The 42158-nt window shown below is 44.0% G+C and carries 34 protein-coding genes; 20 read left to right on the top strand and 14 right to left on the bottom strand.

All coding sequences use genetic code 11. The annotated features are described in order from the left end of the window. Nucleotides 1-912 precede the first annotated feature (912 nt). A complete protein-coding gene (locus tag AM228_RS18850; RefSeq protein WP_054468078.1) occupies nt 913-3063 on the top strand; it encodes a WD40 repeat domain-containing protein in 2151 nt (716 codons plus the stop codon). Between the two features lie 73 nt (nt 3064-3136). On the opposite strand, the gene ndhD1 is transcribed toward AM228_RS18850, so the two are convergent. From ndhD1 to AM228_RS18830, 4 genes are all read right to left on the bottom strand, one after another. Beyond that, nucleotides 3137-4714, bottom strand: coding sequence for a photosynthetic/respiratory NAD(P)H-quinone oxidoreductase subunit D1 (ndhD1, locus tag AM228_RS18845; RefSeq protein WP_190879565.1), 1578 nt, complete (start codon nt 4712-4714; stop codon nt 3137-3139). A 244-nt stretch (nt 4715-4958) separates the two neighbouring features. Then, nucleotides 4959-7037, bottom strand: coding sequence for an NAD(P)H-quinone oxidoreductase subunit 5 (locus AM228_RS18840; protein WP_054468077.1), 2079 nt, complete (start codon nt 7035-7037; stop codon nt 4959-4961). A gap of 208 nt (nt 7038-7245) precedes the next feature. Continuing rightward, nucleotides 7246-7635: a co-chaperone YbbN gene (locus AM228_RS18835; RefSeq protein ID WP_072160844.1), complete on the bottom strand. Its 390-nt coding sequence runs from the start codon at nt 7633-7635 to the stop codon at nt 7246-7248. Between the two features lie 510 nt (nt 7636-8145). Then, complete coding sequence (locus AM228_RS18830) at nt 8146-8859, bottom strand: NnrU family protein (RefSeq protein WP_054468075.1); 714 nt, start codon at nt 8857-8859, stop codon at nt 8146-8148. 732 nt (nt 8860-9591) lie between these two features. Between AM228_RS18830 and AM228_RS18820 the strand changes: the two genes are divergently transcribed. Both AM228_RS18820 and AM228_RS18815 read left to right on the top strand, forming a co-directional pair. Then, nucleotides 9592-10623, top strand: a complete 1032-nt coding sequence (locus tag AM228_RS18820; protein ID WP_054468072.1) for a LysR family transcriptional regulator — start codon at nt 9592-9594, stop codon at nt 10621-10623. Nucleotides 10624-10721: 98 nt separating this feature from the next. Next, on the top strand, nt 10722-12179 hold the full coding sequence (locus tag AM228_RS18815) for a serine/threonine-protein kinase (protein WP_054468070.1): 1458 nt from the start codon (nt 10722-10724) through the stop codon (nt 12177-12179). An 86-nt stretch (nt 12180-12265) separates the two neighbouring features. Here the strand turns inward: AM228_RS18815 and AM228_RS18810 are convergent, their stop codons facing one another. Next, the gene (locus tag AM228_RS18810; protein ID WP_156331894.1) at nt 12266-13483 is read right to left on the bottom strand and encodes a WD40 repeat domain-containing protein; all 1218 of its coding nucleotides are present in this window, start codon (nt 13481-13483) and stop codon (nt 12266-12268) included. Continuing rightward, a complete protein-coding gene (locus tag AM228_RS18805; RefSeq protein WP_054468066.1) occupies nt 13419-13616 on the bottom strand; it encodes a hypothetical protein in 198 nt (65 codons plus the stop codon). Before AM228_RS18805 ends, AM228_RS18810 begins: the two co-directional genes overlap by 65 nt. Nucleotides 13617-13794: 178 nt before the next feature. Between AM228_RS18805 and AM228_RS18800 the strand changes: the two genes are divergently transcribed. The 10 genes from AM228_RS18800 (at nt 13795) to AM228_RS18755 (ending at nt 24284) form a co-directional block, all read left to right on the top strand. Continuing rightward, nucleotides 13795-13989 carry a heavy-metal-associated domain-containing protein gene (locus AM228_RS18800; RefSeq protein ID WP_054468064.1) on the top strand — a complete coding sequence of 65 codons (195 nt, stop codon included), beginning with the start codon at nt 13795-13797 and terminating at the stop codon, nt 13987-13989. Between the two features lie 172 nt (nt 13990-14161). Continuing rightward, nucleotides 14162-14710, top strand: a complete 549-nt coding sequence (locus tag AM228_RS18795; protein ID WP_054468062.1) for an NUDIX hydrolase — start codon at nt 14162-14164, stop codon at nt 14708-14710. A gap of 293 nt (nt 14711-15003) precedes the next feature. Continuing rightward, on the top strand, nt 15004-16464 hold the full coding sequence (locus tag AM228_RS18790) for an FAD-binding domain-containing protein (protein WP_054468060.1): 1461 nt from the start codon (nt 15004-15006) through the stop codon (nt 16462-16464). A 53-nt stretch (nt 16465-16517) separates the two neighbouring features. After that, nucleotides 16518-17804 carry a phosphoribosylamine--glycine ligase gene (gene purD / locus AM228_RS18785; protein WP_054468098.1) on the top strand — a complete coding sequence of 429 codons (1287 nt, stop codon included), beginning with the start codon at nt 16518-16520 and terminating at the stop codon, nt 17802-17804. A gap of 251 nt (nt 17805-18055) precedes the next feature. Beyond that, nucleotides 18056-20149: an ATP-binding protein gene (locus tag AM228_RS18780; RefSeq protein WP_369817774.1), complete on the top strand. Its 2094-nt coding sequence runs from the start codon at nt 18056-18058 to the stop codon at nt 20147-20149. A gap of 254 nt (nt 20150-20403) precedes the next feature. Next, nucleotides 20404-20727, top strand: a complete 324-nt coding sequence (locus tag AM228_RS18775) for a phasin family protein (RefSeq protein WP_054468055.1) — start codon at nt 20404-20406, stop codon at nt 20725-20727. Between the two features lie 277 nt (nt 20728-21004). Beyond that, nucleotides 21005-21616, top strand: coding sequence for an FKBP-type peptidyl-prolyl cis-trans isomerase (locus AM228_RS18770; protein WP_054468052.1), 612 nt, complete (start codon nt 21005-21007; stop codon nt 21614-21616). A gap of 149 nt (nt 21617-21765) precedes the next feature. Continuing rightward, the gene (locus AM228_RS18765) at nt 21766-22020 is read left to right on the top strand and encodes a hypothetical protein (protein WP_054468050.1); all 255 of its coding nucleotides are present in this window, start codon (nt 21766-21768) and stop codon (nt 22018-22020) included. A 177-nt stretch (nt 22021-22197) separates the two neighbouring features. Continuing rightward, nucleotides 22198-23031 (top strand): leucine-rich repeat domain-containing protein, encoded by an 834-nt coding sequence (locus tag AM228_RS18760; RefSeq protein WP_054468046.1) that lies wholly within the window; start codon nt 22198-22200, stop codon nt 23029-23031. An 83-nt stretch (nt 23032-23114) separates the two neighbouring features. Beyond that, entirely contained in the window at nt 23115-24284 is a 1170-nt protein-coding gene (locus AM228_RS18755; RefSeq protein ID WP_054468044.1) for an IscS subfamily cysteine desulfurase, read from the top strand. Here AM228_RS18755 and AM228_RS18750 read toward each other — a convergent pair. From AM228_RS18750 to AM228_RS18740, 3 genes are all read right to left on the bottom strand, one after another. Further along, the gene (locus AM228_RS18750; protein ID WP_054468042.1) at nt 24267-25262 is read right to left on the bottom strand and encodes a glycosyltransferase family 2 protein; all 996 of its coding nucleotides are present in this window, start codon (nt 25260-25262) and stop codon (nt 24267-24269) included. The two genes, AM228_RS18755 and AM228_RS18750, sit on opposite strands and share 18 nt — an antisense overlap. Nucleotides 25263-25471: 209 nt before the next feature. Continuing rightward, nucleotides 25472-26569, bottom strand: coding sequence for a phospho-N-acetylmuramoyl-pentapeptide-transferase (gene mraY / locus AM228_RS18745; RefSeq protein WP_054468096.1), 1098 nt, complete (start codon nt 26567-26569; stop codon nt 25472-25474). A 198-nt stretch (nt 26570-26767) separates the two neighbouring features. Next, complete coding sequence (locus tag AM228_RS18740; RefSeq protein WP_072160842.1) at nt 26768-27019, bottom strand: DUF3134 domain-containing protein; 252 nt, start codon at nt 27017-27019, stop codon at nt 26768-26770. Between the two features lie 205 nt (nt 27020-27224). On the opposite strand from AM228_RS18740, the gene AM228_RS18735 reads away from it, so the two are divergent. Next, a complete protein-coding gene (locus AM228_RS18735; RefSeq protein WP_054468091.1) occupies nt 27225-27812 on the top strand; it encodes a PAP/fibrillin family protein in 588 nt (195 codons plus the stop codon). Here AM228_RS18735 and AM228_RS33020 read toward each other — a convergent pair. Further along, nucleotides 27809-27976 (bottom strand): hypothetical protein, encoded by a 168-nt coding sequence (locus AM228_RS33020; RefSeq protein WP_156331892.1) that lies wholly within the window; start codon nt 27974-27976, stop codon nt 27809-27811. The genes AM228_RS18735 and AM228_RS33020 overlap by 4 nt on opposite strands. Before the next feature lie 595 nt (nt 27977-28571). Between AM228_RS33020 and AM228_RS18730 the strand changes: the two genes are divergently transcribed. Then, nucleotides 28572-28799, top strand: coding sequence for a DUF2811 domain-containing protein (locus AM228_RS18730; RefSeq protein WP_054468040.1), 228 nt, complete (start codon nt 28572-28574; stop codon nt 28797-28799). 136 nt (nt 28800-28935) lie between these two features. Further along, nucleotides 28936-30408, top strand: a complete 1473-nt coding sequence (gene hemG, locus AM228_RS18725) for a protoporphyrinogen oxidase (protein WP_054468037.1) — start codon at nt 28936-28938, stop codon at nt 30406-30408. 532 nt (nt 30409-30940) lie between these two features. Here the strand turns inward: hemG and AM228_RS18720 are convergent. After that, entirely contained in the window at nt 30941-31654 is a 714-nt protein-coding gene (locus AM228_RS18720) for a response regulator transcription factor (protein ID WP_054468035.1), read from the bottom strand. 966 nt (nt 31655-32620) lie between these two features. Here AM228_RS18720 and AM228_RS18715 point away from each other — a divergent pair. Beyond that, complete coding sequence (locus tag AM228_RS18715; RefSeq protein WP_054468033.1) at nt 32621-33616, top strand: tetratricopeptide repeat protein; 996 nt, start codon at nt 32621-32623, stop codon at nt 33614-33616. 189 nt (nt 33617-33805) lie between these two features. On the opposite strand, the gene AM228_RS18710 is transcribed toward AM228_RS18715, so the two are convergent. Continuing rightward, entirely contained in the window at nt 33806-35326 is a 1521-nt protein-coding gene (locus AM228_RS18710; protein ID WP_054468031.1) for a hypothetical protein, read from the bottom strand. 223 nt (nt 35327-35549) lie between these two features. Here AM228_RS18710 and AM228_RS34365 point away from each other — a divergent pair, with 223 nt between their 5' ends. Both AM228_RS34365 and AM228_RS34360 read left to right on the top strand, forming a co-directional pair. Continuing rightward, nucleotides 35550-36776 carry an MASE3 domain-containing protein gene (locus tag AM228_RS34365; RefSeq protein ID WP_197285343.1) on the top strand — a complete coding sequence of 409 codons (1227 nt, stop codon included), beginning with the start codon at nt 35550-35552 and terminating at the stop codon, nt 36774-36776. Between the two features lie 114 nt (nt 36777-36890). Beyond that, on the top strand, nt 36891-37454 hold the full coding sequence (locus AM228_RS34360) for a sensor histidine kinase (protein WP_197285342.1): 564 nt from the start codon (nt 36891-36893) through the stop codon (nt 37452-37454). A gap of 14 nt (nt 37455-37468) precedes the next feature. Here the strand turns inward: AM228_RS34360 and AM228_RS18700 are convergent, their stop codons facing one another. Together AM228_RS18700 and AM228_RS18695 are read right to left on the bottom strand one after the other, a co-directional pair. Next, the gene (locus tag AM228_RS18700; protein ID WP_082348945.1) at nt 37469-39829 is read right to left on the bottom strand and encodes an NACHT domain-containing NTPase; all 2361 of its coding nucleotides are present in this window, start codon (nt 39827-39829) and stop codon (nt 37469-37471) included. 492 nt (nt 39830-40321) lie between these two features. Beyond that, nucleotides 40322-41014, bottom strand: a complete 693-nt coding sequence (locus AM228_RS18695; RefSeq protein ID WP_054468028.1) for a hypothetical protein — start codon at nt 41012-41014, stop codon at nt 40322-40324. Between the two features lie 337 nt (nt 41015-41351). On the opposite strand from AM228_RS18695, the gene AM228_RS18690 reads away from it, so the two are divergent. Next, the gene (locus AM228_RS18690; protein WP_054468026.1) at nt 41352-42116 is read left to right on the top strand and encodes a class II aldolase/adducin family protein; all 765 of its coding nucleotides are present in this window, start codon (nt 41352-41354) and stop codon (nt 42114-42116) included. Nucleotides 42117-42158: the final 42 nt, after the last annotated feature.

The following is a 42158-nucleotide window of genomic DNA, read 5'->3' as shown; positions in this document are numbered from 1 at the left end:
AATTGATGACACGCCCTAGGTTAAATAAGTTAAATAAATATACAGAGAGTTGCTGATGTCACCCATGAATCTGCGCCGGGACCGGGATTGACCCATCGGGTACAAACCGAATCTGAGAATATTTCTGAACAGAAACAGATCCAGAAACAGAGTCAATCGGCTGGGCGGAATCGAAGAATCCCCTAAGCCGGGAGACTTTTGAGCGGATTTAGCCAGCGATCGCCCCACTCTCCGTGAAATCAATGTCCACCGTCCGCGCTTTGTAGATTTTTGTAGATTTATGTAGATTTATGTTAAGTTATTGTAGCAAAAATTTTCGACCAAAAAATCAAAAATTTTAAGAAAATATTATTAGAAAAATATTAGGAAAATCTTTCAAATAACCCTTTGATGGCTTTTTCAACTATTTTCGGTTTAATTATAATAAAAAATGACGATTAATTTTGTAGTCAGGCTTAATTGATTAAAACCTAGCCAAAAACAAAAAAACATTAAAAAAATTACATCAATATATATAAAAATATCTTTTTTGGCTTTAATTTTTTTAAAAAAAATTTATTTTATAAGTTTAAGTTTGAAAATACAGAAAAATATCCTGATACACTGAACTTTATCTAGGAAAAATATCGGTATTTTTATCGGTAGATGAATCGGTTAAAAAGCCGGTTGAGTTAGCAAAAAAACAACAAAGCCAAGGAGGTAATCAACTGAGAAGCCTAAAGTTTATCGGGGGAATTAAACCACCCAAGTAATGTCCAGCTAACCGCTTTTTTCTCTTTGTGAAACAGCCTCTTGTGAAACTTCCTCTGTGGTTGCCAAGATGGATAGAGGCAGTTCTGAAGCAGATCGAAGCGATCTCTCCGAGCCAAAAATAAGTCAAACTGATAATAAGCATATATCAAAAATAAAACTATGACAAAAACATCAAATCATCCTAGCGAGCGCGATCAGGTTTTAACCCATCTCAAGTTAAGAATCACTCGGTTAAAACAAGCTTTGAATCAAGGAGAAAAAGGATTAGACTTAGTAATTGCGGCGTTGCAAGATGACTCAGAACCGATCACCAGAGCCGCCTATATGTTGCTCAAGCAAAATCCACACCCCAAGGTCAGAGAAGCGCTCAAGCAATATAACCCTTATCGGTTTTTCAAATGTATCCGTACTCTCGGTGGACATTCCAGCCGAGTATATACCATTGCCATTAGTCCCGATGGCCAAATGTTAGCCAGTGGCACGAATGACAATATCATCAAACTTTGGCATATTCAAAGAGGTCTGGAAGAGCGAATATTCACGGGACATATTGATTGGGTGGATTCCGTAGCCTTTAGTCCCGATGGGCATATGCTGGCTAGTGGCAGTGGTGACAGTAGCATTAAGTTGTGGAATGTCTCGACCGGGGAATTGATTCAAACCCTGAAAGATCATAGCCGCTGGGTTACTTCCGTGGCTTTTAGTCCCGATGGGAAGATGCTGGCTAGTGGCAGTAAAGATAACACGATTAAGCTCTGGAATTTGGTGCCGGATGCCAATGGCCAAATTTCGTCCCAGCCGCTGTACACAATGGAGGATCACTACGACTGGGTATATGCTGTGGTGTTCAGTCCCAATGGGGAGATGTTAGCCAGCAGTGGGGACAGTACCATTAAAGTCTGGGACTTACGCACTAGGATCTGTAAACTCACTTTGACTGGCCATTATGATTGGGTTTACACTGTGGCGTTTAGTCCCGATGGCCATATGTTAGCCAGTGGATCGGAAGATGCCACGATTAAACTCTGGCAGGCGAACACCGGCAAAGCGATCGCGACTTTAAAAGGACATTCTTTAGGGGTGAATTCTCTGGCATTTAGTCCCGATGGTCAGACTTTGGCCAGTGGTAGTGCGGATCAAAGTGTCAAACTGTGGGATATGAGGAGTTACAAGCATATTACTCTGCGAGGTCATTCTGATTGGGTCAGTTCCGTGGCGTTCAGTGCCAATGGCAAGATTTTAGCCACGGGGAGTGGCGATCGCACCATCAAAATCTGGGATCCGGTGACAACTGAAGAAAAAAATACCCTCGGTGGAGATGTGGAATTTGCCGAGTCAGTGATTTTTACTCCCGATGGGCAAATTTTAGGCAGCAATCAACCCCAAGAACCGCCGAAACTCTATAATCTCCATGCGGGGGAAGAATTTCTCAGCATCACTGGTCACTCCAGTTGGGTGGAAGTGGTCAGCGTCAGTCCCACGGGGCCAATTTTAGCCAGTGGCAGTGAAGACGGCATTATTAAATTGTGGAATTTGCGGACAGGTTACATAATTCAAACCCTGCGAGGGCACAAAGGAGGAGTTTGGGCGATCTCCTTCACTCCCGACGGTCAGACCTTAGTCAGTGGTGGTAACGATACCACGATTAAACTATGGAATCTAGAAAACCATCAAGAGATGCTTTCTCTGAATGGGCATTCTGAAAGAATTGATGCGATCTCCATCAGCCCGAATGGGGAAATTCTGGCCACGGGGAGTGCCGATGAAACCATCAAACTTTGGCACCTACCAACTCGCCAACAAGTATTAACTTTAACCGGACATACTGACCGGGTAAGTTCTCTATCTTTTAATCGAGATGGAGATATTTTAGCCAGTGGCAGTAGCGATGGCACGGTCAAATTTTGGCATCCAGTCACCGGCGAAATCTTACACAATTTTAAAACCCAAACAGATGGCGTTAATCACGTTGCTTTTAGTGGCCGGTCTGGACTCCTAGCCGCCGCAGGAGACAACGGCACCGTCAAACTTTGGAACCTGAAAAATAACGAGGCTTATGCCACCTTTGATGGCCATAAAGATGCGGTAATGACTGTGGCATTTAGTCCCTATGGGCATCAACTTGCCAGTGGCAGTGCCGATACCAGTATTAAAGTTTGGAATCTTTATAACGGTCAACAACTAAGAACTTTGAATGGACATTCTGAGTCCGTGAATTCTCTATGTTTCAGCTTAAGCGGATTCGGCAAATCCTATATTTTAGCCAGTGGCAGTGCTGATGGTACGGTTAAAGTTTGGGGGGTTTTATGAGCGGAAACCGGGTTTTTTCCCTCTGCCAAAAGCATCTCAGTGGCTCACAGCAAAAAACCCGGTTTCTTGAATTTTACCAAGCGTCGCCAATGGTGGGGGCTTGCATTGGCTCGGATAAAGCAACGGAAGGCTGTTTCACCAAGCTGGGCACCACTTCTCTGAGTTTGGCATTCAACTGTTGAGTGGTGGCATCATAGATTTGCGTGGTTAATTTGGGATAGACTCCAATGCCAATAATCGGCACTAACAAAGAAGCAATAATAAAGACTTCTCTAGGTTCGGCGTCCACCAAAATTTGACTTTCTACTAAGTTTTTATTTTCCGGTCCGTAGAGGATTTCTCGTAACATGGACAGCAAATAAATTGGCGTCAAAATCACTCCAACAGCGGCCAAAATTACCACCACTAATTTAAATGTGGGGTTGTAAGCATCACTGGTGGCAAAGCCAACAAAGACCATTAACTCCGCCACAAATCCACTCATTCCGGGCAAGGCTAAAGAAGCCAAAGAACAGGTCGTCCACATGGCAAAAATTTTCTTCATTTTTTGCCCAACGCCACCCATTTCATCCAACATCAACGTATGAGTGCGATCGTAGGTGGCTCCCACCATAAAGAAGAGACTGGCACCAATTAAACCGTGGGAAATCATTTGCAGCATGGCCCCACTCATGCCCAAATCGTTAAATGAAGCAATGCCAATTAGGACAAAGCCCATGTGAGAAATGGAAGAGTAAGCAATTTTCCGCTTGAGATTTCTTTGGGCAAAAGAAGTTAACGCCGCATAGACAATATTCACCACCCCCAAAATTACCAATACCGGGGCAAATTGGGCATGGGCTTCTGGGAGCATTCCCACGTTCATTCTAATTAGGGCATATCCACCCATTTTCAGCAGAATGCCAGCCAGTAACATATGTGCGGGTGCGGTGGCTTCCCCGTGAGCATCCGGCAGCCAGGTATGCAGGGGGAAAATGGGCAATTTCACGCCGTAAGCAATTAAAAAGCCACCGTAGAGGAGCAGTTGGAAGTTCATGGCATAGTCTTTGGCGGCGATCGCTCTCATATCAAACGTCACCGTATCACCATAAAATGCCATTGCCAGGGCTGCTACCAAAATAAACAGAGAACCACCGGCAGTGTAGAGAATAAACTTAGTGGCGGCATAGAGGCGTTTTTTGCCCCCCCAAATGGACAAAATCAGATAAACCGGCACCAGTTCTAGTTCCCAGACCAGGAAAAACAGCAGCATATCCTGGACGGCAAACACGGCAATTTGACCACCGTACATGGCCAACATTAAGAAATAGAACAGCTTGGGCTTAAAGGTGACTGGCCAAGCGGCCAAAATTGCCAAGGTGGTAATAAAACCAGTCAGTAGAATTAAGGGCATGGACAAGCCATCGGCACCCACAGACCAGTTTAAATCCAGATTGGGAACCCAACCATAGCTTTCCACCAGTTGTAGGTCGGGATTGCTCAGATCGTAGTGATTGCAGAAAACGTAAGCGATCGCAGCAAAGTCAATTAACGCCACAATCAAGGAATACCACTTTACGGTCTGACCATCTTTATCGGGCAACAATGGAATTGCCAGGGCTGCCACAATGGGAAATAAAATTATGAAAGTCAGCCAGGGAAAATCAGTCATATTAATCAATCATTGTTTGTTGTTCATTATTGGTTCACCGTTGACCGTGATTGGTTATTGGTTATTTGTGGTTTGAGGCAAATACCAAATAACCAATAACCGTTCATCGGAAAGAGGAAAGAGGAAAGATGAAAGAGGAAAGAGGAAAGATGAAAGATGAAAGAGGAAAATTTTCTCTTCTCTCTTCTGTGTTCTCTATTCTGTGTTCTCTATTCTCTTTTCTCTCTTCTCTCTTCTCTCTTTATTAGGTGACACCAGAAATAATCACTAAACCCAAAACGGCCACAAATACGATTAAGGCGTAGAATTGGGCGCGACCATTCTCGAAGTATTTCAATCCTTCTCCGGTAATCACCGTCACCAAACCCGTCAGGTTGACGGCCCCATCGACGACGCGGGAATCCACTTCTAGGACTTGTCGGGCTAACCGGCGAGAACCTTTGACAAAGAGGAAGTCATTGATATCATCGAAGTACCACTTATTCAGGGATAACTGATACAAGGGTTGGATTTTTTGGGCGATCGCTGCGGGGTCAATTTTACGACTCATATACATCAGCGAAGCGATGGTAATCCCAATCAGGGCAATGCCCACGGAAGAACCCCCCATCACCAGAAATTCAGTCAAATCAAATTCCTCAGCGTGTTCGAGCACTTCCGCCACCGTTTCACTGGGTGGATGAATGAACTCTTCAAAGTAGTTGGCAAACGGGGTGCCGACTAATCCAATCAGCACTGAAGGTACTGCCAGAGCCATCAAGGGGAAAGTCATGGTCAAAGGCGACTCATGGGGATATTCACTATGACCGTGAGAGTGGTCGCAGTTGTCACCATCATGGCCGTGAGCCAATTCTTTGGGATCCATTGCTCCCGGCCCAAAAGCGTTAGCCGGTTTACCACCATTAGCGGTGGCTAAAAGTTGATTGCGGATATCGATTTCATTGCCTCGAAACTTGCCTTCAAAGGTGTTGAAGTACATCCGAAACATATAGAAAGCGGTTACACCAGCGGTCAGCCAACCAACCACCCACATCGCGGGATTGGCGGCAAAGGTACTGCCGAGGATTTCATCTTTTGACCAGAACCCGGCAAAGGGGGGAATCCCACAAATGGCCAAAGTACCAATCAAAAAGGTGGTGGCGGTAATCGGCATATATTTACGCAGACCCCCCATCAAACGCATATCCTGAGCCAGTACGGGGTCATGGCCGACCACCCCTTCCATACCATGAATCACTGAGCCAGAACAGAGGAATAGCATGGCTTTGAAATAAGCGTGGGTCATTAAGTGGAATAACCCGGCGCCGTAAGCCCCGACGCCCATTGCCATGACCATATAGCCAAGTTGGGAAATCGTGGAATAAGCTAATCCTTTTTTAATGTCGTTCTGAGTAATCGCGATCGTGGCGCCCAAGAAAGCCGTAAAGCATCCAGTCCAAGCAATGACATCCATTGCCAGGGGAATTTCTTCAAAAACTGGGTACATCCGGGCAATCAAGAAGACTCCAGCGGCCACCATTGTGGCGGCGTGGATTAACGCGGAAATCGGGGTCGGGCCTTCCATCGCGTCGGGAAGCCAGACATGGAGCGGGAATTGGGCAGATTTCGCTACTGGGCCGAGAAAGACCAACACGGCAAATAAGGCCGCTAGACCAGAGGCGATCGCCCCTGACTCCACCAGTTCCGTTAGGCGATCGCCCATGACGATAAAGTCAAAACTATCGGTAGCCCAGTAGATGCCTAAAATACCGAGCAGCAAACCAAAGTCCCCGACTCGGTTGGTGACAAATGCTTTTTGGCAAGCATCAGCCGCAGCGGTGCGATCGTACCAAAAGCCAATCAGCAAGTAGGAAGCCATCCCTACCAGTTCCCAGAATATATAGATCTGTACCAGATTGGGAGAGATCACCAACCCCAACATGGAGGAGCTAAATATGCTCAAGTAAGCGTAAAAGCGTACATATCCTGGATCGTGAGCCATGTACCCATCGGTGTAAATCATCACCAAAAAGGTTATGGTCGTAACGATCGCCAGCATCAGAGAGGAAAGATGGTCTATCGTATAACCCATCGATAGATGAAAATTCCCTGCTGCTGCCCATTCAAACATTTGCGTATAGGGTTCATGTCCTTGCAGTTGACTCCACAACAGCAGAAAGGACAAGACCATTGAAGCGCCCACCAAAGAGACGACAAAGACTGCATTAGCTTGCCGCAGAGCATTCGTCGCCTTGTTGTATGAAATCAGGCCAAGGCCAACAATCATTGCTCCTGCCAAGGGCAAGACCGGGATCAGCCATGCATACTGATATATCGGTTCCATCTCTAACTTCTATTTAAGAATTTGTACTTAAGAAACACTCTGGATCACATTTTGACACAATTGCAGTCTCTTAACCTTATGCGCCACTCAATACCATAGTCTATTCGCAGAATTTATTGACTGCTACTGTGTTAATTGTTCATTACATGAATTTTTGCTGGTACTGACCGTCAGGGGTTAGCATCAAGCAACGGATACCCAGGCTAAGTCATGTTTTTTTCGCAAAACTGACATCATACTCTGGTTCAGGCAACAGGGGTTGACCCTGGTTGACTAATTTGAAAATCAGACATTGTAGCGTTCTGTATAGTTCATCGCGATGATGACACCCTTCTGCCCGATATCGCACTTCGCCCCCTTCAAACAGGATAATGGTGGGGAGGGTGGTGAGACGATAAGCGCTGGCTAGGGGTAAACTTTGATCCGCGTTGATCCCCACCAGCTTAATTTGTTCTCCCCACCTGGCTTTACAGGAAGTTAACACCGGCTCCATCATGCCACACAAGCTACACCAAGGAGCCCAAAAGTGAACAATGACTGGGGTGGATGCTTCTAAAACTTCTTGTTTAAAAGTGTACTGATTAACTAGCAACAGCATTCTCCTCTCAGATCAAATAGGTTTTCTAAACAATCCTGGAATTATGCTACATCCATTTGCGATCTTTGGGGGAATAAATCCATCGCTATCTGGATTGTTATTGAGCCACCTATGGATGTTATTTATATAAATAATTAATCTAAATAATCACTTCGATATTTTTGACATTAATCGGCTCCAATTAAAGCATAGACTGTTGCCATATATTCTATAAATTTTAGATACCATCTATCTATGTGTTATGCCGATAAATTAACTATCTATATAATTTGACAAGTATTTTACTTATAAAACGACTATTGTTTTATAAGTAAAATCATAAATTTAAATTTTCAATGCTATTAGCAGATAAAATAATTAGTATTTTTATCGTTATTAACCGGATATTTTCATGTCAGGGAATTAGATTAACTAGGGGCAATTGATTAATTGCCCCTAGTTAATCTATATCTAACCACTCAGTGATAATGTGGGGCGGAAGGGGGGAGCGAAATTTAAAATTTTTATCCCTTACCAAGCAACGGTGGCAGTTGCTCGCATGAGTAAGGGGTGAGCCCACCATAAACCAAAGATAAAAATGGTAACTCCCAAATAGGCTGGGCGGATAAACTCGGCAAAATTTATGGTTTGTCGGCCTTGCAAAATCGCTAAAAAAGGTATGATTGATGTCCGATCTTTGACTTGAGCAAATGCTTCGCCATAACGAGCCATTAAGCGGCGATCGCCATGCCAAACCGCAAATAAATGATGCAGGATTAATCCCAGGGAAGTGACTAAAGTAAAGCTGGTGCCAATCCAGAGGGTATGAGCAATACACCAAATCACTTGACCTACCATTTGCGGATGACGGCAAATGCGAATAATCCCAGTTTCATACAGGTGAACTTCCGGTTTTTTGATGGCGGCAATTTCTATTAGATTAAATGTGGCTGGATAAAGAAAGAAAAAGGAAATGGCTGAAAGTACCCAAACAATCGGTTTGACGACGGGAACTCCCTGGAGTTGCCAAAGTTGTAAGCCATCATAGCGATGGTTGAAAAAATAGATAATTAACACCACAGCCAAAGGCAAACTTACTAAGGCAAAGAGGACTCGATACAACCGGGCGCCGATCCACATTTCGCCCTTCGGTCGCAAGGCGGCTAAACCACTGTGGGCGATCGCAAACCCCAACAACAGCCCCATCATCTGAAAATGGCTCAGAGTCAACCAATCAAGATTCATTTCTGATTTTTAATCCCCATTGAGAACAATTAATCATCAACAACCATCGTGACATAATTCGGGCTCAGGCCACGAACTTTCGTCTGTTTTGAATATTCATATAGGGGCGTAATGCTTAGGCCAGGGGGCTACCGGATCACCTGTAGGGGCGATCGAGCTTTCTCTCCCGACGCTTTCTGGAAGCGCCCTCTGGAAACGACCGGGGATCTCGTTCTTAGGGGATCACCAGTTTTAGACATATAGCAATCTTAAATGATTTATGAAACTGCTCCCCTCTCCCGTTTTGGGCTGCCCCCCGCGAAGGCGGGGGCAGGGGTAGGTTGGGGGTGAGGGTTCATTCCACAACTGATATAGGATTGCTGTATCTCGACATATCTAATGGATCTGGGATATGGGATATGGGATCTGGGATCTGGTCAAAATATCCGGGCGCGTCCGCCAACGAGTGGGGGGGTGGTAAACTGCAATTGCAATCCCTTTTACAAAAAACAGTGAGAGGATTAAGGAGAGACATTTTTCTGTCGCCATCAAAAGAAAATCTTGATTCAATACCCACCCTTAGTGCCGAGGACGAACCTCTATCTCGCGCAGATCACCCAGTAGGGTGGGGATATTTGGCGGTTCAATAAAAATCCAGCTAAGGATCTTGAATCTTGTCTTGGCCAAAGAAATCCGTTTTTTGTGTTGACTTTACGCAACACCCCCAAAAAACTATAACTACGGGAAAAAACTATGTCGGATATTCCTTTTACTTTAGATCAGTTACGCATTCTCAAAGCAATTTCTGCGGAGGGAAGCTTTAAACGCGCTGCGGATAGTTTATTTGTCTCCCAGCCAGCCATCAGTCTGCAAGTACAAAACTTAGAGCGACAGCTAGATGTGCCATTGTTCGACCGAGGAGGCCGAAGGGCGCAGCTGACCGAAGCGGGTCACTTGTTACTCAGCTATGGTGAAAAAATTCTCGGTCTTTGTCAGGAAACTTGTCGGGCGATTGAAGATTTACAAAATCTCCAAGGTGGCACCTTGATTATCGGTGCCTCCCAAACTACGGGAACTTATCTGTTGCCTCGAATGATTGGAATGTTCCGCAAGCACTATCCTGATGTGGCGGTACAACTCCATGTTCACTCGACTCGTCGGACGGCTTGGAGTGTGGCCAATGGACAAGTGGATTTGGCGATCGTGGGCGGTGAAGTCCCCACGGAATTACAAGACTCTCTGAAAGTGCAGTCTTATGCCGAAGATGAATTAGCCCTGATCGTGCCAGTATCTCATCCGATGGCGAAATTAAACACCATCGATAAAGATGATCTTTATAAATTAGAGTTTATTACCCTAGACTCTCAATCAACCATTAGAAAAGTGATCGATCAAGTTCTCACTCGCTATGAAATTGACACCAGGCGGTTAAAAGTGGAAATGGAGTTAAACTCTATTGAAGCAATTAAAAATGCCGTTCAGTCCGGTTTAGGCGCCGCTTTTGTCTCAATTTCCGCGATCGAGAAAGAGTTGCAAATGGGGATGTTGCACCGAGTGACGATTCATGAAGTGGAAGTTAAACGAATTTTATGGGTAATGGTCAATCCGAATCGCTATCGTTCTAAAGCAGCCGAGGCATTTAGTCGGGAAATTTTGCCTCAGTTTGGTGCTGCCCCGAAATGGTTTGAGAATGAACCGGGACAGTCCTCAGCCTCAGCAACAGCGATCGCCGACGATCTATCTGACCCTGGGGAGGAGGATGCTTCTAATTTAAATAATCGCTGACTTTTATTAACTGTTGACCGTTGCCAGTTGTCTGGTGACTGTTGACTGTCAACGGTCAGGAAAGTGCCAAAAAATACCCTCGTGAATTGCCAAAAGTTATGAAGATTTTCTGTACTCGTCCGGGTTGTTCTCGTCCCAACAATGATTTTGCTGACCTTGATAATCATCAGACTTTAAAAACGGTTCAACAAAAATATTGTACAACTTGTGGCATGACTCTAATTTTAGATGGTCGATATCTGCCGCAAAGACTCTTAGGACAAGGAGGATTTGGGGCTGCTTTTTTGGCTTTCGATCGCCGCTCCCCCGGAATGCGTGAATGTGTGGTGAAACAATTTCAGCCCGCTGGAGATTTGAGTCCACAACAAATGGAACTGGCTTTAAGTTTATTTGAACGCGAAGCGGTGGTGCTGGACAATTTAGGCAGAAAACATCCGGCAATTCCAGATTTGTTGGCTTATTTTCCTTTAGAAGCGTCTGGGTGGAAATCTAAAAAATCTGAACAATATTTTTATCTGGTTCAAGAATTTATTGATGGTCAGAATCTTGAAGAAGAATTAGCCCAAAAAGGTCAGTTTTCTGAACCAGAAGTCTTAGAAGTCCTGAAAGGGATTTTGAAGATTCTTAAGTTTGTTCACGAGCATGAGGTGATTCACCGAGATATTAAGCCTTCTAATATTATGCGCGATCGCACTTCCGGTCGTCTTTTCTTGTTAGATTTTGGGGCGGTGAAACAAGTCACCCAAGCCGCTGCCAGCGGTGGGGCGGGTCGATCCACGGGGATTTATTCTATGGGTTTTGCGCCCCCAGAACAAATGGCCGGTCGCAGTGTTTTTCCCTCTACAGATTTATATGCGTTAGCGGTGACTTGTATTATGTTATTCACCGGCAAACCGCCCCAAGAACTTTTTGATTCTTATACTAATCAGTGGGATTGGCGCAAGTATGTCCAAGTATCTAATCACTTAGGGGATGTGCTGGATAAAATGCTTTTGCCCACACCGAGCGATCGCTATGCTTCTGCGGAACAAGTCCTAGGGGCTCTCGATGCTCCAATCCCACAAAAGCCAACCCAACCCGTCAACCCCACCATCATACCTCCGCCAAATCCCCAGCCAACGGTCAACCCTCCGTCTAATCTGCCGGTTCCGGTACAGCCAACCCTACCCCCATCTCCAGTTAACGTTTCCCCGATCGCCTCTCAGTCTGGTCAATTTTCTACCCTAGAAGTCTTAACCGGGGCGGCATTTACCGGGTTTGAAGGCGGTTTGCTGTTAGTGGCGATCGGCAATTTAATTAAGGTTCCTGCTGTGAGTACCTTGCTTTGGTTGGGAATTTTGGCAGGTTTATTCTTTGCCCAAAATCGACGGATTATTGAAAAATACGATTTGTTAATTATTGCGGTAATTTCTTTAGCAATTGTCTTTTTTATTCCCCCTTTACGAGGAAATCCTGCTAGTCAAATAATTTTGGTTCCCATGTTTGGGGCTTTATGTGCCACAGCAGTGACGGCTTTATTTCGCCTGGTGTATAAATTTTTGTCTGATATTTTATAAGCAAAAAAACCGGGTTTATTCTCGTCGCAAAATCGCCCATAGATTGCCCAGTCAACCTAAACCCGGTTTCGGTTTTTTGCAGCCGTTTACTGTTTAGTCCAGATTTTCATTTTTCCTTCCGTATCCCCACTGACTAAATAACCATCTCTGAAGGCAACAGCACGCACTTCTTGGTTATGTCCTGTCAGTGTAGCTATTTCTTTGCCACTGGCTAAATCCCATAATTTAACCGTTTTATCTTTACTCGCAGTGGCTAAATATTGGCCATCATTACTCAGGGCGATCGCATTAATCACATCCCGATGACCTTTGAGGGTATTCGCCTCCCCTGTATTTAAATTCCAAACTTTAATATCCAGATAGTCACTACTAATTAAACTCTGGCCATTGGGAGTAAATAATAAAGAGTCAACGGAGAATTTACTGCCATCTAAAGTTTGTAATATTTCTCCACTTTTACTATCCCAAATATTAATCGTTTTATCCAGACTCCCGGTGGCTAATTTGTCGCCATCGGCACTAAAAGCGATCGCATATACTCGGTCATTATGACCTTTTAAAACTGCGGTTTCTTTACCACTTGCCACGTCCCAAAGCCGCACGGAAAAATCTTTACCGACCCCACCAGAACCACTGGCTAAAGTTTGACCGTCAGGACTCCAGGCGATCGCATGGACTTGATCCGTATGTCCAAATAATGTCTGCTTTAATTTGCCAGTTTTCACATCCCACAACATAATTTTAGTGTCGGCACTGCCACTAGCCACCGTTTGACTATCGGGACTAATTGCCACTGCCCAAACATTGCCCAAATGTTGAGAAAATCGATTAATTTCCTTTCCCGTTTTCAGATCCCAAAGTTTAACATCATTATCTGACCCACCTGTGGCAATTACTTCACCGTTTTGGCTAATCGCCACTGAAGCAACCGGCTTTTGGTGAGCGGCGATCGTCATCTTGGCCTGAAAATTTCCGGCGGTATTCTTCACCACTTCTGGCGGCTTGGTATTTTCGCTATCTGGTAAGGGATCTGGGGTGGGCGTGGGATCTGGTGTGGGATCTGGTGTGGGATCTGGTGTGGGATCTGGCGTGGGATCTGGCGTGGGATCTGGTGTGGGATCTGGCGTGGGATCTGGCGTGGGATCTGGCGTGGGATCTGGCGTGGGATCTGGCGTGGGTGTGGCATCGGGCGTCGGCGTGGGATCCGGTGTGGTTGTGGGAATGTTGGTGCTCGTCGAATCAATCATTAGGGGCGATCGCGTAGACTGATAAATCTGCACCCCCACCCAAGTCAACGCCACCATCACTAACCCAAAGATGGGCTTTGATTTTTACGGGCAGGGATGGATGGCGCGATCGCCAAAATTCTTTATATGCAATAGCTTCAAGAGCGATCTCCTGAATTCCGAAGCCAGTAGGGTCTTGGGGTTTCCCCAAGTAGAATAGATGACCTACGATATGATTGATCTTTATTTGTCAAAAATTATCTGATGAACAGCGATCGCCTGCCTTGTAATAAATGCTAAACTGTTCCGGGATATAAAAGAGCGAAAAATCTCCTGTCATCAATTAATTTGGCAGCCCAACAATTTATCACCCTTGCGGAGGATTGACCATGACCCTGGAAATGAAGGTGACTTCAATGGTTTGTGAAGTTTGTGCCAAAACTGTCACCAATACCATCAAAAATGTCGATGCCGGATCCGAAGTCACCATTGATTTATCCACCAAAGTTGTTCAGGTAGAAACTCAGGCTTCAGAAACCGCAATTAAAGAGGCGATCGCTGCTGCCGGTCATACGGTTGAATAACCGATTATAAACTAATAAATCTGAGTCAAACTCAGCATCAAACTCAGCATCAAACTCAGCGTAAAAATCAGCATAAATCAAAATTATCAAGAATATTGATGCTTGATTTTACCGATAGCGCCCGCTACAGTAAAAATAGATTTTTTCAAACAACCTAACCCGAAACAATTCTATGTCAATTGGTAAAGAACCACCACAACTGATCAAACATCGTTTATCTTATTCTGGACGAAAATTTGGTTTTGATGTCAATCTTCTCCGCTTGCCCAATGGTGTAGAAGGAGAATGGGAATGTATCCGGCATCCCGGTGGTGCCCTTTGTATTCCAGTCACCAACAATGGCAAACTCATCCTGTTAAGACAATATCGTTTTGCGGTAGAATCGCGGATTTTAGAATTTCCGGCGGGAACTTTAGAACATGATGAAGACCCAGAAACCACAGTAAAACGGGAAATCGAAGAAGAAACCGGCTACCGCGCCCATAGTTGGAAAAACTTAGGTCAATTTGTCTTAGCCCCCGGTTATTCTGACGAAATTATCTATGCTTTCTTAGCCAAAAATTTAGAAAAATTACCGAACCCACCCGCCCAAGATGATGATGAGGATATCGAACTCGTGTTTATGTCTCCTCAAGAATTAGAAAAAGCCATTTTAGGCGGTGAACTGATCGATGCTAAATCTATCGCTAGTTTTTTCTTGGCTCGTCCTTTTTTAACTTAACCTAATTAACCCAGGAGGGGTGTAGGGTGTAGGGTGTAGGGCCGCCATCGGTGTAGGGTGTGGGGGAGCAGGGGAAAGTGAAAAGTCGTACGGGCGAATGGCCATTCGCCCGTACAAAAGAATTATCACTATTCACTATTCACTATTCACTATTCACTATTCACTTCCTCATCTCCTCTGCCGACGGCGGGCTCCTCTGCCCCTCAATTCTGACCAATCCTGTATTTCTGCCGAAAATTGGCACAAAAATATGCTAGGATTAACAGTTTAGGAATTTCAGCGTATGTAGGCTAATGGCTGATAGCGTAATTTTATTTTGGCACCGGCGGGATCTACGCATAACCGACAACGTGGGACTGACAAATGCTCGCAAGGTTAGTCCCAAAGTTGTGGGTATATTCTGCCTAGATCCGAATATTTTAGAGAGAGATGACGTGGCACCGGCAAGGATGGCCTATGCTCTGGATAGCTTGCAAGAATTGCAGGAAAACTATGCCAAGATGGGGAGTCAGTTGTTGATTCTTCATGGCCAACCCGAACGAGCGATCCCATCATTAGCCGCTGCATTGGGGGCACAAGCGGTTTATTGGAATTCTGATGTTGAGCCTTACTCTAAAAAACGGGATCAAAAGGTGGAAGCAGCCCTGAGTGAAAAAGGCATCGAAGTCAACACTTTTTGGGATCAGCTTCTATTACCACCGGGAATGGTGCTGACTGGGAAGGGCAAACCCTACACGGTTTATACACCGTTTTGGAAAAATTGGAGTCGAAAAAATAAGTCGGAACCCATGCCCGCGATCGCCTCAATGACGGGTTTGAGTGCCGAAGAGTTGGCCTCCGCCAAAAATGCGGGGGCGATCGATCGCCTTCCCAAGGCCAAGGACTTAGGATTTATTTGGGATCGGCCATTGGTGCAGGCTCCAGGAGAAAAGGCTGCCCAACTTCAACTAGAAGATTTCTGTCATAAAAAGATTTTGGCCTACGACAAACAAAGAGACTTTCCCGATATTCCCGGCACCTCCCAACTCAGTGCCGCCCTGAAATTTGGCGTGATTGGCATTAGAAATGTTTGGGCGGCGATCGACACTGCTTGGAAAGAATGCCGCAGTGATGAAGCTCGGAGTAATATCCGCACTTGGCAACAAGAACTGGCTTGGCGAGAGTTTTATCAACATATTATGTATTATTTCCCGGAATTGGCCGATGGATCCTACCGCGCTGCCTGGAAAAATTTCCCCTGGGAGAATAACCCAGAATATTTTCAAGCTTGGTGCGAAGGACGTACCGGCTATCCGATCGTTGATGCGGCCATGCGCCAACTGAATGAAACCGGCTGGATGCATAATCGCTGTCGGATGATTGTCGCCAGTTTCCTGACCAAAGATTTAATCATCAATTGGCAGTGGGGCGAAAAATACTTTATGCAAACCCTGATTGATGGGGACTTGTCCGCTAACAACGGGGGTTGGCAATGGACAGCTTCTAGTGGCATGGATCCGAAACCGATTAGAATTTTTAACCCCGCTTCTCAGGCGAAAAAATTTGATCCCGATGCGGAATATATTCTGCGCTGGCTCCCAGAACTCAGCCGAGTGGATCCTAAGTTTCTCATCACGGGTAAAATTCCCGCAGACAAGCGGGAAGCCGCTAAATATCCAGAGCCAATTGTGGATCACCAACAGCAGCAGCAGAAGTTTAGGCGGCTTTACCAGCAAAACAAATTCAACAACGCTGAAATCACCAGCGAAGAATAACGAATAACGAACAAAAAATAACGAATAACGAATAATTGTTTGAGGGAAAACCAGTGAAAGTTTTAGTCGTTGGCAATGGAGGGCGTGAACACGCCCTGGCTTGGAAACTGCTGCAATCAAAGAAAGTAGAGCAGGTGATCTGTACCCCTGGAAATGGGGGGACGGCGATGATGCCCGGATGCCAAAATTATCCTTTCGCGGTGGATGACTTCCAAGGGATTAAGGATTGTGCTTTGGCCAATGATGTTTCTTTGGTGGTGGTGGGGCCTGAAGTGCCTCTGGCGTTGGGAATTACGGATTTTCTTCAAGTCCATAATTTGAAAGTGTTTGGGCCGACCCAAACTGGAGCCCAACTTGAAGCGAGTAAGTCTTGGGCTAAAGCTTTGATGCAAGAAGCGGGAATTCCTACCGCCGCTTCCGCTGTGTTTACCCATACCCTTATGGATGCAGCGATCGCTTATGTGCGTGAGCAAGGCGTGCCAATTGTGATTAAGGCTGATGGTTTGGCTGCGGGTAAGGGGGTGACGGTGGCACAAACGATCGCAGAGGCAGAGGCCGCGATCGCGGAAGCCTTTGGCGGTGCCTTTGGGTCTGCCGGTGAATGTGTGGTGATTGAAGAATTTTTACCCGGTCAAGAGGCTTCGGTATTAGCCCTGACTGATGGGAAAACGGTGGTGCCTTTGTTACCGGCTCAAGACCATAAACAAGTGGGCGAAGGAGATACCGGGCCAAATACGGGCGGTATGGGTGCATACACCCCAACTCCCATTGTCACCCCCGCCCTCCAAGAACGAATTCAGCAAGAAGTGCTTGAACCGACGATCAAGGCTTTCCGCGATCGCGGCATTGATTACTGTGGGGTTATCTATGCGGGCTTGATGATTGCCCCCAATGGGGATCTCAAGGTGTTGGAATTTAACTGTCGCTTTGGGGATCCCGAAACTCAAGCTATTCTGCCGTTGCTGGAAACCCCCTTAGAAGATTTGATGTTGGCTTGTGTGGAAAAACGCTTGGCCCAAATGCTGCCAATTCAATGGAAACCCGGGGCTGCCGGTTGTGTGGTGATGGCTTCCGCCGGTTATCCGGGCAGTTATGAAAAAGGAAAACCGATCGCCGGTTTGGACAAAGCCGCCGATACTGGGGCGATCGCTTTTCATGCCGGGACAAAACTCTCGTCTGAAGGGGAGATCGTTACTGATGGCGGTCGGGTTTTAGGCATCACAGCGATCGGCAGTAATTTTGACGAAGCCTTAGCTAATGCTTATCAGGCTGTGGATTGTATCGAATTTGAAGGGGCTTATTGTCGCCGAGACATTGGTTATCGGGTGAAAAATATCTAACTTGTGATTAGTGGTTGGTGGTTGGCTATTCGCAGCCAAATAACCAACCACTAATAACTAATCACAAACAACAAATAACAGATAACAAATTTTGCTGGTTCAATAACTAGACGATCTGTTACCATCCAAATGACTATTGAATACTCGTCATCTCCTTGCACGGGGTAGGATTAAGCTTGGTGGCTCTACTCACACAGATCAAACAAATTATTACAAGCTGGTGGTCTGAGTTCACCCTCCAGACCAAACTAATGGCTGCTGCCACCTTGGTGGTTTCTTTAATTATGAGTGGCCTGACATTTTGGGCTGTCAATACGATCCAAGATGATGCCAGGATGAATGATACCCGCTTTGGTCGGGATCTGGGTTTATTGTTGGCAAGTAATGTGGCGCCCTTGATTGCGGAACACAACGAGACAGAGGTGGCCCGCTTTTCCCACCGTTTTTACAGCAGCACTACCAGCGTGCGTTATATGCTGTATGCCGACCCTCAAGGACAAATATTCTTGGGAATTCCTTTCTCAGAATCACAGGTGCAAAATTCCCTGATGCTGCAACGGCGAATTCAGTTACCGGAAGGCTTTGCCACCAATTCTGATTTGCCAATGGTACGCCAACACCAGACTCCAGCCGGAGAAGTGACCGATGTTTTTGTGCCGTTGATCCATGATGAGCAATATCTAGGAGTATTGGCGATCGGGATTAACCCCAATCCTACGGTGGTGGCTTCCTCTCATTTGACCAGGGATGTGACAATTGCTGTGTTTGTCTCGATTTGGGTGATGGTGATTTTGGGGGCGGTGTTTAATGCCCTAAATATTACTAAACCGATTAAAGAGTTATTGCTGGGGGTGAAAAATATTGCCGCCGGTAATTTTAAGCAGCGGATTGATTTGCCTTTTGGTGGAGAACTGGGTGAATTAATTTTTAGCTTTAATGAGATGGCCGAACGGTTGGAAAAGTACGAAGCCCAAAATATCGAGGAGATGACCGCAGAAAAAGCCAAGCTAGAAACCCTGGTTTCCACGATCGCTGATGGGGCAGTGCTAATTGATACTAATTTACAGGTTGTCTTAGTTAATCCCAGAGCAAGAGTATTTTTTGGCTGGCAAGGCAGCAATATCATCGGCGAAAATGTCCTGCATTGTTTACCTTCGGCAGTGACGGTAAAACTGACGCGACCTTTGTATGAAATTGCGGCTGGCGATCGCGAAGGGGCGGAATTTAGAATCAGCCTCACAGAACCCACGCGACGCAGTGTCCGCATTCTGCTGACCACCGTATTACTCCACAAAGCCCCTGGAGATGAACCTTTGTGTCAAACCTGTACTTACCATCAGGAAAATACTTGTACCTCTTCCCAACGACCGACCGCCACGGAATGTACCCTCTATCAAGACTCGTTCAAATGTAATATTGGACCTCATTACTATCGTGATAGTCTCAAAGGCATTGCCATGACGATTCAAGATATTACTCGTGAGGTGGAACTCAACGAAGCGAAAAGTCAATTTATTAGCAATGTTTCCCATGAACTCAGAACCCCACTTTTTAATATTAAATCGTTTATTGAAACTTTGCATGATTATGGGGAAGAACTCACCGCAACCGAGCGGCGTGAGTTCTTAGAAACTGCCAATAATGAAACCGATCGCCTGACTCGATTAGTTAATGATGTTTTGGATCTTTCTCGATTAGAATCCGCTCGAATCTATAACTTTGAAGGAATTGATTTGGCGCAGAATATTGAACAAACGCTGCGGACTTATCAGTTGAATGCCAAAGATAAAGGTATTCAACTCGGCCAAGAAATTGCTCCCAATTTGCCCCCAGTGGTGGGAAATTATGATTTATTGCTGCAAGTTTTCGCCAATTTAGTGGGCAATTCCTTGAAGTTCACCACTTCTGGGGGACGGGTGATGATTCGGGCTTATGTCCTCGAAGAGCCCCAGGCGACTATTCGTTTTTCTTGGTCAACGGACAAAACTGCCGAAATTCAAGAAACAAAAAAAGTGGTGCGGATTGAGATTTCCGATACGGGGATCGGCATTGATCCGGAAGACCAAGAGGCAATTTTTGACCGCTTTTTCCGGGTGGAAAATCGGGTACATACTTTGGAAGGAACGGGTCTGGGTTTGTCCATTGTGAAGAATATTATGGACAAGCACCATAGTAAAATTAATTTAATTAGTGAGGTGGGGGTGGGGACAACTTTTTGGTTTGATCTGGCCGTGTTTGAGGAAGAAATGAATCCGTCAAAGCCAGAGAATTTTCAGCCGATTTTCCATCAGGAAACGGTGGATGCGGCGATCGCTTCTCCCGAAAAAATTAGCCAGAAAATTTAAATATTCACCGGATTACCTGTTTCCCCAGAGTGTAAAACAATTTAGACCACTGGAGGCAAAGGATAGGATCCCCAGGCATTCATCGTGGATGAATTCTCTATGGCAGAATAGAGATAGCGATCGCGTTCAAGATTCAGCCATAGTTCACCAATAATGAATCCCTGAATGCATCTGATATTGCACAAACAGAGCAAGGGACATGGTTGAGTAATTCAAAAACCCTTATTTTTGACTAATTTAGAGGATGATAGCGAATGGATAATAATAATTTGATCAAACAACTGCTGATGATCGGCATTGGCACCACCTCCCTGGTCGCAGAAAAACTCAAAGAAGTTAGCGATCAGTGGGTTCAAGATGGCAAAATCAATCCAGATCAAGCGCAGCATTTTGTAGACGATTTGATGCAGAATATCAAATCTGAACAAGGTAATTTTGAAGCCCAGATGGAACGGCAAATCCGCAATTTAATGCAGGATATTGGGGTGCCGCGTCAAGCGGAGATGGATGAACTACGGGGACGGCTGGATCGCCTGGAACGACAGATCCGAGATTTAGAAAATCGGCATTGGCGTTAATATCGGCCACATGGGGCAAAAAATTACTTAAAACAATGGCACGGCCAAAATCATCAGAGGATTTTTTCGCAGTTTTTCTTTTTTTCCTGTGACCCTTTAGGTTTAAAGTGAGGATGAAAGCCAATGTACCTTAGAACCAAATTGTAGGGGCAAAGCATTCGCGTAACAATCTTGAGGATTATCCAATAAAATTTCAGCGCGGTAAGCTTTCGCCATGCCGTAGGCTATATGCTTTGCCCTGACAAAGATATTGCGACCGATAAAAGGAGGAGTAATTTTGCGAGAAATTTTAATCAGCCTAGGCGTGATGTTGGCCTGCTTTTTGGTACTGGCGATCTCCCAACTGACCAATAAAGGTCAAGAGGCGATCGCAGGGGAACTGAAGACTGAACAATCCCCAAACCCGGTGACAGAAGTCACGAGCATTGCTTCTCGTCCCCAAAAAACCAGTTTACAAGCGCTGATTGACAGCGCGGATCCCAATCAGTCGAAAAAACAAACCTTAATAGCCAGCGCTAACACAACAGAAATGGATAGTTCAAAAAACGTGATTACCACTGACTCTGGCCTCAAGTATATTGATATTGAACCGGGAACTGGTGCGACTCCCCAACGGGGTAACACCGTGGTAGTTCACTACACCGGCACCCTCGAAGATGGCACCAAGTTTGACAGTTCACGCGATCGCGGTCAGCCTTTCCAGTTCAAAATTGGTATCGGTCAAGTGATCAAAGGCTGGGATGAAGGTGTTGGCAGTATGAAAGTTGGCGGTCGTCGTCAACTGATTATTCCCGCAGACTTAGGATATGGGGCGCGTGGCGCCGGTGGAGTGATTCCGCCCAATGCCACTTTAATTTTTGATGTAGAATTAATCAGAATTGCTAACTAAGCCTGCCCCCGCCTCTGCGGGGGTTTGAGATTATCGCTATTTGAGATTATCGCTCTTTGCTAGTCATTGTGTGAAACAAACCCGGTTTCTTGAGGAGGCCGGTTTTTTTGCGCTAAACATAACTGGTTCACTGGTGATTTGTGATAATAATGATTGACAACGGCACTGCCCTGCTGGGAATTGTAGAGCTTCCCCCCGGCCTAACCGATGGCGGTCTGCACGGGCGCAGGCGCAGTGAATCCCCGTCCAGACCCCGCCATGAGGTGCGATCGGTTGCCTTCAGTAACGGCTATTTAGTCAATGGCGAGGAGCAAGGAACTGTTAACATCTGGAAAAAACCGTATAAATCAGCATTCAAGGTCGTTTTTAGGGGCGAAGCATTCGGGCTAAAAATCTCTGGGTAAAAACCGACCATTAATTCCCCGAATGCTTGTCCTTACTCGGTAGCTTTTTCAACTTATTCAGGTCTAAAGAGCAACGATATCATTTCCGCGAATGCGGTCATAAAGTAGGTCATAAAGTAAAATAAATTATGTACCTTAACCTAATGAACAACGCTATAGTTAATTTCCGGTAAATTTATGATAAAAAACCTTAAATTAATTCGCTTTATTACGAGATTATTTATCTTAGAAATTTTAGTTATATCAAACAATATTGCCCAGTCTCAAGAGTCAATTAATTTGAGTATAAATGAGCATTTATATAGCCAAAATCAGGTGATTAACGCTTATGAAAAATTTACCCAAAGATGTCTTTCTAGGGAAACCCTAGCAGCCGATGAGCAGCATACCATTGAAGTTCTATTAACGAAAATGGAAACCCAAGATTGTGCAGAAGCATCGGCAAAATTATTTATGTTAACCACCCTTGACATATCGGGATCTGAGATTAAAAATATCCAACCTTTAGGTGATTTAAGCAATCTCACCGAGTTGTATTTGGGGAATAATCAAATCAGCGATATCGAACCGTTGGCGAATTTAACCAATCTCTCCTGGTTGTCCTTGGATATCAATCAAATCAGCGATATCGAACCGTTGGCGAATTTAACCAATCTCTCCTTATTAGCTTTGGCGAATAATCAAATCAGCGATATCGAACCGTTGGCGAATTTAACCAATCTTTCCTGGTTGTCCTTGCAGATAAATCAAATCAGTAATCTTGAGCCTTTGGCCAATTTAACCAATCTCTATGAGTTGTATTTGTCAACTAATCAAATCAGTAATTTAGAACCGTTGGCCAATTTAACCGAACTCACCGAGTTGCAATTAGATGATAATCAAATCAGTAATCTTGAACCGTTGGCCAATTTAACCAATATTTCCTGGTTGACCTTGGGAAATAACCCTTTAACAAGCTGTGCTGCCTCTTTACCGGAAATAATTCGCTCGGCTTGTGAATCTGCGCGTTAATATTTTTGTGACTTTCAAGTCGAAACGCGATCGCATCAATCCACAGTTTTTCCTCTGTCTTTTCCTATCTGTTTTTAATCACTATGACTCATAAACCCATCTATCTTGACTGTCACTCCACGACTCCGGTAGACGATCGCGTCGTTCAGGCGATGTTGCCATATTTTACCGAACATTTTGGCAATGCGGCTAGTAATAATCATCAATATGGTTGGGAGTCAGAAGCAGCGGTAAAACAAGCGCGAGAAACTATCGCGAAAGCTATCAAAGCTGCCCCAGAGGAAATTATTTTTACCAGTGGGGCAACGGAATCTAATAATTTGGCCATTAAAGGGGTGGCTGAGGCATATTTTCAGAAAGGCAAACATATTATTACGGTGCAAACCGAACATAATGCGGTACTCGACCCTTGTAAGTATCTGGAAACCCTGGGATTTAAAGTTACTTATTTGCCCGTGAAACCCGATGGATTAATTGATTTAGGAGAACTTGAAGCGGCTTTTCGCCCGGATACTATTCTCGTATCTGTGATGGCGGCTAATAATGAAATTGGGGTGTTACAACCGTTAGCAAAAATTGGGGAAATGTGTGGATCGCGAGATGTTTTATTTCATACGGATGCAGCCCAAGCCATTGGCAAAATTCCCCTGGATGTGCAGAACATGAATATCCATTTAATGTCCTTAACTGCCCATAAAGTTTATGGGCCAAAAGGCATTGGGGCGCTGTATGTCCGTCGCCGGAATCCGAGGGTGAAATTAGCGCCACAATTGCACGGTGGCGGACATGAACGGGGTCTGAGATCGGGTACTTTAAATACGCCGCAAATTGTCGGATTTGCTAAAGCGGTGGAGTTGGGAATTGGGGAAATGAAATCGGAAAGCAAACGGTTAGTTAAATTGCGCGATCGCCTCTGGGCTAAATTATCAACTTTGGATGGAGTTTGTCTGAATGGACATCCCACAGAACGACTTCCGGGCAATCTAAATATTAGTGTGGAAGGGGTTGATGGGGCAGCCTTATTGTTGGGGTTGCAACCTGTAGTGGCAGTGTCTTCCGGTTCCGCTTGTACTTCCGCAAAAGTTGCCCCATCTCATGTGTTAAAAGCCCTGGGACATTCTGAATCATTAGCTTATGCTTCGATCCGATTTGGCATTGGTCGGTTTAATACCCCGGAAGAAATCGATCGCGTGGCTGAAGCGGCGATCGCCACTATTACCGCTTTACGCAAAGTCCTATTCAGAAACAAATAAATCAGGGACGATCAAAGCTTCATCGGATAACTTTGATGCTCTTTGTCCCTCCGTTCGCGCTTGCCAACAGATTAAATCAATGGGAGTTTTCAGCAAATCCACCAGGGTATTTTTTCCCAATAAGGTTTTCCCGGTAGCGATCGGCAATTCTTTTAATAACCACCGACTCAGACGATAAATCGATTCACGGGGAGTCAGTTCACGCATTAACTCAACCCCGTGAATTTCGTGCAAGTAACGATTAGATTCTCCGTACCGCCGCCACTGACTTTTTAGTTGGCGCAACGTTGAACGGTGACGATGTTCAACTAAAGCTAAGGGGGCAAATTTTATCTGCCAATTAGTTCCTCTTAAAATCCGCCAACAAATATCGGCATCTCCCCCAGTAGTGAGGTAAGGCCGAAATAAGCCGATTTCTGAAAATATCCAACGGCGAATGGCTAAATTTGCGGTTTGTCCATAAGGACAAAAGGAATGATCTAGGGTATGTTTTTGGGATAAAGTTTCTTGGATATCGGCGTATTTTTCCAGGAGAGTTTTGCCGGATAAGGCAACAATTTCTCCGGCGACAATTCCCACGTTTTCGGCAATAAATGGTTGAATTAAATTAGCCAGCCAGTCAGGTTTTGGCCGACAGTCGGCATCGGTAAAGGCGATGATTTGGCCTGTAGCTGCTTGAATGCCTGTATTCCGGGCAGCATAGGAACTTTGGATGTGATTTTGATTTAAGGCATAAAGCTTAATTGACGATGGATCTGCTTGGCAGGATGCGGCGGCAGTTGCCAAAATTTCCCCGGTGCGATCGCGGCTATTATTATCAACGAGTAAGTATTCTACTTGTTGCCTGGGATAAGTTTGCCGCCGCAGACACTCTAATAAATCCGGTAAATCTTTTTCCCCATTATAAATTGGCACAACGACGGAAACTGGAGGAAAAAAATGGGAATTTTCGGAGGCTTGAATCACAGTTTCAGTCATAAAAAATTTTTTATGTATATTTTAGTATATTTTAGTATATATTTTAGTATATTTTAGGATATTTTATTTATCGGTTGGCGATATCTGGGGTGACAGATCAAACGGTCTAATCGCTCTTAGCATTCAGCCTTAAGGGATGAGCCGTCAGCTAAACACTGAAAGCTCAAAGCTAAAAGCTGAAAGCTGAAAGCGAATGGTACTTATGGTAATTAACGAATCACCAGACTGAGAAAGACTAGCAGCGCATTGATCAAATAAAAGATGCCGACTACTTGAATTTCTGACCAACCACTGAGTTCTAAATGATGGTGAATCGGAGCCATTTTCAAGAGACGTTTACCCACTCCATCGGGGCCTTTTGTGGCTTTATAATAGCCAACTTGGGCGATCACTGAGAGGGCTTCGACAAAGAAAATGCCGCTAATTAAAAATAAAGACCAAAGGGTATTACTGAGCAGTGCCACCCCTGCCAAGGCGCCGCCGAGGGCAAGAGAACCTGTGTCACCCATAAATACTTGGGCTGGGTTGCGGTTGTATAGCAAGAAACCCAGGCAACTGCCACTCATGGCGGCACAAAAGACCATTAAATCAGGAAAATTGGGTGCGACCACTACCCCCAAACCAAAGAAGGCGATCGCCCCAGTTCCGGCCATTAGTCCATCCAACCCATCGGTCAAGTTAGTGGAATTACTTTCAGCGGCTAGGACAAATGCGGCCAAAGGCCAAAATAACCAACCTAAGCGCAGAACTTGGCCAAAAGGCAGGGCGATATTGGTCAGACTGGCTGGTTGAGTTACCGCCAACCATAAACAAAACATTACCGCTAAGGCAATTTGTAATCCCAGTTTCATCCGGGGGGAAATACCTTTGTTGGACTTTTTCAGCAGAATTTGCCAGTCATCCAACCAGCCGATCGCCCCATAACCCAAGGTTAAGACTGCCACGCCCAGGACGAGGGGAGAAAACCCTGACAACACCACGGCAACCAGTGCGCCGACGGGAATAAAAAACACGCCTCCCATGGTCGGCGTGCCACCTTTTTTTAAATGTGTTTGTGGGCCATCTTCACGAATCACTTGCCCAGCTTTGAGTTGGCGCAGTAATGGCACAACCCAATAGCCTAAAACTGCGGTCAACAAAGCACTAACCAGGAGGGGTAAGGTGAGAGAGAATTGCAGATTCGAAGGTATTCTACCCCCAGTTCTATCTAATATCAGGGCAGCGATACTCAAACTTAGGGTCAGTATCAGGAACAAATAGGTTCCAGAGAGTCCCAGTGATTTAATGGATAAGAATTTAGCGTTCACAGGTTTTGAAGTCACTCCTCACAATTTCATCGGTATATGGCGATCGCATCGGTCAAAGAAATAACCGATAAACCAGCTATAGGGCGATCGCACCGAAAGCGATTAACACGAGAGCGATTAGCTGAAAGCTAATCCTCTTCAGCTAATGACAAATGAAAGCTCAAAGGCAAAAGCTGACGGCGAATCGTTGATGATGGCTTAATCATCATCTACCAGGAGGTCATCATCGTCATCATCATCGTATTTACCGTCATTTTCAATCAGTTCAGCAATTTCTTCTTCGGAGTCGAGCAGTAGCTCATCATTGTCGTTGGTTCTATCAAGCATTCGACCACTTCTTTCCAGCCATTCTAGGATGGAAGTTTCATACTGCAAAGGAATGACATCCGCGATTTCATAGCGCGGTTTTTCAGTCAGAGAAGGGTTACGGATTTCAGATAGCTCAGACATCTTAAGGCCTAATACTAATAACTAAAGGGGTGAATTGGAGACAACCATCAGCCCTTGGGAGGCAGTGGGAGTTGTCTATGGTAAATCCCGATAGGGATTTCAACTATCATGGATTATGATAGCGGAGATTGCCAAAACAATCCGACTTTCACCCATTCAGTTATTCCCATGAAAACAAATGGTACAGGTTAATTTAGAGATGCTGATGAGTCGCAAACGAGCCTTGTTAGAGGCGATCGCCGATAAAAATCGGGGTTTACAAGCGACGACCGCTCAAAAAGAAGCCATCCAAACGGCGATTTCCCAGTTAGAGTTAAGCAATCCCCACCCCCGACCTGTGCAACGACTGGATCTTCTTGACGGGGATTGGCGACTGGTTTACACCACCAGTCGGGAACTGTTAAATATTGACCGTTTGCCTTTAGCCAAATTGGGCAATATTTATCAATGTGTCCGCAGCAAAGAGGCCAAAATTTACAATATTGCCGAACTCGATGGCTTGCCCTACCTAGCGGCGATCGTCTGTGTCAGCGCTCGATTTACGCCGGAATCTTCCACGCGGGTTCAGGTCAAATTTGAACGCAACATTACTGGGTTTCAGGGTTTGATTGGTTATCAGTCACCGGCGCAATTAATTGACGAGATCGCCGCTGGTCAAAGCTATAAATATAAAGCCATTGATTTTCAGATTAATTCTACCCGTCAAGGTTGGGTGGAAATCACCTATTTAGATCGAGACCTCCGCATCGGACGGGGGAACGAGGGAAATGTCTTTGTTTTAACCAAAGTTTAACCGATTAATTTTTTCTGGTCGTTAACAGCCTTGAAGGTGACGGCAGTCATGCCCAACCTAATTAGGCAAATTTTAGCCATCAAGTTAGCCATCAAACCGATACTGGTGGGGCGATCGCTCGATTGCCCCACGCAGATATAGAGACAGGTTTTGGGGTAAGTCAAGACTGCCGCGAGGGTTCATTACGGTTCTGCAATATTTTTGATCGTCAGTTTACCAATTCTTGATTACGGATCATATATAAAGATAAGCTAATCAGCCTGAAAATAAAATTTGTAATTCTTATCTTTTCGGCCAAGTTTTCCCCAAAGATTCCACATGAGTTTCCACAACATAACCACAGTTTTCCACAGATTAAACAAGCTTTTCCACAGGCCACCGCGAGAAAGTTTCAGATTGCCGTTGAGTTGGGGATTTCTGTTTCCTTGACCTCACCACGAAAAATCAGGCGAAATTTATGAAGTTATGTAACAAAAATTGCCTGATAACCCTGATTCTCTCGTTGGGCAGTCCGGGGAAAACGTCAAGTTGTAACAGTTTGTATCATTGACAATTCCACCCCCCGATCGCAGACAATGTATCCACTGACCCCAAAAATTATCTCTGGAATCACCCGTCTACCTAGAACCATAAAAAGTAATGTTTGTCAACTGACAAGCCGCTACTCTCCAGCATCAATGATGCAGTTGATGCAGTGAATGGTGAACAAGAACGGGCTCAACCACTGACACTTGACCACCAAAATCGGAAGGAAAAGAGATGAAAACTCCATGCGTTAGCATCCTGGCAGAAATTCCAGAAACATTACACGAATCCCTAACTGGATACTTAGAAACACATCCTGATTGGGATCAAGACCGGCTGTTTGCCGCTGCTTTGTCGCTATTTTTACTGCAAAATAGCCACAGTGGAACCCCTGAAGCATCGCGCTGCTACCACAATGCCGCCAGAGTTTATCTGGAAACTTTGTTTGAACATCAAACTTAAAGATTATTTTTGTTTTGAGCACCGAGGACGCGCAGGTTTTCATCTAAAATCGATGATCTGATGATCTAAAAAGATCCTTAAACAGATCCTTAAAGATAAAAATTAACTGCTCATCCTTATTAACTGCTCATCAAAGATGAATTCCACCGATTTAGCCAATCCATCTACTACCCTTGATACCTTAATCGTCGGTGCAGGGATTACGGGTCTTAGTCTCGCCCAAGCACTTCAGCAAGACCGCAAGCGCGGTCGCCAATCAGGGCAGATTTTATTGACAGAAAGTCAAGAAAGGGTAGGGGGGCGCATTGTTACACAATCGCAAGACGGATTTCTCTGGGAAGAAGGTCCCAATAGTTGCTTACCAACCCCTGAGTTTCTCAAGTTGGCGGTGGATGTGGGATTAAAAGATGAGTTGGTGCTGGCTGACCGTCGTCTTCCTCGGTATGTTTATTTACAGGGAGAGTTAATCCCAGTGCCGATGAGTCCGCCAGCATTTTTTCAGACGAAGTTACTCAGCGATTGGGGTAAGTTACGCGCGATCGCCGGGGCTTTGGGTTTTGTGCCTCCCGCTATCGGTGCCACCCTATCCGCCCAAGGGGATGAAGAAACCGTAGCCCAGTTCTTTGGTCGTCACCTGGGGCAGGAAGTCTTGGAACGTCTGGTACAGCCCTTTGTGTCTGGAGTCTATGCGGGAGATCCCAATCAACTCAGTGCCAGCGCCGCTTTTGGGAAAGTCACTAAAATGGCCGATATCGGCGGTGGACTGGCGGCTGGGGCGATTTTATCTTTAGCGAAAAATGGGAGAGCGAAAAAGACGGTGGATCCGAGTCTGCCCAAAGTCCAGCGCGGGGAATTAGCTTCATTTCGTCAAGGTCTGGAAGCTTTACCCAAGGCGATCGCGGCTCAATTGGGCGATGTAGTCAAGTTAGGCTGGCATTTAATCCAAATTAAACCCACAGAACACCAAACTTATCTGGCCGAATTTTCCACCCCCCAAGGTCCAGCCAGAATTGAAACTCGCAGTATGGTTCTGACCACCCCCAGCTATGTCTCCGCTGACTTGTTAGCCAATCTTTGCCCAGTGGCGAGTCAAGGGTTAGCCAAAATTCCTTATCCAGCGGTCGCTTGCGTGGTCTTAGGCTATCCTGAAAGCGCCTTTAAAACCAGTGTATCATCGGGTTTTGGCAACTTAATCCCCAGAGGTCAAGGAATACGCACCTTGGGTACGATCTGGTCTTCGAGTTTATTTCCCAATCGCGCTCCCGCTGGATGGCGCTTATTGCTTAATTTTATCGGTGGCACCACGGATCTGGCGATCGCTCAGTTAAGCCAAGAAGAAATCGTCCAAATCGTACACAGAGATCTGCAAAAAACCCTGCTCAAACAGGACATCCCACCGAAAGTCCTGGCGGTGCATTTATGGAAGCGGGCAATTCCCCAATATCCCCTCGGCCATCATCAAAACCTGGCACAAATTCATCACTCTTTGCAACAACGGCCTGGATTATTTTTATGTGGCAACTATACGGATGGGGTTGCCGTAGGCGACTGTATTCGCCGTGGCCAAGAATGTGCCGCTGACGTGGTGAAATATTTAGATCAAGGCTAATTAATTTCGCCTGCTTTCACCGCTTTCACCGAATAAAAATCATAGGGAATGAATTTAAATTCATTCCCTATGCACATTTTTATCAATGTTCAATGTTCAATGTTCAATGTTCAATGTTCACTAGACCTCTTACAAAATACCTGTTTCGATTCCCCCAACCCCCTGATCGAGGGCTACTCTGCCTTTTATAATTTTGCCATAATTGTCTATGACTATCTATTGTATTGAACAAAAGATATTGACTAAAAGATATTAGGCAAAAGATATTAGGCAAAAGATATTGGGCAAAAGATATTAGGCAAAAGATATTAGGCAAAAGATATTAGGCAAAAGATATTAGGCAAAAGATATTGGGCAAAAGATATTAGGCAAAAGATATTAGGCAAAAGATATTAGGCAAAAGATTGTTAATTATGGTTAAAATTTCTATGGCCAGAAAAATTCATTGTGTGTCTCGAGTTTTTTTCAATGTTTAATTTTAAAACTTGAGTAAGTTTCCCTGGTTTTTCGCCTAATTCCCTTGCATTTCTAATTAAGCTTGTTCCTCGCCCAATTCGTCTGGGATAAATTTATAGCCCACCCCCCGGACTGTTTTAATCCGGGAACCATTCGGGTCAACCTTGCGCCGAATTTGGCCAATATGAACGTCCACAACCCGTTGATCTCCTACATAGTCATATTGCCAGACTTTTTGCAGCAGTTCACTGCGTCGCCAAACCCGATTGGGATGACTGGCGAGAAAATGCAGTAAATCAAACTCTAGGGCTGTAAAAGACACTAATTTCTCCCTAAGGGCGACTTCCCGCTTGACGGGATTAATCTTTAATTCACCAAATTCTAAGTTTTGGGAAATCGATGAGGATGTTTCTATTCGCGGACGCTTCAAAATCGCTTTGACTCTGGCTCCTAATTCCACCAAACTAAAAGGCTTGGTGATGTAATCGTCAGCACCGAGGGAAAACCCTTTGATTTTATCCGCTTCATCTCCTCGACTGGTTAACATCAAGACAAAGACATTGGTGCGACTTTGCATTTCTTTACAAAGTTCATAGCCAGTGGTGTCTGGCAAATTGACATCCAGAATGACTAAATCTGGATTCAATAACTCAAACTTAGCGATCGCGGTGTTACCATCTTCGGCGGATTCCATCTGATACTCTTTACTTAAAAAGCGATGGATTAAATTCCGGATGGCGGGTTCATCATCAACAACAAGAATTTTGGCAGGTGTGTTGGCAGAAGCCATGGCTACAACGATTACTCTTTTTACTGGGGGAGATATAATCAGTCAGCTTAACACCAGAATCCATATCATACATGGCGCTGGGTCAGTAACGGGGGTTGGCTTTTCAGCGTGAGGCTGATCGCAATCCGATTTCATATACTTAAGTATTGTACAAACTAAGTTGACAACTTAGAGGTTAAGGCCAAAGTCGAAAATATTTTATAAGATATCGGTAAATATATTTTACAATACAATACATCCGTGCCTTTTGCCTCCATATAGACCAGGATATCCGAGGTTGAGGCTCGAACAGTTACGGAAGGTTCACCAATCACGAGAATTCTGTGGAGCAACTTGTGCGGCTCTGAATCGGTAGATTGATCTTAATAATTTATAACATTTGTGTTGATATTTAATATTTCTCCAGGGAAAAAGTAGTTCGGATGGCCACAGAGATCGATGATCCGGTGAATTAACTGCCAAAAATCCTAGGGTGTCCGTCATGCCCCACCATCGATCCAGCGGTGGGGTGCCTGTTTGCTGCACGACATACTGACTGAACGTTTGAGCAGAATTCAGCCCCGGTAACGCACCAAGGGTGATCCGTAGAGCAAAGTCGATGATTACCGAAAGCTGTCTAGGGTTAATGCTGGCGGGGGGATCAACACGATCCGTCTGCGGATGCGATCGCTTGATTTGTCTCAGGATTATTCAGGGGTGAAAATTTGACTCTGGGGATGAATCAAGAAACATATTCAGTTCCGAAAAGTCTGATAATTATTATTTAGCAAGAGTCGAAGAATCAAATCATGTTTCTTGTACTAAGAATCCCCTGTTGACGGCAGTAACAACTCCGATAAATAATGACTTGGGTGAGGAATATCCGAATTATGGAACCGCCAGAAACGCCATAGTTTTTCCGATAATCCCATGATTAAATTGGTAAGATAAGTAAAGCAAAACGTATAATTTTGGGAGATTAAACGGATGCCAAAAAATTGGAAAAGCTTAAGTCTAAGTGCGGTGATGCTGACGATCGCGTGGGGTTTTCCCGGTTTGGCAGTGGAGAATTCCCTCGGAAGGGCGGCTTCTTTAGATGAGGCGATCGCCCAAGAAAATTCTACTCCAGAAACCCCCACTGTCACGGAAGAAAATAATTCAGCAGAGACATCAGATGCCACCACAGTGGCTGAAATTTGTGTGCCACAGACCGAGATTAATCAGCCAGAATTACTCCGTGAGGGCGGTGAAAATGTTTCCGCCTGGATCAGTCAAGGTCAATATTTACTGACGATCAAACAATATCCCCAAGCCCTCACCGCTTATGCCCGGGCGATCGCCCTCGATCGGAATAACTCGGATGCTTGGATTGGCTGTGGTAGGGTTTTACAAGAGATGCAACAGTACGACCAGGCGATCGCGGCGGTGAATCAAGCCTTGAACATTAATGGCAATTCTTCTATGGCTTTATTTACACGGGGGTTAATTTATAAACAAGCGGAAAGATATGAAGAGTCTTTAGCGGATTTCCAGAAGGCATTGGAAATCAATCAAAATTGGGGGCAATTTAATCAAGCCAATGTCGCTATTAACCTCGGTTCAGTGCTTTGGTCTTTGGACAAGCGGGATGAGGCGATCGCCGCTTTTGAACAAGCCACAAAACTTAACGATCAATTTGCCCTGGCTTGGTTTAATCTGGCTACGGCATTTTTGCAACAAGGCAACAGTTTCTTGCAAGCAGAAAACCCGGAAGGGGCGAAAACTAATTTAGAAAAAGCCGTTGAAGCTTACGATCGTGCCTTAGCCAGTCAGGGGGAATGGGGAATCAACACAGGACCTGCTAGTGCTTGGTATAACCGAGGGGTCGCCTTAGAATTACTAGAAAAGTACGAAGAGGCGATGCAATCTTACGATCAAGCCTTAAGAATTACTCCTAACCATACGAAAGCGAGACAAAGACTTGCGGCCTTACGCAATCGTTAAACCCCAGATTGCTTGATTCTTGATCGAGTCACGGTTCAAGTGACGGTTCAAGTCACGGTTCAAGTTAGGGACAGCTTTCAAGCCAGCGCCGATCAAAGCGCCGATCAAAGAGGAGAGAGAATCGAGACTTAGCCGTCAACATTCATCTCCTCTGCAAAAGCGCTTTTTCTGACGCTTTTTCTGAGATATTCAGGGCAACCACTGAGGGCGAATCCCCACAAAAGGTAAGAGTTGGGGTTCAATTTGTGGCACATCTTCTTTGATTAAAGCATTAATATCTAAAGGGATGAGCCACAAACGACTATTGCTCTGGGTTGGATCTGCCGATGTGGGAGCCGAACTCCGATTTTGGCTTTCTTGATCAAACAACAAACCGAGGCCATCGGGAGACAAACTCATTTGTATATTGCGCTGATTGGGTAGCAACACTAAGGGTGTGAGTTTTTTAGTTTCAATATTTAGGGCGGCAATTAATGGTTCTTCCCGATATTCTTCTTCTTCTTCGATTAGCTTAGTGATCAGGCAATAGAGAATTTGATTGGTGGGGTCAAATTTAGCATCTAAAATAGAGCCTTCGGTGCGGAAAAGTTCTGTTTCTACCCCTTGGTTTGTGAAGAAAAATAGCGATCTTGTCGATTTTTTGGGATCTCGGTTAAAAGTTCCCATTGCTGCCGCTGTACCATCGCGAGTAAAATCAAATAACATTTCAAACTTGGGGATAAAATCTAACGGCTCACTGTTTGGCTCTAAGGGTAAAATTGCCACTCCTTGACCCTGTAAAATTGCCACGGTTTTGCTATCTGGGGTGAATAAAAAATTGCCTCCGGGCTGATTCCCTAATGGCTGTGGTTTTCTTCCTTCTCGAATGATCCACAGACCCGAATCAGATGGATTTTGCAGGTTAATCCGATTGACTAGAATCGTTTTGCCATCGGCTGACAACTCAAACCGGAGATTTTGATACTGATCGCTATCTAAGATTTGTTCCGGTTTGAGCAGTTCAATACTGTTAGGGGGGGTAGTTGAATCGTTTTGACTAGAACACTCTAGGGAAATGCCTGTTTTTACCTGATAGATACTGGCATTTGATCGAGCATTTCCGCCCTCTGATCGAGGAAGGGCGGAAAATAAAATGCGATCGCCCTGGGGATAGATTTTATAATCCATCACTACCAGGTCTTTGGGGGTTAAAATTCTGGTTTCTTGTTTGGTTAGGTTATAAAGAACTAATTGGCCTTGTTCTTCTGGACTTGCTCCCAAATAGACAAAAGCGCGATCGCGACTACAAAAAGTACCAATAAACGGTTCACTTAACGACTCAATGTCCCCTGGTTTGGCAAATAAATCCCTGGCTGCTTGGAGTTGTAATTTAAAGTTTTGACCATAAGGAATTGGTTGGGTTAAAGTATAAGCCATTCTTCTCCCCGCCCAGCTAATTTTTCCGGTTAACAAGGGGTCAATTCGCAAATTTTCTTCAACACTGCCATGATTCATCGGACGGCTAAATGTCAAAATAAATGCTCGGTCATCACTACCAACTTGTTGCTGCTGCCAGCTAAAATGTCTGACCCGTGGGGCTGTCTGGTTGCCAGCGATCAGCAGAGCAATCAGCAAGACCGTTAAAATACCGATCAACACAAATGCAAGGCGATCTAGCGGTTCGCGAAATTTTTGGTAAATCCAATTTAAACTTGAGTTAGAACTTGACATTTACACCAAAGCCTAGTTATCCTAAAATGCTTATTTACTCTAACAGCATAGCATCAATCGAAAAAATATGATTAAAATATGATTAAAATCCGCGCCTGGGTTCAATCAAAATCTGCTTATCAAGAGAATTTGGTAAATTTTTTCAGCCCAGATTAACATAGAGATTTATTTATTTGGTTAGAGCATAAAAATATTACATCTATTGGATAAATTATTTTAGCAAATGAAAAATATTAATTTAGTACAACTGGTTAAATCGATGCCGATATTGAATCCCGGAAAATTTATAGGCAAGCGATCATCAAGCAATTTTAAACTACCCCCCCAATTAACTGCGATCGTCTCCTTAATTTGCGTTTTGCCATTCTTAATGAATCTCTTGGGGGTAGATTTTGCCTCATCTCAATATGCCTTAGATTTTGCGGCAGCAGCTAATCTCGATCCTCGTATTCTTGACGATCAACTCCATCAGACTTTAGCCGGAAGTTTTACCCATACCATCCTAGAGTGGAGTGCATTTTGTGCAGCGATATTCACCACAATTTTAGCATTTGCCCACTTTACGATTAAGCGCGAGACAACCACTCTGGTCATTGGTATAGCCCTATTATGTGCCGGAATCATGGATGCTTTTCATACATTAGCGGCAGATCGGTTAATTAGTGCGGCTGCGGATAATCATAACCTAATTCCCTTTACTTGGGCAATTTGCCGAATGTTCAACGCTTTACTCACTATCATTGGGGTGAGTATTTTTCTGTTTTTTAAGTCAGAAAAGTGGCAGGGGAATATCACCGTAGTCATTATCACTAGCTTAATTTTTGGTTTAATCGCCTATCAGATGATTAAAATTAGTGCTACCAGTCATACTCTGCCGGAAACGATATTTCCTGATTCCTTGATTACTAGACCTTGGGATGTGGCTCCTTTAATAACGTTTATTTTAGCCGGTTTACTGGTTTACCCAAAGTTTTACCAAAGGTATCCCAGTGTTTTTGCTCATTCTTTGAGCGTTAGTACCATTCCTAATGCCGCCACTCAAATACACATGGCTTTTGGTTCAAAGGCTTTGTTTGATAATGATTTTAATATTGGTCACTTTTTAAAGATTATTGCTTACCTAGTTCCCTTAGCCGGATTAATCATCGATTATATAAAAACCCATCATCAATTAAAGAAAACAAATCAAAAAATCTTAAATGAAATTGATGATCGGAAAAGAGTCGAGGAAAATCTCCGCCGTTCTGAAGAAATGTTAAAAACCAAAAACGAAGATTTAAATCAAGCTTTTGGTGAATTACAATTGGCGCAAATTAAGTTAATTCAAAAAGAAAAAATGGCCAGCCTAGGAAATTTAGTTGGCGGCATTGCCCATGAAATTAACAATCCCATTAATTTTATTTATGGAAATTTATTTCATACCGAAGAATATACCAAATTTTTGCTATAGTTAATTCATTTATATCAAGAAAATTATCCTGAATTAACTCCAAATATTGCCGCCAAATTAGAGCAAATTGAACTAGAATTTATTGAAGAAGACTTACCGCAGCTAATCACTTCTATGAAACATGGCAGCAATCGCATTCGAGAGTTGGTCATTTCTTTGCGAAACTTTTCTCGGCTGGATGAAGCTGAATTAAAAGAGGTGGACTTACACCAAGGAATTGAAAGCACTTTATTAATTTTAAAAAATCGACTGGATAATAAAATCACTGTGATTAAAGAATATGGTGAATTGATGCCAGTGGAATGTTATCCCGCCCAACTCAACCAAGTGTGGTTTAATTTGCTCAATAATGCCATTGATGCATTAAAATCCGATCCCAGTTTAGAACCTAAACAAATTACGATTCGCACCGAAATGAGTTCAGCGGACTTAGTGACGGTAAGAGTTAAAAATAATGGGCCGGTGATTCCCATAGAAATTCAACAGCATATGTTTGATCCTTTTTTCACCACTAAGCCAGTGGGTTCGGGAACCGGATTAGGATTGGCGATCGCTTATCAAGTGATGCAACAGCATCATGGTCAGATTTCTTGTCAGTCCGATCCAGATATCGGCACAGAATTTATGATGACTTTCCCGATTCATTATTCCCAGTCTGACGGAGGCGATCGCCTCTAAACGGAGGATCTGGGTTAATCCGTTGTCCATGTTTCAATTTCTGCGATCGGTAACAACAAAGTAGCTTCGATCTCTTGCCGCAAATCACTGGAAACGTAAGTCGCCCGGTTTAAGCAATCAATCAATAACTGATTGCCATAATAATATTGCTTCAGTAATTGCTCTTGATGATAAGTAAACTGCCAATCATGGCCAAGATCGCGATATTCTGCCATCACCTGTTTTAAGCGATCAGTCCAAGCGAGACGATTTGTTTGCCACCACTTTCTGGCCATTTTTAATCGCTCAGTCCAAGCATGAGGATTAATATCCCAATCTTCCATTGTGCTTTTAATCTGTTCATCGGACTGGGTGAGGTCTTGTCTCAGCTTCGCCAAAGACTTTTCAAATTCAGGATTGATGGCAAAATCAAAAGCTAACACTCGAAGACGCGCTTGAACATAAGCCAAGGTCAAAGCTAAATCACGAGTTAAAGTGGGGGCTAATGCGCGAGCTAAAGTAAGAACTAAAAGATAGTCCAGGTGCAGAAACCGTTCAACCGCTAAATCAAAACCAGGGTCGCACCCTAGAGTGAGCCGAAGGTCAAGGTCAAGGTCACTTCGATTCTGGTTGAGTTGGGGAAATAGCGCTAAATAAAACCCTCGAACTGCGGCAGGTTTAAAACTACTAGGGACAGATAAAGATTTTTGATAAGCCCAGGTCAAAAATGCCTGTAGTTTTTCATCTCTAGCGATGAGGCGATCGATTTTAATTTTCATTAATCGCAGTAGTTCATCGCTATTGGTCATCATCTCATTCGTCAGTAAGAACACTTCTCGCCAAATCGGTTGAGTCACCGAGTTAACCAATCCTAATAAACTTTCAGGATGTTGCGACTTGACAATCGCTCTTGCCGTAAAATACTGTTGAAATGTGGGATGATAAAACGAGTAAATGCCCGGTGTTCTTTCGACCAATAATCCATGTTGAACTTCAATAGATTTTAAAATTGCCTCACTATCTTTGGGTGATGTCTCTAGATTTGTCTCTGGTTCAGTTAACTGGTTCATCGATTCCAGAATATACTGAACTAAATCTGACTTTTGGACAAAGTATTCTCCCCACAAACAAATTCTCAGGGCTATTTTATCTAGTAAATCTTGTTTAGTCTTTAAGGATAAGTGGCGATAGATTTCGTCCCCGGCTAAAGATTTTTCCTCATCCCATTGATTCAAGAGGATTTGCATTCCCTGTTCATACAATTGAATTTGAGTCTCAGGAAACTCTGCGGTCTGTTCAAAAACTAAGCATAAGAGGGTCAGGAGTAGGGGATTCCTGGCTAAGGTTTGAATGGCGGGATTTTCTCGTATTTTCTCGATCAAAAAATCCACATTTATGTCGGTTTTGGCGTGAAACCATTTGCGGATAAAGGTAACAATCTGTTTAATGTCTAAATCGGCAACTTGAATTTGAATGAAATTTTCTAAAACATATTCTGGCAGTGCCATCCGGCAGGCGATCGCAAATTGATTCAAACTAAACTTTTCCGTAAACTCTCTAAGTTGTCTGAGGATTCGCTGCTGAGATGTCTCTGGGACTTCATCAATTCCATCCAATAAAATCATCACTCGCCCACGAGACATCAGTTCTTCTAGAGCCGGAATAAATTCTATTTCTGCCTCGGTATTGGGAGCATAAACCTGGGTAATATATTCTATTAAGCTGAGTCGTTCTTGTACTTGAGCAAACTCTTTCATTGGGATAAAAATCGGCACTAGATGGGAATTAAAATGACCCGCATTACATTGCATTGCTAGATATTTTAAAAATGTACTTTTCCCCGATCCAGGTTTTCCCAATACCATGACTTTGGGATAACGCTCAACGGCTTTTAATCCTAATACTCTCGGTTCAGATATATGCCCTAGTCCGAAGTAATCGAAGTTTTCTAGGGTCAATTTATGGGCACATTCAGCCATGTCTAAAGAGGGTTGGCGCGGATTTTTCTCTAAAATATGAACTTTAGTGTAAAGCTCATGCAAACCGATGGATTTTGAAGAATCTAAAAAATGCGTTTTACCGCATAATTTTGTAATGGTTGTATGGACGATTTTTCTCAATTGTTCAACTAGCTTATTGATGCGATTGCTGTAATTGCTTAGGTCTTCCTCATCTAGTTCGGCAATTTCTTGCCATTTTAAATCAAGGCGTAAGCAAATTTCTTTAAAAATATAGGATTCAATAGATTTACCTTGGAAAAATTTTTCGATAGAATCACGATGATTAAATCCAATTTGAACTGCGAGATTTATTTCGGTAAAATCTTTACGCAAAAAAGATTTTTTTGCTTTTTTATTTCCTTTTTGTGAGGTTTTTAATGTCTGAAATTTCATCATAATTTGGTTCCTATTATTGTTTCGGTCGTGATTTTATTTTTATGCCAATATGATCACTTTAATTTTCCCAAATTGTCAGGGATATCTCTAGCTGGACGTTTTGAATTGATCGCGACTTTAAATTATCGGTCTAGGGAAAATTTCAGAATTGCGCTTAAAAAAACAGACTAAATTATTACCAATCATTTTAATCTGAACCGGAGCCTACATTTTTCATCGCTAAGTTGTCATCTAGGGAGAAGATGCCGTCGGCGATCGCAAGAGCGCAATTTTCTCACTCTATTCAGCATTTTGGCCAAAAATTACAAAAAAAAACAAATCGTTACAAATCGTTATAAATCCGATCTAAATTTTGCCCAATCTCGCGAAATATGGTGAATGCCAACTCTTGCTAAGTCGGAGGGCAGTCGGAGGGGAGTCCGAGGGCAGTCGGAGCAAGGGTGACAAAGAAAAACTTACCAGAGCCCACAAGAAGGCAAATTTTTTTGAGACTTATGTTTGCACTTCTGACAGTCTTAAGCCTCGAATATTCTCACAGGAAAAAGTTTCCTGTCCATGGTTCCGGCGATCGATTAGCTCAATAATCTGACCCGCCCAATTTCTGACAAACCACTGACATAAAGATCCATCATTTTGTGGGTGAGTTGATAAGGGAATAAAGCCTTTATTTCGCCATTTTTCCACGGCTCGATCCATGTCATCAACCCGAATGGCGATATGAGGCACTCCATTGACCCCTCTCTGTTTCAGAAACTGCTGATTTTGATCCTCCGGTGAATTCGGGGCTAGTAAGACGATGATTCCCCCACAGGGAAAGACCGCCGAGAGAAAATACATGGCTAATTCAGGGGGAAAAGGTTCGGCCTCTGCACAAAAATCATCAGGCCATTTTCCCGGCCCTTCGCTGATTTTCGCTCCCCGATCTACCAAAGCATTCCCATAGTTTTTCAGGGAGTCTTGGTCGGAAAACATGAGGACGAAATGGTCTACAATGACGCGATCGCCAAACAGGTCGATTTCAAACGTAGACTGGGCAAAAAAATCTGGATATTTGCACTCAGGTCGATAAGTTAACCGGCCATTATCCTCAATAAAAGGAGATATGAGGATGTTTTCGGACGCTTTATACCCAGATAAGTTTAACTGTGTCGGGCGGTGGTTTGACTGACTATATTGGTCTTTCATGGCTGTCTTTAACTAATTTTTAAAAACTAAATATGGGCAAACAATCGACTTCACTTTAGATTTATGGTTTGATCAAATCACTTTTTATTTTAAAAAAAGTCTATTTTTAAATTTTAAAAATTTAATCAATATCATTAATAGAATTATTAATACAATTATCAATAGAATTATGGTAATAGCGTTAGTTAATTCAGACAGTTTAATCCTTGGAAAAAGCGATCGCTATTTCGGCGCTAATCATACCAATAGGTAAATAATATGTTAACTTTTGTAAAGAATATTAGTTTATACGCTAACTTAAGATCGTAAATTTTGTCAACTTACTTCTTCACAAGCGATGTCTATTCAACCCGGACTACCCCAACCGCCGACGTGCGATCGCGTTGAAGATCGGCGATTACATCTAAAACAACGTTTAGCCGCAGCCCTGCGTCTGTTTGCTCATTATGGATTTGATGAAGGAGTCGCCGGACATATTACAGCCCGTGACCCGGAATTAACGGATCATTTTTGGGTCAACCCATTCGGGATGTATTTTGGTCATATTCGCGTTTCTAATTTATTGCTAGTCAATCACAAAGGTGAGGTAGTTCATGGTAATAAGTTGGTGAATGCGGCGGCATTTGCGATTCACTCGCAAATTCACCAAGCCCGTCCTGATGTAATTGCCGCTGCACATTCCCATTCCCTCTATGGCAAAACTTGGTCAACCTTGGGACGTTTACTCGATCCCCTGACTCAAGATGCTTGTGCTTTCTATCAAGATCATGCCTTGTTTGATGACTATACTGGAGTGGTTCTCGATCTGAAAGAAGGTCAACGTCTGGCAAAAACTTTAGGGGAAAAAAAAGCAATTATTTTAAGAAATCATGGCTTACTGACCGTGGGTCATTCTGTGGATGAAGCGGCTTGGTGGTTTATTACAATGGAGCGTTCTTGTCATGCTCAGTTAATGGCCGAGGCAGTGGGTAAACCTGTCTTGATTTCTCCAGAAGTGGCTCGTTTAACTTTTAGTCAAGTGGGCACTCATTATATGGGCTGGTTTGGCTTTCAGTCCCTCTATGAAAAAATTGTTCGGGAACAGCCGGATTTATTGGATTGATATTTTTTGTTGGTTGTTGATTGTTGGTTGGGGCCGCCATCG

This window comes from Planktothricoides sp. SR001, assembly GCF_001276715.1.
In the GTDB taxonomy this organism is placed as follows: Bacteria; Cyanobacteriota; Cyanobacteriia; order Cyanobacteriales; family Laspinemataceae; genus Planktothricoides; species Planktothricoides raciborskii.
The sequence above is the reverse complement of the archived record's forward strand: the minus strand, read 5'-3'. Positions and strand labels throughout refer to the sequence as shown.

Coding starts and splice junctions, on each gene's coding strand:
- AM228_RS18850 (WP_054468078.1), top strand. CDS start 913: ATGACAAAAACATCAAATCATCCTAGCGAGCGCGATCAGGTTTTAACC.
- ndhD1 (WP_190879565.1), bottom strand. CDS start 4,714: ATGACTGATTTTCCCTGGCTGACTTTCATAATTTTATTTCCCATTGTG.
- AM228_RS18840 (WP_054468077.1), bottom strand. CDS start 7,037: ATGGAACCGATATATCAGTATGCATGGCTGATCCCGGTCTTGCCCTTG.
- AM228_RS18835 (WP_072160844.1), bottom strand. CDS start 7,635: ATGCTGTTGCTAGTTAATCAGTACACTTTTAAACAAGAAGTTTTAGAA.
- AM228_RS18830 (WP_054468075.1), bottom strand. CDS start 8,859: ATGAATCTTGATTGGTTGACTCTGAGCCATTTTCAGATGATGGGGCTG.
- AM228_RS18820 (WP_054468072.1), top strand. CDS start 9,592: ATGTCGGATATTCCTTTTACTTTAGATCAGTTACGCATTCTCAAAGCA.
- AM228_RS18815 (WP_054468070.1), top strand. CDS start 10,722: ATGAAGATTTTCTGTACTCGTCCGGGTTGTTCTCGTCCCAACAATGAT.
- AM228_RS18810 (WP_156331894.1), bottom strand. CDS start 13,483: ATGGTGGCGTTGACTTGGGTGGGGGTGCAGATTTATCAGTCTACGCGA.
- AM228_RS18800 (WP_054468064.1), top strand. CDS start 13,795: ATGACCCTGGAAATGAAGGTGACTTCAATGGTTTGTGAAGTTTGTGCC.
- AM228_RS18795 (WP_054468062.1), top strand. CDS start 14,162: ATGTCAATTGGTAAAGAACCACCACAACTGATCAAACATCGTTTATCT.
- AM228_RS18790 (WP_054468060.1), top strand. CDS start 15,004: ATGGCTGATAGCGTAATTTTATTTTGGCACCGGCGGGATCTACGCATA.
- AM228_RS18780 (WP_369817774.1), top strand. CDS start 18,056: ATGGCTGCTGCCACCTTGGTGGTTTCTTTAATTATGAGTGGCCTGACA.
- AM228_RS18775 (WP_054468055.1), top strand. CDS start 20,404: ATGGATAATAATAATTTGATCAAACAACTGCTGATGATCGGCATTGGC.
- AM228_RS18765 (WP_054468050.1), top strand. CDS start 21,766: ATGATTGACAACGGCACTGCCCTGCTGGGAATTGTAGAGCTTCCCCCC.
- AM228_RS18760 (WP_054468046.1), top strand. CDS start 22,198: ATGATAAAAAACCTTAAATTAATTCGCTTTATTACGAGATTATTTATC.
- AM228_RS18755 (WP_054468044.1), top strand. CDS start 23,115: ATGACTCATAAACCCATCTATCTTGACTGTCACTCCACGACTCCGGTA.
- AM228_RS18750 (WP_054468042.1), bottom strand. CDS start 25,262: ATGACTGAAACTGTGATTCAAGCCTCCGAAAATTCCCATTTTTTTCCT.
- AM228_RS18740 (WP_072160842.1), bottom strand. CDS start 27,019: ATGTCTGAGCTATCTGAAATCCGTAACCCTTCTCTGACTGAAAAACCG.
- AM228_RS18735 (WP_054468091.1), top strand. CDS start 27,225: ATGAGTCGCAAACGAGCCTTGTTAGAGGCGATCGCCGATAAAAATCGG.
- AM228_RS18730 (WP_054468040.1), top strand. CDS start 28,572: ATGAAAACTCCATGCGTTAGCATCCTGGCAGAAATTCCAGAAACATTA.
- hemG (WP_054468037.1), top strand. CDS start 28,936: ATGAATTCCACCGATTTAGCCAATCCATCTACTACCCTTGATACCTTA.
- AM228_RS18720 (WP_054468035.1), bottom strand. CDS start 31,654: ATGGCTTCTGCCAACACACCTGCCAAAATTCTTGTTGTTGATGATGAA.
- AM228_RS18715 (WP_054468033.1), top strand. CDS start 32,621: ATGCCAAAAAATTGGAAAAGCTTAAGTCTAAGTGCGGTGATGCTGACG.
- AM228_RS18710 (WP_054468031.1), bottom strand. CDS start 35,326: ATGTCAAGTTCTAACTCAAGTTTAAATTGGATTTACCAAAAATTTCGC.
- AM228_RS34365 (WP_197285343.1), top strand. CDS start 35,550: ATGAAAAATATTAATTTAGTACAACTGGTTAAATCGATGCCGATATTG.
- AM228_RS34360 (WP_197285342.1), top strand. CDS start 36,891: ATGAAACATGGCAGCAATCGCATTCGAGAGTTGGTCATTTCTTTGCGA.
- AM228_RS18700 (WP_082348945.1), bottom strand. CDS start 39,829: ATGATGAAATTTCAGACATTAAAAACCTCACAAAAAGGAAATAAAAAA.
- AM228_RS18695 (WP_054468028.1), bottom strand. CDS start 41,014: ATGAAAGACCAATATAGTCAGTCAAACCACCGCCCGACACAGTTAAAC.
- AM228_RS18690 (WP_054468026.1), top strand. CDS start 41,352: ATGTCTATTCAACCCGGACTACCCCAACCGCCGACGTGCGATCGCGTT.